The organism is Aeromonas sp. QDB25 (assembly GCF_027707725.1).
GTDB lineage: Bacteria > Pseudomonadota > Gammaproteobacteria > Enterobacterales > Aeromonadaceae > Aeromonas > Aeromonas caviae.
The window spans coordinates 1-56,759 of sequence record NZ_JAPCIZ010000023.1 but is presented as its reverse complement, the minus strand read 5'-3'; the positions used below and the strand labels follow the sequence as shown (position 1 = coordinate 56,759).

The window sequence follows — 56,759 nt, the reverse complement described above, 5'->3', positions numbered from 1 at the left end:
CGTGAGGATATCGTCGTGGGCCTTACCCGGTTCGAGCCGCTTGATGGCCATGGTGACCAGCTGGGAGCCACTCGCCTCGATGGCGGTGGCCATCAGATCCGGGCGGGCAAACTTGCCGGTGCCGGTGAAGAGGCGCGAGGAGAAGGTGTGATCGGCAATCTTGAGCATGTCAGCCTCCTGCCACTGCGATAAGAAGAGATGAGGCCCCGCCGCAAGGCAGAGCGCTCGAAGATGGGACTGTGAGCATCATGGATCAGCCTCCGGCAATGGCGGTAAAGAGGTGAAGTTCGTCCCCGTCATTGAGACGGGTCTCGGCCCAGCGGCCACGGGGCAGCACGGCGCCGTTAAGGGCCACCGCCACCCCCTGGGGATTAACTTCTTGCGCGGCCAGCAGGTCGGCCACGCTCTGCCCCGCCGCCAGCGGCTGGGCTTCATCATTGAGTCGAATGGTCAAGGTCATGGGGTGATCTCCTTGTGCGGCCCGCAAACCGGGCAATCGGGATCGGGGGCCAGAGTGAGGGTCTGCCACTGATGGGCCAGCGCATCGAAACGGCGCAGGGTGCCGGCGACCGGGCTAGGCAGGCCAAGCAGCAGTTTCAGCGCCTCCAGCGCCTGCAGGGAGCCCATCACCCCGACCAGCGGGCCGGTGACGCCGCTGGTCTCGCAGCTCTGACTGACTTTCGTATCCTGCGGATAGAGGCAGGCGTAGCAGGCGTGCTCCGTGCTGGAACGCGCCATCAACTGCCCCTGCCAGCCCACAGCGGCGGCGGAGATCCAGAGTTTGCCCTGGGCCACACAGGCGGCGTTGATGGCCTGGCGGGTGGCCAGGTTGTCGCAGCAGTCGATCACCAGATCCACCTCGGCCACAAACTCCGGCAGGCTGGCGGTATCGAGCCGCTGGTTAATGGCAATCAGCTCCACCAGCGGGTTGTGAGCCGCCAACCGCTCGCGGGCCAGCTCGGCCTTGGAGTGGTTGACCGCCTCGCTATCGAACAGGATCTGGCGCGGCAGGTTGCTGGAATCGACCGTATCGCCATCGGCCAGCCACAAGGTGCCCACCCCGGCCCCGGCCAGATAGAGGGCGAGCGGCGAGCCAAGCCCGCCCAGGCCCACGATCAGCACGGATTTGCCTTTCAGCCGCGCCTGACCCGCCTCCCCCACTTCCGCCAGCATCAGCTGGCGGCCGTAGCGCAAATACTCTTCGTCACTGAGAGACGCGGCATCAGAGCGCATGGTCCACCTCTCTTATGGCCGTGGCCGAACGTGGCTCGTCCCCCGCCCCCACGGCGGCGAGCAGCCGCTCGGTCGCACCCTGCCAGTCTCGGCTTCCGGTAATTGCCGAGACCAGCGCGATGCTGCCGACCCCGCTCGCCTTGACCGCCGCCACCCGCTCCTCGCTGATGCCGCCGATGGCGACCGTCGGCCAGTCGCACATCAGGGCGCGGTAACGGTGCAGCCGCACCAGCCCCTGGGGGCGCGAAGGCATCACCTTGGTGTTGGTCGGGAAGATATGGCCGAGCGCGATATAGGAGGGGGCCAGCTCGCGGGCCCGCATCAGCTCGAAGTAGCCGTGGGTGGAGATGCCAAGGCGCAGCCCGGCCGCCTGAATGGCAGCGAGATCGGCGGTCTCCATGTCCTCCTGCCCCAGGTGCACGCCCCAGGCGCCCGCCTCGATGGCCTGCTGCCAGTAGTCGTTGATAAAGAGCCGCGCCCCATGGCGGCGACCGAGCGCGACCGCATCAAAAATGGCCGGTGCCACCTGGGCGGCGGGTAGACCCTTGATGCGCAGCTGGATCGTCTTGACCCCGGCCCCCAGCAGGCGTTTGAGCCACTTGACCGAATCCACTACCGGATAGAGGCCAAGGCTCTGCTCGGTCGGCGCAAAGGGGCCCTGCGGCAGGCGAGTGCTGCTAGCCTCATACAGGCCGAAATGGCGATCCAGGGTTGAGCCCGCCAGCACGGCACGGGGGAAGTGGGCGAGGCTGGTCGGCCAGCCCAGATGGGCGATGGGGCCGGGGCCCGCCCCCACCCCCTGCGCCGCTGCCAAGCCTTGTTGCAGGTAGGCGCGCGCCAGGGTGATGGCGTCTTCCACCGGGTAGTCCTGCGCCACCACGGCGGCGATGGCGCTGGCGTAGCAGCAGCCGGTGCCGTGACCGTGGCGGGTATCGAGGCGCGGCGCCGCCAACCAGAATTCGCGGCTCTCCTCCTGGTAGTAGTCGAGGCAGAGATCCCCGCCCCATTCAAGGTGGCCCCCCTTCACCAGCACGGCGCGGGCGCCGAGTTCGCGCAGCCTCCGTGCGGCGAGGCGCACCAGCTCGGGGCTGGTGGCGGGCAGGCCGGTCAGGGCTTCCAGCTCGGGGCCGTTGGGGGTAATCAAAGAGAGGCGCGGCAGCAGGTGCTCGCGCACCGCCGCCAGCATGCCGGGCTCGGCCATGGGGGTGCCGGTGCTGGCAATGGCCACCGGGTCGTAGACCACGAAGGGGGCCGGGGTGGCTGCCAGTCGGCGGGCCAGCACCTCCACGTGCAGCCGGGTCGGCAGCAGGCCAATCTTGATGGCGGCAGGTGGCAGATCGACGCTAAGGGCGTCGATCTGGGCGGTGAAGGTCTGCATCAACACGGGGTCGACCATCTTCACCGCCACCGAGTTCTGGGCCGTGATGGCGGAGATGACGGAGCAGCCGTGCACGCCGAGATCGTGCAGGGTGTGCAAGTCGGCCTGAATGCCGGCGCCGCCGCCGGAGTCGGACCCCGCTATGGTCCAGACCACAGGACGGGCCTGCGTCACCGCGGACAGGTCGGCGGGGCTGACAGCCCCGCGCTCGCTGCTCACGCCTCCTCCCCTGCGGCCTGCTTCAGGGTCGCCGCCTGGTGGTAGATCTCGCCGCCGGTCTCCTTGAAGGTCTCGGCCATCCGCGCCATGCCGCTCTCAACGTCGGCCTGCTTGAAGGTCTCCGTCTCCTTACGGGCCATGCCGCTCTCCACCTCGGCCACGACCCGCTCCTGCTGGCCGTCCATGCCCACCAGCTTGATCTCCACCGCTTCCAGCTTGGCGGCGTAGTCGCGCACGTCCTGGGTGATCTTCATGGAACAGAACTTGGGCCCGCACATAGAGCAGAAGTGCGCCACCTTGCCGGACTCCTGGGGCAGGGTCTCGTCGTGATAGGCGCGGGCGGTGTCGGGATCCAGCGCCAGGTTGAACTGATCCTCCCAGCGGAACTCGAAGCGTGCCTTGGACATAGCATTGTCGCGGATCTGGGCGCCCGGGTGGCCCTTGGCCAGATCCGCGGCGTGGGCGGCGATCTTGTAGGTGATTAGGCCCTGCTTCACGTCCTCCTTGTTGGGCAGGCCCAGGTGCTCCTTGGGGGTCACGTAGCAGAGCATGGCGCAGCCGTACCAGCCGATGAGCGCCGCGCCGATGCCGGAGGTGAAGTGATCGTAACCCGGCGCGATGTCGGTGGTGAGCGGGCCCAGGGTATAGAAGGGCGCCTCATGGCAGTGCTCCAGCTGCTCGGTCATGTTGCGCTCGATCATGTGCATGGGCACGTGGCCGGGGCCCTCGATCATCACCTGCACGTCGTATTCCCAGGCAATTTTGGTGAGCTCGCCCAGGGTGCGCAGTTCGGCGAACTGGGCCTCGTCGTTGGCGTCATAGACAGAGCCCGGACGCAGGCCGTCACCCAGCGACAGGCTGACGTCGTAGGCGGCGCAGATCTCGCAGATCTCGCGGAAGTGTTCGTAGAGGAAGTTCTCCTTGTGATGGGAGAGGCACCACTTGGCCATGATGCTGCCGCCGCGCGAGACGATGCCGGTGAGGCGCTTGGCGGTCATGGGCACGAAGCGCAGCAAGACACCGGCGTGGATGGTGAAGTAGTCCACCCCCTGCTCGGCTTGTTCGAGCAGGGTGTCGCGGAACAGCTCCCAGGTGAGGTCTTCGGCGATGCCGTTGGTCTTCTCCAGCGCCTGGTAGATGGGCACGGTACCGATGGGCACCGGGCTGTTGCGCAGGATCCACTCGCGGGTCTCGTGGATGTAGCGGCCGGTGGAGAGATCCATCACGGTGTCGGCGCCCCAGCGGGTGGACCAGACCAGCTTCTCCACTTCCTCTTCGATGCTGGAGGTGACCGCCGAGTTGCCGATGTTGGCGTTGATCTTCACCAGGAAGTTGCGGCCGATGATCATGGGCTCCGCTTCCGGGTGGTTGATGTTGCTGGGGATGATGGCGCGGCCGGCGGCCACTTCATCGCGCACGAACTCCGGCGTGATGTTCTCCGGCAGTCTGGCGCCAAAGCCCTGACCCGGATGCTGGGTGCGCAGCAGCTCGGAGCGAACCCGCTCGCGGCCCATGTTCTCGCGCAGGGCGATAAATTCCATCTCGGGGGTGACGATGCCCGCGCGGGCATAGTGCAGCTGGGTCACCCGGCGGCCCGGCTTGGCGCGGCGGGCGCTCGGCAAGTGTTCGAAGCGCAGGTGATCCAGCCCCTCGTCGGCTAGGCGCTCCTGGGTGAAGGTGGAGCTCAGCCCTTCCAGCGCCTCGGTGTCAGCGCGCTCCAGCACCCACTCCTCGCGCAGGCGCGGCAGACCGCGGCGCACGTCGATGGGGGCGGCGTCTTCCCCATAGGGACCCGAGGTGTCGTACACCGGCACCGGCTCGTTGGGCTCGAACTGGGGGGCTTCCTTGGTGCCGCCAACGAAGGTATCGGCCAGCTGGATCTCCCGCAAAGGCACCCGGATGTCGGGGCGGGAGCCCTGGATAAAGATGCGGCGGGAATTGGGGTGAGCCATCCCCTTGAGGTTGTCGATAAAGGTCTGGGCGCTGGAGCGCTGCTCGCGGCGGCTGGATTTGGTGGTATCAGATACGGAAGTAGACATAGCAAAACTCACATTAACTGGTTGAAGTTATGGGTGTTTGCTTGTCTGGAGTTCGAGGAGAAGATGAACTTGCGGCGGGATGTGCTGGGGGGAGTGAGTCGGGCATGGATCTTCCCTGCTCTGCCGTCCCGGTGTTTCCCTAGTCTGGAAACCCGGCGCCCTAAGGACAACCGGACGGGACAACCTCCCCCTGTGCGCCTGTGGCAGCCAGAGGCGGTCTGCCTCCAGCTGGCGGGAAGGTGTGCCTTCCCCGGCGCGGTAACCCGCAAGTTACCCTTGTTTCCCTTCGCAGGTCTTAACCTGATCAGGTTCCACGGATCCCGAATTAACGGTCTCAGCTTAGCGTCGTTCGACGGTCAGCACTCCGACAAGATGTGCGCCAGTATAAGTGGGGAAATTTAAAGTACAAGCCATTAACAAGGGGAAAGGGAGAGAGGTCTCACTCTTCGGCGTCGAGGGGATCCTCGGGGTCAGGAATGAGGATATCGGTGAGGCGGCCCTCTTCATCCCGGCTCAGCACCAGGCGGCGACCCGGTTGCAGATCGGCGGCGCTGCCGTTGATCCAGCGAGTGTCAGCATCAAACACCAGCACACCGAGATCCTGTAGCAGCAATGCCTGCTGATTATGGGTGAGCAGTCGATCCTCCGCCCGCCGCCAGCTGGCCCCGAGCGCCGGATCCGGCGCCCCGTCGAGCACCCGGATCGTCTCGGCGACGCCGTAGCGGCTCTGGATCGCGAGGTGCATACCGGGCACGAGCCCGTCCGGCTGCGCCACGCCGTGCAGTTCGGCACTGCCGAGCTCCAGCTCAGCCCCCTGGAATTGCAGGCGCACCCCGTCGTTGTGCTCCAGCTCCACCAGCCAGAGCTCGGCGTCGTCGGCAAGGGTGCAGAAGGGCAACAGCAGCAGGCAGAGTGCGGTTCGGGTCATGGCAGGCGGTCCGGGGTCACGGGGTGAGGTTTAACTATGGCCCCGGACGGGCAATTTTTCCCGGTCCGCCCTGACCGGTCAGTCATCCTCCCGGCACTGGCTCAGGCGCATGCCGTCAAACTTGCACTCCAGCTCCAGCCAGCGTCCCTCGAACGGGGAGAGGCTCCCATCCGAGGTGACATAGCCCCAGATCCGTCCCCCTTCCACCGGCCCTTCCAGTTCCATCTCGTCCTCCTCTTCCAGCGCCTCCACCTCGCGAACGAGCCGCCGCGCCCCTGCCGCCGTCTCCTGCACGACCCCTTCCAGATCGACCCAGGTCCCGCCGAGATCGTCCTCATCCAGGCCATCCTTGAAGCGGGTGCGCTCATCGATCACGAAGGGAATGCCATTGACCATCAACTGGCCAAGCTGCCAGGTGGTGCGGCCCGTGAGCTTGAACTCGTCCGCCTGCACCAGACCAAAAGGCAATAGAATCAATAACCAGAAGGCGCAGAGAGACTTCTTCATCGGGGATCCTCGGGGTTACACTGGCACACAGGATGACCCATCCGGTGTGAAATGGCCGTGAAATATCGGCACAGACCAGGAGATCAGAGCATGAAAATACTGGTGGTGGAAGACAGTCCCCAGGTGGCGGAGACCATCATGGACTATCTGGCGCTGGCCGGGCACAGGGTGGATTGCGCCTATCATGGCCAGGCCGCGCTGCAACTGCTGGCCCAGGAGCGCTTCGACGTCATCATCATGGACGTCATGATGCCGCGCCTCGACGGCCTGCGTACCGTGGAGCGGCTGCGTGCGGACGGCATCGCGACCCCGGTGCTCTTTCTCACCGCCCGTGACAGCCTGGAGGACAAGCTGGCAGGCTTTCGGGCGGGGGGCGACGACTATCTGGTCAAGCCGTTCGCCATGGAGGAGCTGGAGGTGCGCCTGGAGGCCCTCAGCCTGCGTGGCCCCAGAGGGGACATGGGCGTGCTCTGCTTTGGCGATCTGACGGTGGATCCCGCCAGCGGCCGCGCCACCCGCGCCGGGGTGGAGCTCAAACTCGGCAAGATCCCGTTCCAGATCCTCACCCTGCTGGTGAAGCGCGCGCCCCAGCTGGTGACGCGCCAGGAGGTGCTCGACACCGTCTGGGGCGACGAGGAGCCCGACTCCGACGCCCTGCGCAGCCACATCTATGCCCTGCGCAATGTACTCGACAAGCCCTTCCCCACCCCCATGCTGGAGACCCTGCACGGCCAGGGCTACCGGCTGGTGACCCCATGACGAACCCGACGCCGCCCCTTGCCTCCGGTCTGCCGAGCCTGCGCCGGCGCCTGGTGCTGGCGCTGGGAGGGGCCGGTCTGCTGCTGCTGGTGATCCTGAGCCTGCTGATGGTGGTGGCCGAGAACAAGATGGAGGAGCTGAGCCTGCGCCACTGGCTGGAGGCGGAGGCAACCCGCTATGACGACGACTGGTTGCGCCTCGGAATGGCGGCCCCCGCCCCCAGCCCGCGCCAGTTCTCCAGCTATTGGACAGAGGCGGGCCGCCTGCCCGCCTGGCTCAAGGCCTACCAGAGCCCAGGCTTCTTCGAGCATCAGCTGGGCCGGGAGGACAAGCACTTCCTGGTACGCGCCCACCCCTCGGGTCAGGGGCTGCTCTATCTGGTGTTCAACGACGATGCGGACGACTACCTGGACCCTTACGAAGCCAAGCTGCATCTGGTGACCCGCCTCATCGGCCTGGCCCTGCTGCTGGGGAGCCTCGCCTTCGGCATCTGGCTGGTGCGTCACATCACCAGGCCGCTGGAGCGGCTGCGCCAGCGGGTCGCCCACCTCACCCCGGATCAGGGGGACTTCGTGCCCGATGCCCCCTGGCAGGAGCTGCGAGAGATAGAGCAGGCGCTGCTGGCGGGCAAGCACGAGGTAGCCGCCGTGTTTGCCCGTGAACAGGAGTTCAGCCGCTTTGCCAGCCACGAGCTGCGCACCCCCAACATGGTGATCCAGGGATCCGCGGCCCTGCTCGGCAAGGTGAATGACCTGCCCGCCCCGGCAGCCCGCGCCGTCAGCCGCATCCGCGCCGCCGCCGACGAGATGGCCCTGCTCACCGAAACCTTCCTGCTGCTGGGACGCAAGGAGGCCGTGGAACGCCCGCCCCAGCAGGTGGCGCCGCTCATTCGCCGGGAGCTGACCCGCCTCGCCCCCCTGCTGCAACGGGAGACGCTGGACATTCGCCTGCAACTGGACGAGGAGAGCGAGGTGCAGGCTCCCCTCTCTCTGCTCGCCATCGCCCTCGGCAACCTCTTGAAAAACGCCCTGAGCTACGCCGAGGGGCACATCGAGATCACCCTGCACGAGCAGGTGCTCACCATCAGCAACCCCACCGCCGCCGCGCCGGATCAGATCCTCGGCTACGGCTGCGGTCTCACCATCATCCAGCGCATCTGCGAGAAGCTGGGCTGGCAAATTGAGACCCATCTGGTGGAGGGGGTCTTCAGCGCCCGGCTGGTGATGATCCCCGGCGCCCCCGGGGCGGCATAGCCCCCTCATTCCCGGCCCTTCTTCCCGGCTGTTCAACACAGTGGGAGAAGGGAGACTCTTCCCGGCAAGCCCGCTGCCTTCCAGCCCACCCCCCCAGATAGCAACAAGGCGCCCGAGGGCGCCCTGTGTTTACCTGTCTGACACTCGTTTGGGACTCATTCCGCCGGCTTGTGCTTGCGGCTCGCCTTGAGCTCGAGGAACTCGATGATCTTGCCCGCCACGTCCTTACCGGAGGCAGCTTCCACCCCCTGCAGGCCGGGGGAGGAGTTCACCTCCAGCACCAGCGGGCCGCGGGCGCTACGCAGAATATCCACCCCGGCCACGTCCAGCCCCATGATCTTGGCGGCCTGCACGGCGGTGGCCCGCTCTTCCGGCGTGATCTTGATGGCTTCGGCGGTGCCCCCCCGGTGCAGGTTGGAGCGAAACTCCCCCGGCTGGGCCTGGCGGCGCATGGCGGCCACCACCTTGCCGTTGACCACCAGGCAGCGGATATCGGCGCCGTTGGCCTCGCGGATGTACTCCTGCACCAGGATGTTGTTGTTGGTCTGGATAAAGGCCTCGATGACGCTCTCGGCGGCCTTCTGGGTCTCGCACAGCACCACGCCAATCCCCTGGGTGCCCTCCAGCAACTTCACCACCAGGGGGGCGCCCCCCACCATGGTGATGAGATCCGGTACGTCGTGGGTGCTGTGGGCATAGCCGGTCACCGGCAGGCCGATGCCGTGACGGGAGAGCAGCTGCATGGCGCGCAGCTTGTCCCGGGAGCGGGAGATGGCCACCGAGCTGTTGAGAGCCATGGTGCTCATCATCTCGAACTGGCGCAGCACGGCGGTGCCATAGAAGGTGATGCTGGCACCGATGCGCGGGATCACTGCGTCATAGCTCTCCAGCTCCCGTCCTTCGTAATGGATGGAGGGGCTGTGGGAGGCGATGTTCATGTAGCAGCGCAGGGTGTCGAGCACCTCGACCTGATGCCCACGGGCCCGGGCCACCTCGACCAGACGGCGGGTGGAGTAGTTGTTGGGCTCACGGGATAAAATGGCAATATTCATGGAAATGGCAGACCTGATAATCGGACTGGAGAGTATAAGGTGCCATGAACGACTGGCAACGCCAATCCTTTCCCCTCACCATGCGCGGTTCTGCAAGAACGGGCAAAAACCGAGAGTGCCGCACTCAAGAACGGACCGTTCTGCAAGACGGCGCCAGCCACCAGCCCTCATGCCGGATGGCGCCAGCGACGTCAATGGGGGCCGCGCAGCCCTTGCTGCAACTCAAGCAGCAGGGCGACCTCCTGCAAACGGCGCGCCGTGGTGCCGGCCCAGCCTCCCAAAGGCACGGGGGCCAGCAGGGTCTGGGCGATGCAGTGGCGATAGAGGGGCCCCTCACGTTGCCAGCCCCGCATCCCGTCGACGTCGTGATGGTGCAGCCACTCCAGGTTGCCGCGGCGAAGCAGCTCGATGCGCCGCCCGTCTTTGAAGTGCAGGCAAAGCCCCTTCTTCTCCACCCTGGGACCGGCATACTTGTCGAGCCAGAGGGTCAGGGGCACCCCTGCCGCCTCGCCGCGCAGGCAGGCCCGCCCCTCGGCGCTCTCCAGATCCCCACACCGGATGGGCTGCCCCAGCCGGTCGCAGACGCCCTCCGCGATCAGGTGCAGGCGGTCGTCCCCACCCAGGGCCACCAGCAGTTCCCGGATCATCGCCAGCAGATGGGTGCCGATGTCGAGGATCACCCCGTCTGGATGGCGCAGGACCCGCCGATCCGGCTCCCCGGTGGCGAAGTTGAGGGCATAGGGATGCCCCGTCTCGTCCAGGCCGCAGGGTTCCAGCAAAAAGCCCTCCACCGCGCTGATATCGGCGAGGGTGGCCAGCCCGACCCCGGCGCCGCCTGGTGCCCGAGGCTGCCAGCCTTCATCCAGTTTGCCGCTCAGCAGCAACTGCTGGACGGCATTGCGGGCCATCCAGTGATCCAGCGCCAGCACCCTGGCTGCGACCTCGGGGTCCGCCAGCAGGGCGTGCAGGCGATCGTGCTGGGCCAGGGTGGCCACCACGGGTTTCTCCACCAGGATGAGGGGAATGGCGCTGGCCAGCGCCTGCTCCAGTACGGGCAGATGCAGCAGGGAAGGCGTGGCGATCACCAGCCGATCCAGGGGTTCGGCCAGCAGGGCTTCCAGGGTCGGCGTAGACATGACGCCGGGCAAGGTGATGGCGGGATCAAAACCCCATATCTCGGTATTTTCCGCCAGTGCGGCGAGTGCAGGCAGATAGGCTGTCTGCACCACAGCCCCCAGACCGACAAATCCAATCTTCATGGCAACCTCGATATGGCGTGCGTACCCGGCGTCTGCCCCGCACCGTGTGAGGCGGGGCAGACGGGGATCAATGCAGGTTGGGCCCCAGCCAGCGTTCGGCCTCTGCCAGGGTCATCCCCTTGCGCATGGCGTAGTCTTCCACCTGATCCTGCTGGATCTGGGCCACGGCGAAGTATTTGCTCTCGGGGTGGGAGAAGTACCAGCCGGATACCGCCGCCCCCGGCCACATGGCGTAGGACTCGGTGAGCTGCATACCGATGGCCTGCTCCACGTCCAGCAGCTCCCAGATGCTCCCCTTCTCGGTGTGCTCCGGGCAGGCCGGGTAGCCCGGCGCCGGACGTATCCCCTGGTAATTTTCGCGAATCAGTTCCTCGTTGCTGAGCGCCTCGTCCGGGGCATAGCCCCAGTGCACTTTGCGCACCTGCTCGTGGAGGTATTCGGCAAAGGCCTCGGCGAGGCGATCGCACACCGCCTGGATGAGAATGGCGTTGTAGTCGTCGTGGTCCGCCTTGTAGGCCTTGGCGATGGCCTCCTCGCCGATGCCGCCGGTCACCGCGAAGGCACCGATCCAGTCGGGCTTGCCGCTCTCTTTCGGCGCCACATAGTCCGCCAGACAGTAGTTGGGGAAGCCCTGCTTCTCGCTTTGCTGGCGCAGGTGGTGCAGCACCTTGCGCACCTGGGTGCGGGACTCGTCGGTGTAGACCTCGATGCTGTCCCCCACGGCGTTGGCGGGGAACAGGCCGACGATGCCGGCGCAGCGCACGCTCTGATCCTTCTCCAGCTGGTCCAGCATGGCGTTGGCGTCGGCGTAGAGGCGCGTCGCCTCCTCCCCCACCACGTCATCCTCCAGGATGCGGGGGAACTTGCCCGCCAGCTCCCAGCTCAGGAAAAACGGCGTCCAGTCGATGTAGGGGCGCAGCACAGAGATGGGCACGTTTTCGAAGGTCTGCACGCCGGGCTCCCGGGGCGCCGGGGGCTCATAGCCCACCCAGTCCAGCTGATGGCGATTGGCGCGGGCGTGGGCCAGGGAGACCGGCTTGGAGCGCGGCTGCTTGCGGGCATGCTGATCCCGGGCAATCTCGTACTCCTTGTCGATGCGGGCCACGAAGGCGGGCTTGAGCTCCGGGCTCAGCAGGCTCTGGGCCACCCCCACGGCGCGGGAGGCGTTGGAGACATAGACCACGGGCTCGGAGTAGTTCTGCTCTATCTTCACCGCGGTGTGGGCCTTGGAAGTGGTGGCTCCGCCGATGAGCAGCGGCAGCTTGAACCCCTGACGCTCCATCTCTTTGGCCACGTGCACCATCTCGTCCAGGGACGGAGTGATGAGGCCCGACAGGCCGATGATATCGGCGTTCACTTCCCGGGCCGTCTTGAGGATGGTCTCGCAGGAGACCATGACCCCGAGATCCACGATCTCGAAGTTGTTGCACTGGAGCACCACCCCGACGATGTTCTTGCCGATGTCGTGCACGTCGCCCTTGACGGTGGCCAGCACGATTTTGCCGTTGCTGGAACCGCCGGACTTCTCCGCCTCGATGTAGGGTTGCAGGTAGGCCACCGCCCGCTTCATCACCCGGGCCGACTTCACCACCTGGGGCAGGAACATCTTGCCGGCGCCGAACAGATCGCCCACCACATTCATGCCATCCATCAGCGGCCCCTCGATGACGTGCAGCGGCTTCTCGGCCTGGGCGCGCGCCTCCTCGGTGTCCTCCTCGATAAAGTCGGTGATCCCCTTGACCAGGGCGTGTTCGAGCCGCTTGCCCACCGGCCAGCTGCGCCACTCCTGATCCCGCGGATCCTCAGCCTGGGCACCCGCGCCGCGATACTTCTCTGCGATGGCCAGCAGCGCCTCGGTGGCGTTGTCGTTGAGGTTCAGCACCACCGCCTCGACCTTCTCTTTGAGCTCGGCCGGGATGTCTTCGTAGATGGCAAGCTGGCCCGCGTTGACGATCCCCATGTCCATGCCGTTCCTGATGGCGTGGTAGAGGAAGACAGCGTGGATGGCTTCGCGCACCGGCTCGTTGCCACGGAAGGAGAAAGAGACGTTGGAGACACCGCCGGAGATCATGGCGTGGGGCAGGTGCGTTTTGATGTCCTTCACCGCCTCGATGAAGTCCACCGCGTAGTTGTTGTGCTCGTCGATGCCGGTCGCCACCGCGAAGATGTTGGGGTCGAAGATGATGTCTTCCGGCGGGAAGCCGACGCGGTCCACCAGAATGCGGTAGGCGCGCTGGCAGATCTCGAACTTGCGGGCCCGGGTATCGGCCTGGCCCACCTCGTCGAACGCCATGACGATGACGGCGGCGCCGTAGCGGCGCAGCAGTTTCGCCTGCTCGATGAATTTGTCCTCCCCCTCCTTCATGGAGATGGAGTTGACCACCGGCTTGCCCTGCACGCACTTGAGGCCCGCCTCCAGCACCTCCCACTTGGAGGAGTCGATCATCACCGGCACCCGGGCGATGTCCGGTTCCCCGGCGATGAGGTTCAGGAAGCGCACCATGGCCGCCTCGGCGTCCAGCATCCCCTCATCCATGTTGATGTCGATGATCTGGGCGCCGTTTTCCACCTGCTGCTTGGCCACGTCCAGGGCCTCGTCGTAGAGCCCTTCTTTTATCAAGCGCTTGAACTTGGCCGAGCCGGTGACGTTGGTCCGCTCACCCACGTTCACGAACATGGAGTCCGCCGTGATGATGAGAGGCTCCAGGCCCGACAACCGACAGGCCACCGGCAGATCCGGCAGGGCGCGGGGCTTGATGCCCGCCACGGCGTCCGCCATGGCGCGGATGTGGGTCGGGGTGGTGCCGCAGCAGCCGCCCACCAGGTTGAGGAAGCCGCTTTGGGCCCACTCGCGGATATGCTCCGCCATCTCTACCGCGTCCAGATCGTACTCGCCAAACGCATTGGGCAGACCGGCGTTGGGGTGGGCGCTGACATGGGTCTCGCTGATGCGGGACAGCTCCTCCACGTACTGGCGCAGCTCGTCCGGCCCCAGCGCACAGTTGAGGCCGAACGAGACCGGTTTGACGTGGCGAAGGGAGTGGTAAAAGGCCTCGGTGGTCTGGCCCGAGAGGGTACGACCGGAGGCGTCCGTGATGGTGCCGGAGATCATCACCGGCAGGCTGTAACCCAGCTCCTCAAACACCAGGTCCACCGCGAAGGCGGCCGCCTTGGCGTTGAGGGTGTCGAAGATGGTCTCGATCAGGATGATGTCGGCACCGCCCTCGATCAGGGCGTGGGTCGATTCGGTGTAGGCGGCCACCAGCTCGTCATAGGTGACGTTGCGCTTGCCCGGGTCGTTCACGTCCGGCGAGATGGAGGCGGTACGGTTGGTGGGGCCCAGTACCCCTGCCACAAAGCGCGGTTTCGCCGGGTCCTTGGCGGTCCACTCGTCCGCCACGGCGCGGGCCAGGCGGGCCGCCTCCCGGTTTATCTCGGCCGAGAGCGCTTCCATCTCGTAGTCCGCCATGGCGATGCGGGTGGCGTTGAAGGTGTTGGTCTCGAGGATGTCGGCCCCGGCGGCACAATACTGGTCGTGGATCTCGCGGATGACGGCGGGACGGCTCAACACCAGCAGGTCGTTGTTGCCCTTGATGTCGGTATGCCAGTTCGCAAACCGCTCGCCTCTATAGTCCGACTCGCCGAGCTTGTAGCCCTGGATCATGGTGCCCATGGCCCCGTCGATGATCAGGATCCGCTCCTTGAGACAGGCTTCCAGCCTGGCTGTGACATCCGCTTTCTTGTTCGACTCTCTGCTCGACACCGCTCGTACCCCTTACATCCATGCAATTGCGTGATGCCCATCCTAGCAGCAATCAAATTAAATGGAAATCTAGCCGTCTATCTGTCCGTGATGACGATTAAATATAACCATAAATAGGTAATGAGCATGATCTAACCCGGGAGTACCCTATGCCCGTCCTCAAGAGGGATACGTGCTTGCTGTTTACCAAAGAGAAAAATAACTATGAGCGTCTACTACACACTCTGCTTCCTGGCAGCGTTGGCGATCTTCATCGCCTTTGCCAACCAGTATGTTGTGAAGATCCAGACCACCATCGCCATCACTGCGGGCTCCATGCTGATCTCCGCGCTGCTAGTGCTGTTTGGCAAACTGGGTTGGTTCAATCTGGAGCCTCTCGCCATCAAGACCATGGAGAGCATCGACTTCCAGAACTTCCTGTTGAAGGGGATCCTGGGCTTCCTGCTGTTCGCCGGCGGGCTTGGCATCAACCTCAAGGCGTTGCGTAGCCAGAAGTGGGAAATCACCATTCTGGCCATAGCCGCCACCCTGCTCTCCACCTTCCTCATCGGCTACGGCTTCTGGTTCATCGCCAAGCTGCTGGGCTGGGATGTGCCGCTGGTCTACTGCATGTTGTTCGGTGCCCTGATCTCCCCCACCGACCCCATCGCCGTACTGGCCATCGTCAAGAAGATGAAGGCGCCACCCCAGATCGCCATCCAGATCGAGGGGGAATCCCTGTTCAACGACGGTGTCGGTCTGGTGATCTTCGCCACCGTGTTTGCCGTGGCGTTCGGCGGCGTCGAGCCCACCTTCGGCAGCGTGGCCGGCCTGTTCCTGCATGAGGCTCTCGGCGGCATCCTGTTCGGCGCCGTGCTGGGTCTCATCGCCCACGTGATGATCAGCGCCACCGATGACGGTTCGCTGGAGCTGCTGCTGACCCTCTGCATCCCCACCGCCGGCTTCGCCTTCGCCAACATGATCGGCGTCTCCGGCGCCCTGGCCATGGTGGTGACCGGCATCATGATCGGCAACTGGACCCGTCATTCCGGCTTCTCCGAGCAGAGCCAGCATCACCTGGATCACTTCTGGGAGTTGATGGATCAGTTCCTCAACGCCCTGCTGTTCCTGCTGATCGGTCTGGCACTGGTGCTGCTGGATCTGGCCTGGCGCGACTGGATCCTGCTGGTCATCGCGGTGCCGCTCTGCCTGGCCGCCCGCTTCATCAGCGTCTCCCTGCCCTATGTGGCGTTCCGCAAGTTCCGCAGCTACAACACCTTCTCGGTGCGCATCCTCACCTGGGGCGGCCTGCGTGGCGGCCTGGCCATGGCCATGGCCCTGGCACTGCCATCCGGTGTCATGATGATCCCGGAACACAACGTCGATCTGCGCCAGGTGATCCTGGTGATGACCTACTCGGTGGTGATGTTCTCCATCGTGGTACAGGGTATGACCATTACTCCCATGATCACCGCCGCCAAGAGGGCCTGTGGCGACGCCTGAGCCCGTCCCTGACCGGCAATGAAAAGGGCTCCCTCGGGAGCCCTTTTGCCGTCCCCGTGGCCGTGAAAAACAGGGAATGACTGGGTGAACGCACAATTAGTGTTTGCTTTTTACACATTTCGAGGAGAGAATGCGCGCCGGCTAGTTAATCAGCCCTGATTATGTTCGCAATGCTTCACCTCACGATGAATCCTGCCAGTACCCGCATAACCTTCTTCTGATTTACTCGCCTTGAGAACCGTTCAGGCTGTCTGCCTGCGTTGCCCGGCTCTCACGGTGCAGACCCGATCTGCCCACTCCCAAGTAGCATCATGCATCCGCGTGGTCCTTGGCGCCTTCCTTGAAAGTGCAGACGCCCCTGAACCGGGCTGGGTATTCCTGCGCGCTCGTCCGCCATCGTGCTGACCGCGCCCATTGACCTGACATTTGCCAATACAAGGAGCAAACACTTAATTTATATAGAGAAATACCATGATGAAACACGTACAAATCCGCAAACCCCTGCGTCGCAGCAAACCCATCAACCTGCCCGTGCAAGAGCACGACGACGATGCGTTCCTGATCCAGTTCAGCACCCGCTTCAGCGGCGGCTTCGCCATCTCCTGTGATGGCATCGCCGGCGAGTTCTCCATCGAAGAGCTCAACTGACCTTGCCTGCCCACCGGCAGCGCCCGATGCAGACAGGCCGCAACTCACGGCGGCCTCCTTGCCTGACGTCATAGTCTGCATGGCCCCGCTCCCAGAGCGGTGGCTAGACCCCGCAAGTCTCCTTGTCCGGCGCCTCCAGCAGCAGGCACTCCTCCTCGCCGGCTCCCAACCTGACCCGTTTGCCCTGACTCAGCCCCAGCTTGGCGAGTAGCCGGACCGAGCGCTCATTGCCCGGGGTGACGATGGCGACCACCCGCTCGATGCCGAGCCGTTCGCGGCCATCTGCCATGGCCGCCCGCGCGGCTTCGATGGCATAACCCTGACCGCGCCAGGCGGGAAGGAAGGCATAGCCGATGTCTTCACAGGGCAGGGTATCGCGCTTGATCAGACCGCAGATGCCGAGCCTGGCCCCGTCTTCCCGCCGCACCACCAGATAGAGTCCGTGACCGTGGCGGGCATAACTGACCGCAGGCCCCTGCTGGATGTAGTTTTCGGCATCCGCCAGGGTACGTACCCCGCGATCGCCGATGTAGCGGTGAAAATCGCCATCGTTGAGCAGTTCGAGAATGAAGGGGGCATCGACAACGGTCAGTTCGCGCAGTTCCAGGCGCTCGGAGAGGATCATGGCATGGGCTCGTTCGGCAGAGAGAGTGTCCAAGACTGCTCTCGCCCCGTCCCCTTGGCAAGACCCGGAGGATATTTTCGCCCCCGGGAGCCGCGTCCCCGCTATACTGCCCACCCCATGGAACAGGCAGGAGAACGGCCATGACCGATACCCCCGAATTTTTTGATGAAGAGACACTGCTGGAGATGGTGGAGAACCAGCTCGCCGACGGCCACCCCCTCCAGGTGAAAGCCACCCTGATGCGCCTGGTGATGAAGGGCACCCCGCGGGAAGAGGCGCTGCAATACATCGCCTGCGCCCTGGGCGCCGAACTCATGGCCATGGAAGCCGAACAGGGCCCCTTCAACCTCGTCCGTTACGGCGAGTTTCTCGACAGCCTGCCCGAGATGCCCTGGGCCGAATGACCCGGGCCGATTAGGCAAGCCCCGGCGCCAGCCATTATCATTACTGCCACCACCAATGACGGGAGTATGGGGATATGCGCTGGCAAGATCGCCGTGAGAGCAACAATGTGGAAGACCGGCGCCAGCAAGGCGGCGGCAACGGGGGCGGCGGCCTGCCCATCGGCGGTAAGGGGCGCCTGATCCTGCTGGTGGTGGTCATGGTGGCGGGGTACTACGGCGTGGACCTCGGCCCCCTGCTGCAGGATCCGGCCCCGCAGAGCCAGCCCCAGCGTCAGAACTCGTCACAGGCTGCCAACGATCCCCTCGCCCGCTTCACCTCGGTGATGCTCGCCTCCACGGAGGACGCCTGGGGCGAGATGTTCCAGCAAAGCGGCAACCGCTATCAGGCCCCCAGACTGGTGCTCTATCGCGGTGCGACCCGCACCGGCTGCGGCCAGGGGCAGTCGGTGATGGGGCCCTTCTACTGTCCGGCTGACAGCACCGTCTACATCGATCTCTCCTTCTATCAGGACATGCGCGACAAGCTGGGGGCCGACGGCGACTTCGCCCAGGGCTATGTGATCGCCCACGAGGTGGGCCACCACGTGCAGAACCTGCTCGGCATCTCCACCAAGGTGCGCCAGCAGCAACAGGGGCTGAGCCAGGTCGCCCAGAACCGGTTGTCGGTCAAGCTTGAACTGCAGGCGGACTGCTTCGCCGGGGTCTGGGGCCACTATATGGAAAAAGAGCAGGTGCTGGAGCGCGGCGATCTGGAAGAGGCGCTCAACGCCGCCCAGGCCATCGGCGACGACAGGTTGCAGCAGCAAGGTCAGGGCCGGGTCGTTCCCGACAGCTTCACCCACGGCACCTCGGCCCAGCGCCTCGCCTGGTTCAAACGCGGTTTTGACAGCGGCAAGCCCGCCACTTGCGACACCTTCGCCGCCCGCTGAAGGGGGCAAACGCAAAGGGGCCGATTCCTCACGGAGCCGACCCCTTTTCTTTCTCACCCGAGGGGGTCTTCCCTCATTCGGGATCCTCCGCCAGCAGATCGGTGAAGACGAAGCCGTCCCGCAGCACCGTCTCCCCCACCCGGATGGGCAGGGGATGCAGGAACATCGGGCCGTCCCAGGCCAGGGTGTGAAACTCCCCGTTCTCGCCGCAGGGATCCACCCCGGCGGGCAGGGCAGCCAGGAAGGCCGGACCGAATTCATGACCACCTAACCCGGCGTCCAGCTTGCCCGGATCCAGGGTACAGACCCTGGCCTTGAGCCCGGCGTCGATCATCGCCTGCGCCAGCTCGGTCGTGTCGCAGCCCCAGAGCGGGAAGAGCGGCGTGATGCCGGTCCCCGCCAGTTGCCGCTCCCGATAGGCGCGCACATCCTCAAGAAAGAGATCCCCGAACGCCATGTGGTGAATGTCCTTGGCCTGCACATCGGCGATGAAGCCCGTCATGATGCGCCCATACTCCTCGTTGCTGCAGGGCCAGGGCAGGTCGATGGTGGTCAGCGGCAAGCCCACGCACTCAGCCTGTGCCAACAACAACTGCTTGCGCACCCCGTGCATGGCCACCCGCTCGAACGCCTGGTTGAGGGTGGTGAACAGCCCCACCACCTCGATGGCCGGATCCTGGCGCAGGCGATGCAAGGCCCAGGCGCTGTCTTTTCCGCTGCTCCAGGAGAGCAGTACCTTTTTCTTCGTCATGATCTCTCCAGCTACTTGCCGCACCGTGCTGCAAGACAGTGTTGCGAATTGTGCGATTTACATTGCGGGACACAAAAGCATACCCTCGTGGGTGAGCGTATCCCCGCAGCACACCGGGGAGAATAACTAAAAAAACGATGGGAAACATAAGGATATGAGTAAAGGCAGCACATCGCACGACCACGGTCGCCCCCTCAATCGACAGGATTACAAGACCCTGAGCCTGGCGGCGCTGGGCGGCGCCCTCGAATTCTACGACTTCATCATCTTCGTCTTCTTCGCCGTGGTCATCGGCGAGCTCTTCTTCCCGGCTGACATTCCCGAGTGGCTGCGCCAGTTCCAGACCTTCGGCATCTTCGCCGCCGGCTATCTGGCCCGCCCCCTGGGGGGCATCATCATGGCCCACTTTGGCGATCTCATCGGCCGCAAGCGGATGTTCACCCTCAGCATCATCCTGATGGCCTTGCCGACCCTGCTGATCGGCCTGTTGCCCACCTACGCCGTGCTCGGCATCGCCGCCCCCCTGCTGTTGCTGCTGCTGCGGATCCTGCAAGGGGCCGCCATCGGCGGGGAAGTCCCCGGTGCCTGGGTCTTCGTGGCCGAACACGTGCCCGCCCGCCGGGTCGGTGTCGCCTGCGGCACCCTCACCGCGGGGCTGACCGCCGGCATCCTGCTCGGCTCCCTGGTGGCCACCGCCATCAACCGTGGCATGAGCCCGGGCGATGTGAGCGACTGGGGCTGGCGTCTGGCCTTCGTGCTCGGCGGCGTGTTCGGCATCGTCGCCATGTACCTGCGCCGCTGGCTGCACGAGACTCCGGTCTTCGCCGAGATGCAGGCCAACAAGTCCCTGGCCGAGGAGCTGCCCCTCAAGACGGTGCTGCGTGAACACAAGGGCAGCGTCGTCGTCTCCATGCTGCTGACCTGGCTGCTCTCCGCCGGCATAGTAGTGGTGATCCTGATGACCCCGACCTATCTGCAGAAGGTGCACGGCATCAGCCCGGCCGATGCCCTGACCGCCAACTCCCTGGCCATCGTCGCCCTCACCCTGGGCTGCATCGTCTATGGCCGGCTGATCGATGCCATCGGCAGCGGTCCTACCTTCATCCTGGGCTCCCTGCTGCTGGCCGGCGCCACTTATACCTTCTACCACAGCCTGGCAGCGGGCACGGATCAGCTGGTGCCCCTCTACATGCTGGCGGGCTTTGCGGTGGGGATCGTCGGCGCCGTGCCCTACGTCATGGTCAATGCCTTCCCGCCGGTGGTGCGCTTCTCCGGGCTGTCGTTCTCCTACAACGTGGCCTACGCCATCTTCGGCGGCCTCACCCCCATGCTGGTCACCCTCTGGATGAAGGAGGACGTGCTGGCCCCCTCCCACTATGTGGTCAGCCTGGCCGCCCTCGGTTTCGTGCTCGGCATCTGGCTCTGGCTGCTCCAGCGCGGCCAACGCCAGGCCACCCCGCAGGCCGCCTGATCCTTCCCAAGCAAGCCCCGCACTGTCGGGGCTTGTTCTTTGCGGATATCATCGACCGGGTGGCGGTCCGCTGCGGACCTGCCAGCTCACCCCAATCCGTCCATCTGCCCGAGGTCCACTATGTTCTTCCAGGTCGTCTTTCTCGCCTTGCTGGCCCTGCTGCCCATGGTCAACCCGCCCACCACGGCCACCCTGCTGCTGGGACTGAGCAAGGGCATGTCCCGCGAGCACATTCGCCGTCAGATCAACATGGCCGCCCTCTATCTGTTCGCCACCCTGTGCGTCAGCTTCTTCATCGGATCCTCCATCCTGGATCTGTTCGGGATCTCCATTCCCGGCCTGCGCCTGGCCGGTGGCCTCATCATCGCCTTCATCGGCTTTCGCATGCTCTTCCCCTCGCCGAACCAGTCTGCCGGGGTCGAGGCCAACCAGAATATCGCCTTCGTGCCCCTCACCATGCCCAGCATGTGCGGACCCGGCACCATGGCGCTGGTGATCAGCGGCGCGGCCCAGATCGCCGAGCTGCCGGCCGAGACCGATCGCGTCGTCATCTATGCCGCCATGGTCACCGCCTTCGCCCTGATGAGCCTGATCAGCTGGGGTGTGCTCAAGCTGGCAGATCCCGTGTGCAAGCTCCTGGGGGCCACCGGCATCGACGCCATGACCCGCATCATGGGCTTCCTGCTGGTGTGCATGGGTATGCAGTTCTGCATCAACGGCGTCAAGGAGGTGGCGCAGGATCCCGTCTTCCATGGTCAGGTGATGGAACAACCCGCTGCCGCCTTGCCGTCCCATGCCGGATCCACCACCCTCGATCATCTCGCCGCGCCGCGCCAGCCCTGATTGAAAACGGTGTCATTTTTCGTGCAAATCCCTCCTGATCTTGCGCCTGATCATATTGCCTTCATCTTGATGGGGTAGTCTGGTTTTTGTACAGGCAGGGTTCAGAAGGTTGCCGCTAGCGTGGCATGTGCTGACCCCATCACTTGAGGAGATATGCAAATGGAAAAGATGCTGACCGAGATTGGAAGCTACAGCCTGTTTCATGAGTATCTGAACGTGGTCGGTGCCGCCAGCCCCGCGCTGACCCGGATCAAGACAGGATGGGAGTTCAAGCGAAAGGATCGCCTGCTCGCCCAGATAAGGGTGGATGACCACGGCCACGCCCGCTTCTTCATCGACGCCCGCGCCATTTCGGTCAACTGACCCGAGCCCTTTCCCAGCCCCGGCGCCTGCCGGGGCTTTTTATTGCTTGCGCGTTCCAATAAAAACCCCGGCGCCGGGCCGGGGTTTACAAAGGTGTGTGACCTTACTGGGTGCCGCCCACGGTGAGCTGATCCAGCTTGAGGGTGGGCTGGCCGACGCCGACCGGCACGCTCTGCCCCTCCTTGCCGCAGACCCCGACCCCGCGATCCAGCGCGAGATCACGGCCCACCATGGAAACCTGGCTCATGGCCTCGGGGCCGTTGCCGATCAGGGTCGCCCCCTTGATGGGCGTGGTGATCTTGCCATCCTCGATGAGGTAGGCCTCGGAGGCGGAGAAGACGAACTTGCCGGAGGTGATGTCCACCTGGCCGCCACCGAAGTTGGGGGCGTAAATGCCCTTCTTCACCGAGGCGATGATCTCCGCCGGATCGTACTGACCCGCCAGCATGTAGGTGTTGGTCATGCGCGGCATCGGCAGGGCGGCGTAGGATTCGCGGCGGCCGTTGCCGGTGAGCGGTACCCCCATCAGGCGGGCATTCTGCTTGTCCTGCAGGTAACCCTTGAGAATGCCGTTCTCGATCAGCACGTTGTAGCCCCCCAGCGTCCCCTCGTCGTCGATGGAGACGGAGCCGCGCCGACCCGGCAGGGTGCCGTCATCGACGATGGTGCAGTGTTTGGAAGCCACCTGCTCGCCGATGCGCCCGGCAAAGGCGGAGGAGCCCTTGCGGTTGAAGTCCCCTTCCAGACCGTGACCCACAGCCTCGTGCAGCAGCACACCGGGCCAGCCGGCACCGAGCACCACCGGCATGGTGCCGGCCGGGGCGTCGATGGCCTCCAGGTTGACCAGGGCCTGGCGTACCGCTTCGCGCACATAGCCAAACGCCCGGCTCTCGAGCCCGTCCAGCTCGAGGAAATGGTCGTAACCGAAGCGGCCACCGCCCCCCGCGCTGCCGCGCTCACGGCGATCCCCCTTCTCGGCGATGACGGTCACCGAGAGGCGCACCAGGGGGCGCACGTCGGCGGCCAGGGTGCCATCGGTGGCGGCCACCAGGATCTCTTCATAGACCCCGCTGATAGAGGCCATCACCTGATTGATGGCGGGATCCAGGCTTCTGGCGAACTTGTCCATCTGCTCCAGCAGGGCAATTTTCTGCTGCTTGTCGAGAGTTTGCAGGGGATCCAGCGCCGGGTAGAGCAGGTTTGCTTCGGTGCGAGCCCACGCCTTTACCTTGCCGTGAGCACCGGCGGCGGCGATGCCGCGAGCGGCAGTCACCGACTGTTGCAGCGCCAGCAGGCTCAGCTCGTCCGAGTAGGCGAAACCGGTCTTCTCGCCGCTGACGGCGCGCACCCCCACCCCCTGATCGATGTTGTAGCTGCCATCCTTGACGATGCCGTCCTCCAGCATCCAGGACTCGTGCCAGCTGCGCTGGAAATAGAGGTCGCCGAACTCCACCTGATGGCTCATCAGGCTGCCGAGCAGCTGTTGCAGCCGCCCTTCGTCGAGATCGTTCGGGGCCAACAGGGAGGCACTAACCTGGCTCAGTAGACTCAAATCTTTCTCTCCACTCTCATGCGAGATGTCGTAACGGTTAAATGCACGGCCGCGGGCTCACAACAGGCGGGCGTGTTGCAGCACCGGCATGGTGCGTTTCAATTCATCGACCAGGGCCCCATCCAGCGGCGCCAGCACAGTGCCCTGCCCCGACGCCCGACAGGCCAGCACCCGGCCCCAGGGGTCGATCACCATGCTGTGGCCCCAGGTCTGACGCCCCGTCTCGTGGGTACCCCCCTGGTTGGCGGCCACCACGTAGCACTGGTTTTCGATGGCACGGGCCCGCAGCAGAGGCTCCCAGTGCGCCTCGCCGGTGACGGCGGTAAAGGCGGCAGGCACCAGCAGCACCCGGGCACCGGCCCGGGCCAACTGGCGGTACAGCTCGGGAAAGCGCAGATCATAACAGATAGAAAGGCCGAGGGGACCAAAGGGGGAGTCCACCAGCACAGGCTGATCACCCGGGCTGAAGGTCTCCGACTCCCGGTAGCGGCCGTGATTGTCCGCCACGTCCACGTCGAACAGGTGGATCTTGTGGTAATGCCCCTTGAGCTCGCCGTCGGGATCGAACACCAGGGTACTGGTGTGAATGTGGTCGGCACCGGCGATGGCGGTGGGCATGGCCCCGGCCACCAGCCAGATGCCGTGGGATTTGGCCCAATCAGAGAGTTGCTGCTGGATTGGGCCATTTCCCAATGGCTCTGCCCCGTCCAGATACCCCTGCCGCTCGCCAAAGAGGGCGAAGTTTTCCGGCAGCAGCACCAGCAAGGGGCGCTCCCCGGGCAGACTCGCCAGCTCGGCGGCGATCCGCTCCCGGTTATCCTGCCAGGTACGACCCGATATCAACTGCATGGCGGCTAGCCACATGACGCGCTCCTTCTGTTGGGCGAGCCGGTGACACAAGGCCTTCTCGGCTCGCGGGCAATATCCGCACTATGAGGGGTTTGGCGGCCGGGGGAAAGTCCCCCAGCCCGGTGCATGCCCTCAGCGCTGACCCGAGCCCTGATGCTTGGGATCGAGCAGGAAGGGGGTGACCTCCTTGGCGGGCAGGCCGGGCGCCACCGCATCCACCGCATCCTTCTGGTGCTGGTTGAGCTTGATGCGGGCGCGATCCCGCCCCGCCTCCACCAGCCTGGGGGCGTCCAGCGGGCCGGAGACCCGAAAATCGATGCGGGTCACCACGTCCACCACGGGCTCCAGCAGCTTGGAGAGGGCCAGCACATAGAGCCCGGTGATGGGGGTCAGCGAGAAGGCCGCCACCACCGGCAGGGTACCCCCCAGGTTCGGGGAGAAGCTCAGATCAAAGTCGAGCCGCCAGCGCACCAGATCCGCGATGCCCTTGCCCCGCAGGTTGCCCGCGGCCCCCTTCATGTAGAAGTCGTTGTTCTCCACCACCCCCTGATTGACCTTGGCGGAGGCGGACATGGACTCGAAATAGAAGCCCTTGTCGAATACATCGCGAAAATCGAGGCGCAGCTTGCGCATCAGGGAGTCGAGGCTCAGCAGGGAGAGCAGCCGGGCCCCCTTGTCGTTGACCTCCCGCAGGGTGCCTCCCTCCAGCTGGTAGTCGGCGCTGCCCGCCAGAGTCGGCAGGCTCAGGCGGTAGGGCACGTCACGCCAGTTCAGATCCAGCGCCAGCTTGCCCGGGGCATCCCCGATGGGCGAGGTGTAGCCGAGCCGCTTGAGCAGCAGCTCGCTGTTGCGGGTCTCGAGGTTCACCCTGGCACGGGTCTGCATCTGGCTGCCACGGGCCAGCCACTCGGCGCTGCCGCGCAGGGTGCTGCCCGCCAGGCGCATCTCCAGTCCTTTGAGATCCAGCCGGTTGGCCCCGGGCAGCAGCTCCCCCTTCACCTCACCCAGGGGCAGCTCGCCGAAGCGGCAATCCACGCAGCTGAAGGTGAGCCAGGGAATGGCATTCATGATGGCCCTGTCCTGGCGCTCATCGGGATCCGGGCTGAGATCGGTCCCCTTGCCGGACCAGTAGATGCGGGCAAACTTGGCATCGATGGGGCGCCCATCGGCCACCGGCACCCGCACCACCCCCATCACGTCGGGGCTGTCGATCATCACCTCGGTGGCCTGGTTCACCGGCCCCAGGGTGAAGTGCACCGCCTTGAGGCTGGCACTGCCGATGTCGGCACGGGCCAGCTGGCCATCCACCCACCACTCCTGGGGCAAGAAAGCGGGGCCCACCACCGCATTGCCCTGCGTCGCCTGCGCCTTGGCCGGCAGCCACTGCTTGAGACGGGCCAACCAGCCGGCCACGTCCGCCTGCTGCTGGTTGATGGCGAGCAGCATGGGCTTGTCCTGCATCACCCGCGCCCCGGGCTGGCCGATGTTGACCCGCACCCGGCTGAGATAGGGCACGCCGTCGCCGTACACCAGGCGGCTCTGCATGTCGATGTCCACCCCCAGCACGGCGCGGATGTCGGCGCTGCCATCCCGCCCACGGGCCGTCACCTTGAGGGGCAGCCGGGTACCCGCCGCCTTGGTCAGGGGCACGGGCAGATCCAGCCCCATGCCCTGCAGGTTGGAGTCCAGCGCCAGCTGGAAGCTGAACGCCTTGTTCTCGGGCAGGGTCAGCCCCAGGGTACCCGACCAGTTGCTGCGCCCCTGGAGCATCTCGAGGGCCGGTATGTCCCGGCGCTGGCGGCGGCTGTCCCACTGCCCCTGGAACTTGAGGTCGGCCTGATAGCCGTGGGGCAGTTGCCGCCCCTGATAATCCAGGGTCAGCGGCTGGTTCCACAGGCTGGCCTTGAGGTTGTGAATGCGCGTCTGCTCGTTGTCATACTCGAGCGTCCCTGCGACCCCGTCGAGGGGCAGGTCCAGGGAGGCGATCCTCACCTTGTTGTCCTTGAAGCTGGCTTCCCCGCTAGCCTTGACCTCCCCCTCGCCATCCAGCGGTATGTCGAGCTTCACCGTGCCCTTCATGGGGCCGCGGATCTCCACCTCCCGCAGCGCCTGACCGACGGATCCCCCCAGCGGCGAGTCCTGCAAATAGTCGCTGATGGCCTTGCCCTCGCCCTCAACCCTGGCATCCACGTAGAGGTGAGCCCCCGGATAGAGGTCCGGGATCCAAGCGTGCACCGAGTCGGAGCTGGCCTTGCCGAGCTGGGTGGCGCGGCTGTTCATGTCGAGGCTGGCGTTCTGGAACAGCAGATCGATCTGCAGGTCGGTCAGCGGCTGCCAGCCCGGGAAAAACTCGTAGGTGGCCTGTTGCAGCGGCACCGCCACCTGGAAGACGCCCTTGCCGTTGTCGTAGGGGAAGTCACGGAATTCGCCGTACCAGAGCAGGTCTGCACCCTTGGCCTTGCCCCCCTTGATGGCGCCGCTCAGGTAGCTCACCAGCCCCTCATCCATCACCGCCAGGGGGTAGTAGCGATCCGCATGGGCCGCGTTCTTGACGTCGATCCGCCCGGTCAGGGCGAGGAAGGGGTGCTCGAACAGCTCGAGGCGAAACCGGCTGGCGAGGCGCAGATCCGGGTTGTCCAGGGCAATGTCCTGGCCATAGAGCACCCAGCCTTGCGGCGCCCGCCACCAGTCGAGGGCCGCACTCAGGCTGTCCACCGGGATGGGTTCCTTGAAGTGGCGGGCCGGATCCACCTTGCCCTTGCCCAGGGTCAGGCGGGCACGCCCCCCGTTCGGGGTCAGCCAGAAGTCACCGTCCAGCTTTTGCAGACCGGGCACATCGTGCCAGGCCCGGGTCCCGAAGCCGCGCAGTTGCCCCTGCAGAGAGAGCCCCTGCCAGTCCCCGTCGGCTTGCAGGACCAGCTCCTGCAACTGGCCCCTTGGCCGGGTGCGCTTGAGGGTCTCGGTCAGCTCGGGATAGAGGCCGGAGACCAGCTGGCTCAGGTTGGCAATCTGGTCGAGATCGATGGCGGGCACATAACCCTGGATGCGTGAGCCGATGCGCTCGAGCTGCAGGCGGCTGTGCAGCCAGGTGGCGCCATCGAGCTTGAAGGTGACGTCGTGGCTGGCGAGCTGCCACGCCTCGCCGTCCCGGCGCAGCTGGATCTTGCCCCCCTGCAGGTCGAGGCGGTGCGGCTCCCCCTTGATCTCGTCTTTCCAGATCAGGTGGTTGTTGCCAAAGGCCAGCAGGGAGTTGCCGAGCCTGCCCTTCTCGAACTCGCTCCAGAGCTGGAAGTCGAGCTGGCCGCTCACCGGCGGCGCGCCGGCGTGGATCCGGGCCAGCATGGGGCTGATGTCCAGCTCGCTGGCCCCCAGATAGAGCTGGCCCTTGAGGCGGTCGAGCCGCACCTCGGGGGCATCCACATCGATGATGAGGTCCAGGGTGCTCTCCCCCACCCCGTTGATGAGATAGGCCTTGCCGACCCCCTGATGTCGCTTGCCACGGTTCTGCCAGCGCAACTGGGCGATGTCGAGGGCGCGCACCTCCCCCAGTGCCGTGGTGAGGCTCAGGCGAGTGTCGTGAATGTCGAAGGTGGAGAGCTGGGTCAGCAGGAAGCGCAGCAGGGCCTCCTGCTGGTTCGCGCTCTTCCCGCTGACGGGGGTGGCGGGCTGGGTCATGTCCAGCGCGATGTTGCCGTCGCTCAGGATCAACTGGCCAAACACCGGTCTGAGTTCGTTGAGGGAGCGCCAGAAGTCGAGGTGGGCCCACACCTTGCCAAGGCGCAGGGAGAAACGCCCCGAATCGGGGGCGATGGCCAGTCCTTCCAGCCCGATGGCCGGGCCGCGGGGAGTCCAGTCCAGCCCGACGTGATCCACGCTCACCTCGAGCTGGCTCTCCCCGAGCAGAGTCCCTATCACGGCCGCCCGGTGCTGGTTGAGCAAGGGGCCGCCCAGTCGTACGACGCTGACCAGAACGGCCAGCAGCACGAAGAAGACTCCGAGGGCCAACCAGCCCCGACTCAGCCAGCGGTAGACCAATTACATCATCACCACATCGAACTGTTCCTGCCCACAGAGCGGCTCGGAGACCACCCTGACCTGCTTGCCGATGAAGACTTCCAGCTCCGCCAGACTGTGGGACTCCTCCCCCCGCAGGTAATCGGCCACCGAAGGAGCCGCATAGACGGTGAACTGATCCGCGTCGTAGGCGCGGTTGACCCGGATGATCTCCCGCAGGATCTCGAAGCAGACCGACTCCACCGTCTTGACCCGGCCGCGCCCCTTGCACTCGGGGCACTCGGCGCAGAGCACGTGCTCCAGGCTCTCCCGGGTGCGCTTGCGGGTCATCTCCACCAGCCCGAGCTGGGAGAAACCGTTGACGTTGGTCTTGGCCCTGTCCTTGGCAAGCGCCAGCTCCAGGCTGTGCAGCACCCGGCGGCGGTGATCCTCGGACTGCATGTCGATGAAGTCGATGATGATGATGCCGCCGAGGTTGCGCAGGCGCAGGTGACGGGCGATGGCGGCGGTGGCCTCGACGTTGGTGTTGAAGATGGTCTCTTCCAGATTGCGATGGCCGACGAAGGCGCCGGTGTTGATGTCCACCGTGGTCATGGCTTCGGTCTGATCGATGATGAGGTAGCCGCCGGATTTCAGCTCCACCTTGCGCTCCAGGGCGCGCTGGATCTCGTTCTCCACGTCGTAGAGATCGAAGATCGGCGACTCGCCGGAGTAGTACTCCAGCTTGTTGGCCAGCTCGGGCACGTACTCCTCGGTGAAGCGCTTGAGCTGATCGAAGCTCTGGCGCGAGTCGACCCGGATCTTGTCGAGCTCGGCACCGACGAAGTCACGCACCACCCTGAACGCCAGGCTGGGATCCTCGTAGAGGATCTTGCAGGGGGGATACTTCTGCTTGCGCTCGAGGATCTTGCGCCACAGGCGCTTCAAGAAGGCGGCGTCCTGCTCCAACTCCTGCTCCCCCACCCCTTCGGCGGCGGTGCGGATGATGTAGCCGCCCAGTTCGTCCACATAGCCGGCCACGGTGCGCTTGAGGCGCTCGCGCTCCGCCTCGGATTCGATGCGCTGGGAGACCCCCACGTGGGCACTGCCCGGCATGAAGACCAGATAACGGGATGGCAGGGTGATGTCGGTGGTGAGGCGAGCCCCCTTGGTACCGAGCGGGTCTTTGACCACCTGTACCATGATGTCCTGCCCCTGGCGCACCAGTTCGGCGATGTTGCCGGCCTGGAACTGCTCCTTCTCCTTGATCGCCACGCACTCGGTATGGGGGACGATGTCGGAGGCGTGCAGGAAGGCGGCCTTGTCCATGCCGATGTCGACGAAGGCGGCCTGCATGCCGGGCAGCACGCGGCTGATCTTTCCCTTGTAGATGTTGCCCACGATGCCGCGCTTGGCCTGACGCTCCACATGCACTTCCTGCAGCAGACCGTTCTCGACCAGGGCGACCCGGGTTTCGGAGGGGGTGACGTTTACCAGCAGTTCTACCGACATAAGTTACCTTGCCTTTCTAGTTTTGAATTCTGGCACGACGAACAACGGGTAACTCAGCAGCGCACTGCTGACGAGAGGATTACCGGGTCTGCTCGAGGTGCTGCTTGATCAACAGGTCCGTCTCCAGCAGGGGCAGGCCGACCACGGCACTGTAGCTCCCCTCGAGGCGACTGACGAATTTGCCGGCAATGCCCTGGATAGCGTAGGCGCCCGCCTTGTCGCACGGCTCGCCGGTGCGCCAGTAGGCTTCGATCTCGGCCTCGTCCAGCTTGCGAAACGCCACGTTGGTGGTGACCAGCCGCACATCGCACCGCTCCGGGGTGGCCAGGGCCACCGCCGTCATCACCTGGTGTACCCGCCCGGAGAGGGCTTCCAGCATGTCCTTGGCGTCCAGCAGGTCGGAGGGTTTCTCCAGCACCCGCTCCCCCAGCACCACTATGGTGTCGGCCCCCAGCACAGGCAGCGCCGTGGGCGCCGCGGCCACACCGGCCATCGCCTTGTCGCGGGCCAGCCGGCAAACGTAATCCTGGGGCTTCTCACCGTCGTTGCGCAGCTCCGGCACATCCAGCTTGAGGACCTCGAAACGGTAGCCCAGGCGGGTCAGAAGCTCGTGCCGGCGGGGGGAGCCCGAGGCGAGATAGAGTTGCAGTTCGTTGTGCTTGTTCATACTTCACTCAATGAGACGATGCGCAGTTACAATGCGTTGTTTTTATTCACATTCACTTGATATTGAAGCGACGCCGCACCTTGCGCAAGACCATAAAAATCCAGGGCCATATTAACATCGTCGTCAACGTCGACCAAAAGTAGGCGAAGTTGAGGCTGGCCCGGCTGAACAGATGCTCCGCCCAGAACACGGTGATCTTCCCCACCAGGGAGAGCAGACCGATGATCAGCGCCTGCTGCCAGAGGGAGAAGTTGCGGATCTTCTGGAACTGGAAGGCCGCCAGGTAGGTGGTGATGGCCATGGCCATGGCCCGCACGCCGAGGGTGCTGCCGAGCAGCACGTCCAGCAGCAGGCCCGCCACCCAGGCGGTGCCGACGTTGGTCCGGTGCGGCAGCGCCAGCGCCCAGTAGATGAGCACCATGGCGAGCCAGTCCGGACGGAAGGGTTCGAATTGAAAGGGAAGCGGCAGGATGGAGAGGCACAGGGCCAGCAGGATCGAACACCAGATCCAGATCCTGCCGCTGGCGGGTTGCAGCATCAGCGCGTCGCCCCCGCCGCCGAGGTTGCCGTGGCCGCCGAGGCGCTCGCCGCAGGCTCAAGGGCATCCTTGTCGTGTACTTCCGGTTTCTTGTCGGTCCACAGCAGCAGCAGGTAGCGCAGACGGTCCAGCGCCACCAGGGGCTTGGCCTCGATCTGGGCGAAGGGCTTGCCCTCCACGTAGTCGGAGCGGGTCACGGTCGCCACCGGATAACCTTCCGGGAAGCGGCCGCCCAGGCCCGAGGTGACCAGCAGATCGCCGACCTGGACGTCGGTGTTGCGGGGCAGGTTGCGCAGCTCCAGCTTGTCCAGCTCGCCGCTGCCGGAGGCGATGGCGCGCAAGTCGTTGCGCAGCACCCGCACCGGGATGCCGTGGCTGGAGTCGGTGATGAGCAGGACGCGACTGGTGGTGGAGCCCACGTGGAGCACCTGACCGACCACCCCCTGATCGTTGATCACCGGCTGGCCGTTGTAGACGCCATCCAGCGCCCCCTTGTTGATCAGCACCTGATGGCTGAAGGGGTCGGAATCCACCGACAGCAGCTCGGCCACCATCTTGCGGGACTCCTTGTGTACCGGCGACCCCAGCAGCTCGCGCAGACGCTGGTTCTCGTGCTCCAGCTGATCCATCTTGAGCAGGCGCGAGCGCAGGGTGAACAGTTGCTGCTCCTGCTGCTTGGTCTGCTCGATGAGATCGGCGCGGGTCTGCACCTGGGTCGACATGGTGTCGAGCAGGGTGCCGGGGGCGTTGGCAATGTATTGCAGCGGGCTCACCAGGGAGCTCAGATAAACGCGGACATGGCTGAACACACCGAAGCGGGAATCCGCGACGATGGCAGCGACAGAGATGATGACGGCGAGAAACAACCGTAACTGAAGCGAAGGGCCTCTACCGAAGATGGGTTTCATGAGTCGTCAAAAAAGAGCCGGCGCTCGGCCGGCTTTGGGTCTTATTCGTAGTGGAACAGATCGCCACCGTGCATATCGATCAGCTCCAGCGCCTTGCCACCGCCACGGGCGACACAGGTGAGGGGATCTTCAGCCACGACGACCGGGATGCCGGTCTCTTCCATCAGCAGACGGTCGATGTCTTTGAGCAGGGCGCCACCACCGGTCAGCACCATGCCGCGCTCGGAGATGTCGGACGCCAGCTCGGGCGGGGATTGCTCCAGGGCCACCATGACGGCGGAGACGATGCCGGAGAGTGGCTCTTGCAGCGCTTCCAGGATCTCGTTGGAGTTCAGGGTGAAGCTGCGGGGCACACCCTCGGCCAGGTTGCGACCGCGCACTTCGATCTCGCGCACCTCTTCGCCCGGATAGGCGGAGCCGATCTCGTGCTTGATGCGCTCGGCGGTGGCTTCCCCGATCAGGCTGCCGTAGTTGCGACGGACGTAGCTGATGATGGCTTCGTCGAACTTGTCGCCACCGATACGGACGGACTGGGAGTAGACCACGCCGTTCAGGGAGATGATGGCCACTTCGGTGGTACCGCCACCGATGTCCACCACCATGGAACCGGTCGCTTCGGAGACCGGCAGGCCGGCACCGATGGCGGCAGCCATGGGTTCATCGATCAGGTAAACCTCGCGGGCGCCGGCGCCCAGAGCGGATTCCTTGATGGCGCGACGTTCCACCTGGGTGGAGCCGCAGGGTACGCACACCAGCACGCGCGGGCTGGGGCGGAAATAGTTGTTGTCGTGAACCTGTTTGATGAAGTGCTGCAGCATCTTCTCGGTCACGTAGAAATCGGCGATCACGCCGTCTTTCATCGGGCGAATGGCAGAGATGTTACCAGGGGTACGACCCAGCATCTGCTTGGCGGCATGACCGACAGCAGCGACCGATTTGGCGTTCCCGCGCTCTTGGCGAATGGCGACAACTGAGGGTTCGTTAAGGACGATCCCTTGATCTTTTACATAGATCAGGGTGTTGGCAGTTCCCAAGTCGATCGACAGATCGTTGGAAAAGACGCCTCTGAGCTTTTTGAACATGGCTACGGGAAATCCTAAGAATTTGGAGGTGCAGAAAACCGGCTAACTTTACCAATGCCCACCCCAATGGGCAAGCGCTCAAACTGTCGCCAATCAATCAGGCGCGACAAAAATGCGAGTCATCACTCACCCGCTCAGGCCGACAAACACTACGAAACAAGGAGATAAGACGCCACTGTACAGCAATGCGTCTATCTCCCCGTGTCAGCCCGGGTGTCAGGGCATCACTTCGCGGCGATAAATAATTCTGTCATTACCCCGATCCCGGCCAAAAATGGCCATGCCCTCCAGACTGTTTGGGTCAGACAACCAGAGCGGACGCCGTCCAGGTTGCTGCTCTGACTCCGGTTGCTTGCTCAGATCGATCTTGAACGGAATGCGCACCGCCCTGTCCGGGGCAGCGAACTGTATGGAGATGACACCATCCTTCGCGCTCGCCACCATGGCGCCAGGGGCAACCGGGCCAAGACCGAGCCGGATCCGGGTGTTGCCATCCAGAACCAGCTCGCCGCTTCCCTCATCGAAACTCTGGCTGCCATCGGTGAACTCGATGCCCCCATCTTGCAAGGAGAGGCGGGTACATTGATCCGCTAGCATGGCATGCCAGGCGCCCGCCTCGTGATATTGCAGTTGCAGCGGCACCGCCAGCCCGGCCGTGGCTACCCCTTGGCGGGTGCCTGCCTGCACCCGGCCGAAGTAGGCTTCCATGGGCACGTCATCGATCAGCCTGGCATTGCAGCCGGCGCCACTGCATGACCCCGGCTGCCCGTCGTTGAAGTCGGGATTGGCGATCAGGGTCTGCTCACCATCGTTGTCCTTCATATAAAGGCCAAACGACAGGGCCCGGTAGGGGCCGTCTGGCTGGCCATCGGAGCGGCGCACAAACTCGGTCGGCCCGTTGAAGTCGGCCTCCCCTTCCACCCAGGGCAACGGCCCCAGGCTGCGCAGCCGGGCGGAGAGCGACACCCCGTCCCTGTTGTTGGCCGCGCTCAGGTAGGCATCCCCCTTGGCAAACGCCTCCCTGTAGTTCAGGGTGGTCTCGCCAAACTGATTGCGGGCCTGGATCTGCAACTCCGCCAGGAAGGGTTGCCCCATATAGGAAAACGCATCACAGGCGGGGACTATGTTGCCGCTCACCAGGTTGAAGTCCACCGGAATAAAGCGCCCCACAGGCACGCTGCTGGCGGCGGGTATGGTGTAGCCAAAGTAACCCAAGGTCGGCGGGGTCGCCGTCATCCGGAAGACCCCGACCTCGTTGACCGACTGGCCGACGGGGTTGAGGTTGTTGCTGCCTTTCGCGTTTGAGTGGTCATAACTGGCCGTACCGACCACCGCCTCTTCCCCTGGTTTGGGTGCCACCAGCTCGCTGCCCAGCGCAATATTGGCCAGCGCGAAGTTGGGGGTCGCCAGATTGCCGCTGCAAAAATCGGTGTCACCATCGACCTGCCAGGCCACGCCCGCGATATTCAGCTGGAATGCTTCACCGGTCTTCTTGAACACCGGACAACTGGCATCCCCTGCCGCGCAGGCCCCCTGAGTTGGCGTGATGCAGAGCCCGGCCGGGCGGCTCACGAACAGATCCGAGCCCGTCATCACCAGACCCGCGGTATCGCCGCTGCCATCGTGGCGGGCATTGAGCCGCATCTGGCCCGCATCCGGGTAGTTCACTCGCTTCAGCGTCGCCTTGCCCTGGCTGTCGAAGTTCACGTTGATGACAGTGCCCGCCGGCGAAGCCACATTGGCGGCATAAGTCGAGACAGGATTGCCATCTATCCGGATCTGACTGCCAAATGCATTGGCATTGGGGGTGACATAAGACCCCCAGAAGCTGACCGGCTTGCTCACGCCGGCGAAGCCGGGGACGCACTGCTTGGTCGCATCGTCTTTCTTGACGGCGTTGATCACCACATCCTGCGGCTTGTTGGCCAGGGTATCCGGCACGTTGAACAGGAAACCGCTGTCGGCAAAGCTCAGGGTACAGGCGGCGGTGCTCAGGGCGCCGCTGCCCGCCTGGCACAGGGTCGGGTGCTGGAATGCTGGCGTCGAGCTGGCCACGCCCATGGTCACCGTGCCCGCCGTGTTGTTGTGCAGCCGGGCCGTGGTCGAGCCCCCGCTGAAGGTCAGCTGATTGCCCCCCACCCAACCATTGCTGGCGGTGTCTGGGGTGAGGCTAAGGGTCACGCTGACCTGCTCGGTGACGAGCCGGGAACAGCTCGCATCGGCACAGGCCTTGATGACCACAGTCTCGGGGTTGCAGGTGAGCGCCTGGCCGGAGTGGGTCAACTCGAAGTGATCGAGTTGACTCCCCCCCGAGCCCCCGCCACAGGTGGTGCCACCGAGATCGACCTTGTCGACGGCATCCTGATCGAATTCGTAGTCGCCGTTCCCGCCGATGTCGATGTTGCCGCCAGCCGCCAGCGCCCCGTCGATGGTTGCGTTGCCGGTCATACTGACATTGCCCGCCACATAGACGACGGCATTGATCTTGTTCTGCCCGGCTATCCGGAGATCCCCCTTCACATAGATAAAGAGATTCTCTGGCGGATTGCTGGGATTGAGCTCGGCGTTATTGAGATCGAGGTTGTTGAAGTAGAGCCGTGCCGTCACCCCGGTGGCGATGATCTCGGCCTGGTTGCTGATGCTGCCGTCGTCGAAGTCGTGATCCCCGGGCCCGAAGCTGTTGCCGCTGTGGCCGGTACAGCTGGTGCCCCCCCCCTGCTTTCTGCACACCAGATCCCCGAGGGGGGGCACCAGCACCCCGGGCGGCGGCGTCATGATGGCCCCCTCCGTCGGGGGATCGGTAAAGATGTCTTTGCAGGTGGGCGTCAGGGCTCCGCCGTCGTAGATGACCTTGCTACTGCCCAACATGTCGATATTACTCGCACTGAGCCGCCCTCTGAGCTCGGCATTCTCCTGCAGGGTTGCTTTGCCCTCGACATAGTAGCTGCCTTGTATCTTGGCCGAGCTTCTCACCGCCAGGTCTTTGGTGACGTAGACATCCAGCGCACTGCTCCCCGTGAACTGGGAGCCGTTTTGAATCGTCAGATTGCCATTGACGTAAAACTTGGTGGTACCACTTCCCACGAGCGTGATACGTCCCATGCTGAGATCGATATCTCCATCGATGATGTAGGTCTTGCCAGCCTTGAGCGTCATGCTTCCATTATTGAAAAATCGAATCCCCTTCAGCACATAGGTGGAATACTGATCGGAGACTGTGAGGTTTCCCCCGTTGACCTCCACCGAACCTATATCCCAACGACCAGCATCGACACGACGCCCATAACCCGCCGTTGTACCTAGCATCACGTTGGGGTTGGTCCAGGATGCCACCGTATAGTTACTCGGATCTGTACTCGTCATCATGGTCGGTCTGGTACCAATCTGACTGGCAACCCCCGTGATCTGGCACTTGCCGCTGCCACACGCCTGGTTGCTCATTTCATATTCATAGCCGCGTACCTGTCTGAAACAGACATCAAGGCTGTTGTAATTCTCCACCCTGGCACCGGTCTGCATATAGAGTGTGCCAGCCTTGGCGAAGCTCTGTATCGGCCCAGGGAAGATGCTGTTGCAGTTCAAGGTAGCCCAAGCCGATTGGGCCCCCAGCAAGAGCAGGAAACAACAGGCACGAAACAACTGCTTCATGGGAGTGCTCCATCGAAAGCTTCCGCCACCAGGGTGCGGCTGACGGCAAAGTCCGGGTTGGGGCCACTGTTGGCCCCGGGATCACCACAGCGCCCTTCGCTGCTGAAGCGATAACCAGTCTGGGTCGCGCCGGCCACGCTCACCGTCAGCTTGGTGCAGCTGACACTGGCCTGGCAGCCCGCCAGCCCAACCTCGGTGAAAGTGAATGTCAGGGGGCCGCAGGCTTGCCCCTGCCACTGGCCGCTCGGGTAGAGCCGGTACAGGGCAATCTCCAACCCGCTCTGGGCCGCCATCAGGGCACGCACCCCGCGCACCTCCACCCCGTGCTTCTCGCCGCTGTCCACCAGGAAGCGGCCCATGGCCGCCGCCAGCAGGGCCATGATGACGACGACAAAGAGCGCGACCATGATGGCGCTGCCGCGCTGGTGCACCAGCCTGCGGGGGGGCCTAGGGAACATTGAGCGTCTCCAGCTTGTGGTTGAAGAGGACGCGCTCGCCGCGCTGCTCGAACTCCATCCGCAGTCCCACCTCGCTCTGGCTGAAGGCGGCGGGCTCCCGGTAGAAGTAATAGGACGCGGGGCGGATATGCTCGGCCATCAGGGCCGAAGTGCCAAGGCTGATGTCAGCACCGATGGCGGCGCTGACCCGGGTCAGGGTGGCATTCGTCACGCAGTAACGCACCTGCTGACGGGCAAAATAGATGCGCTGCCCGGGGGACTCCTTGGCGAAGGTGCCATCCACCGTCAGCGGCAAGGCCCCCGAGACCGGGCTCCCCACCGAGGTGACGGCGGCCACGCAGTTGCCATGGAGACACCCCTGATCCAGGCCGAGTGCCGGATCGGCGAGAGGATAGACGATGGCCTGGTCCTTCTCTCGCGGCAGCGCGTCCGGCACCGCTATGTTGAGCCCGGCGCTGGCCACTGAGCCCAGATAGCGGCTGGCGGTGGCGATGGGCCAGAAGCGCAGGCAGGTCCCCTGATCCGCCCCCTTGCCCGCCTCATCCTCGATGCGCACCGAACCGGGGACCGCATCGCGCAGCTCGCGGTTGAGCCGCTCCAGGGCGAAGCGGGCATCGCTCATCAGCTGCTCGCGGCGGCTGGCATCCCCGTAAATCTGGGTACCGATGCCGATAAACTGGCTGGAGAAGGTCGCCATCACCCCGAGCAGCAGGATCACCATCACCAGTTCCACCAGGGTGAAGCCCCGCCCCCGCCCAGGTTGGGCGCAGGCTCGATGAGCGAAGCCTGATCGGACGCGGTAACGGGGTGTGGTCACAGCTGCGTCATCGAACGCGGCATCATGGGAGTGCGGCTGGTCCATCAGTAGTTCCCCCGATAGAGGGCAAACGCCAGCTCGCTCTCATCCGGCAGACGCACTGTCAGGGCGACGCGCTTGCCGATAGACTCGGCCCCTGGCCCGGTGCTGCCAAACAGGGTATCCGGGGTGACGGCGATCCTGATCTGATAGTGGCGATACTCCTGGTCGCTGACGCCCTCGGCATCCGTCTGGGTAAACAGGTTGGCGTCCACCCAGTGACCCCCGGTGTCGAAATCGTCCACGTCGTTGAAGGCATAGGGGCGGGTCTCGCCCCCCTCCGGGCCGTAGTCGGCGCTGGCGGTGCAGGGGGGATAGGTCACCGCAGGGGTGCCGACGGTCTCGCCGCAGCGAAAACGGCCGCCGTTGTGATCCGAGTGCTCATCGAAGGATTTTTGCAGCACCTCGCTTAAGATCCGCTGGACCAGCTGGGCGGCCCGTACCTGCTGCACCGGATCCACCGCCTGGGGTGCCTGATTGATGAGAAGCCCCAGGACGCCGGTCAGGGCGATGGCCAGCAGCACAATGCCGACCACGAACTCGATCAGGGTGAAGCCGCGCCGGGCCTTAAGGGAGGGCATGGATATAACCTTCCGGCTCGATGCGCAGCCGGGCGCTCTCCTGCCCGCTGCTCACCACCAGGTTGCAGCCATTGATGCAGGTTGAGGGTGAGAGCGGACGACCGCTGCGCTTGTCGAAAGAAAAGCTGCCTTGAGGCAGGGAGAGGCCGCCGGAGGCGGTGATGACTCGCCCCCGGCTCTGCTCGTCCGCACTCCAGCCGGAGATGGGCTTGGGGGTACAGCTGCCAAGCAGGGTCAGATGACCGAAGCCGCTCGGCTCCAGTACCAGCTGGGTGCAACGCGCCTCCCCTTCCTGCATGTTCATGGTCTGCACCAGCCGCAACCGGGCCACCAGCTCATCGCGCAGGGTATGGGTTTCAAAGCCGCCTTTGCCCAGCCACTTGGGCACGGCAAAGGCGGCCAGAATCCCGAGTAACAGGATCACTACCACCAGTTCAATCAGGGTGAAACCCTTGGTTGTCGTCATTCACGCTCTCATCGGGAATATCAGGGATAAAGAAAAAGCGAGGCCGAAGCCTCGCCTTACTCTGCTATTTAGTCACAGTTGTCGCCAGTTACTGCAACCTTGAATGCTTCACCTTCAGCCTGGGCCTCTTGGTAAGTAACCGTACAGCTGTTGGCTTGGTCGGACGTGAATTCAGCTGCAGCAGTACCATTCCCCTCTTTGCTCAGGGTCCAGCCTCCATCCAGAGAAACCATCATGCCAATGCCAGCGGATGTAGCTTGAGGATAACCAAAAGCTATGGTGGCATGACCGGTGCCTACGGCAACAGAAGCACCTTCGGTACGATCCATCTTTTCTGTTCCATCGATCGCCGAGCGACTAAAGGCCAGCTGGGCTCCACTCTTCACAGCTGCCGCTACACCTTGGGCTGCTGCCTTATTGGCATCATCCTGCAGATTCAGGAACTTGGGCGCGGCGGTGACCGCCAGAATGCCCAGGATGATGATGACAATCACCAGTTCGATCAGGGTAAAACCCGCTTGCTTCTTCATTACGTTTTCCTCTGTTTATCAATTGATATTGGTAGTCACCTGGCCGGAGGCCGGGCGGTAACTGAAACTCATGAACTCATCCGTGCTCCCTTGCGGGTCCTGATAGCGCCCATCACTTCCCTTGCTCAGGCTGTTGACCAGATAGTAACGGCAGACCGAATCCAGTCCATTGTTGCTCACCGTGGCATAGAACTTCAGGTCATTGCCGCTACCGCGCACCTCGTCAAAGTTGGCGGTCGCCTTGGGAGGATTCTGCAACAGGCCCTCCCAAATATTGAGACAGCGGGCCGCCGTCAGATTGGCCGGGTCCACATCGGGAGCGCCGCTCGCCGCCGTGTCCATGGGATAACCGGGGGAGAGCTGGCCATTGCTGACCTGGCTGTCGGTCGGCGTGGTCAGATAGAAGCGAGAACCGTCGTAGAGCACTGTGTTGAGACTGTCCTGCCTGGCGCGCCCCTCGGCTTCCCACTGGGCCCGCACCAGGGAGACCCCGGTGGCGAAGCCGCCCGATACCCCTTCCACGCTGGCCTTCTTCGCCTCGTCGGTCACGTCGAGAAAACGGGGCAAGGCGGTGACGGCCAGGATCCCCAGGATCACGATGACGATCACCAGCTCAATCAGGGAAAAACCGGCCATCTGACCGGGCCCCTGGCCGGGTATCACTCTCTTTGTTGCCATGCAGCCTCCGTAATGTTCCGCATTATTTCATGTGAACAGAAAAAAATCATGCCGCCGAGACGCTAGAACGATACTGTTCAAGATTTGTTCAGCAAACTGCCATCGGCGAAACGATAGATCAACCAGTTAGCCTCCCAACCAAATTCGCATCCCTCCCCATCCGGGCTGGCCAGCACCTGCAGGGTGGGCATCGACAGCGCCTCCTGGCCGAGCATGGCCGACCAGAGCCCGCGGCAGTTCTCGGACGGTGACTGTAGCGGCAACACCGCCAGCGGCCAGCCTCGCCCATCGAACTGCCAGGCCCGCCCCTCTGCATGGAGCACGGCGGGGCGCCGCTCATCGAGCCAGCGCCCGTGCAGCCGCTGGACCCGCTCGGCAAACTGCTCCCCCAGCAGGGTCAGGCTGACCGCCAGCGCCTCTTCCCTGTGGCTGCGATAGCTCAGGGCCAGGGTGGCAAGGATGACCAGCAGCAGGATGCAGGCGATCAACCGCCTGTAGCCTCCCAGCCAGCGCTCATCCTGCTCGGACTGTCTGCTCATCGCATCACTTGCCCCGCACGGCCCGCATCATCTCCCCGCCATTGGGAGAGTGAAGATGCTGGTTGCACAGATAACTCACGACTGACCCCTCACTGCCCGCATCATGTCCCACATGGGCGTAAAGATACCGAGCGCCAGCACCAGCACCATGACCGCCACTATGCCGATCAGGATGGGTTCGATGCGGGCGGTGAGGCTCTTGAGGTCATAGTCCACCTCCCGCTCGTAGTATTCGGCCGCCTCGTGCAGCAGCTCGTCCACCTGGCCGGTCTCTTCCCCCACCGCGATCATCTGCATCACCAATGGAGTGAACAGGCCGCTGGCGCCGGCGGTGCGCAGCAGGCTCTCGCCGCGCTCGATGCCGCCCCGCATGTCGCGGATCTGTCCCGCCATCCAGGCATTGTCCACCGCATCGGCCACCAGGGTCAGCGCCGTGTTCAGCGGCACCCCGGCCTTGAGCATCATGGAGAAGCTGCGGGCAAAACGGGCAAGCAGGGAGCGCTCTATGATGGTGCCGACGATGGGCAGCCTGAGTTGCCATCTGTGCCAGGTCAGCCTGCCTTTGGTGGTGGCGACCCAGCGTCGCCAGCCGACCACGGACCCCACCAGGAGGGCCAGCAGCAGCCACCAGTAGTTGACGAAGAAGTGGGAGGTGGCCAGCAGGATCCGGGTCGCCAGCGGCAGCTCCACCCCGAACTTGGCGAACATGCCGGCGAACACCGGGATCACCATGATGTTGAGGATCACCATGGCAATGCCGATGGCCATCATCACGAAGCTGGGATAGCGCATGGCGGTCTTGATCCGCTTGCGGGTCTCCAGCTCCAGATCGAAGTAGTTGGCGAGCTGCAGGAAGGCTTCCTCCAGCTGGCCGGTGTTCTCGCCGACGTGGATGATGGCGACGAACAGGCTGCTGAACACCTTGGGGTGGGCCTGCATCGAACTCGACAGCGGCCGGCCATTGCCGAGATCCTCCCCCAGGGCGTGCAGCGCCCGCTTCAGCGGCTTGCTGTGGGCGCTCTCCTCCAGCCCCGCGATGGCGCGCAGTATGGGAATGCCGGCCCGGGTCAGGGCATACATCTGGCGGCTGAACACCACCAGCTCCTCCAGCTTGACGCCCCCCTCCAGCAGCAGCGACCAGTCGATGCTGGCGGATTTCGCCTTGCCCGCTTTCAGCTCGGTGGGCATCACCCCGCGGCGCATCAGCTGCTCGGCGGCGGCCAGCTCGCTGGCGGCCTCCACCACGCCGCTCACGGCCTGACCCTGACTGTCGCGTCCCTTGTACGCAAAGGATCCCATGGCTTAGCCCAGATCCTCGGCCAGCCTGAGCACCTCGTCCACCGAGGTGATCCCCTCCCGGGCATAGTCGAGCGCCGTCAAGGCCAGGGGCCGGTAGTGTTCGTGTTCGCGCGCCGCCCGGGCGAAGCCCTCGGCGTCGTTGCGGCGCAGGGCATCCATCATGGCCTGATCCAGCTCCAGCAGCTCGTACACCCCGATCCGGCCCGAGTAGCCGGTGAAGTTGCAGCTCTGGCAGCCGCGCCCCTTGCGGTAACTGTGCTGGCCCGGCGCCTCCCCCGACAACACAGAGAGCCAGGTGGCCTGCCCCTCGTCCGGCGCCGTCTCGCAGGCGCAGTGCTCGCACACCCGCCGCACCAGCCGCTGGGCCACCACGGCCCGCAGGGCGCTCGCCACCAGATAGCCGGGGGCCCCCATGTCGATGAGACGCAGGGCGCTGGTGACGGCGTCGTTGGTGTGCAAGGTGGTCAGCACCAGGTGACCGGTGATGGCGCCGCGCAGGCCTATCTCCACCGTCTCGTTGTCTCGCATCTCCCCCACCAGCAGGATGTCGGGATCCTGGCGCAGGGTGGAGCGCAGCACCTGGGAGAAGGTGAGGCCTATCTTGGGGTTGACCTGCACCTGGTTGACCCGGGGCAGCCGGTACTCCACCGGGTCTTCCACCGTGATGATCTTGTGGCTCGCCTGGTTTAGCTCACAGAGCGCGCCGTAGAGCGTGGTGGTCTTGCCGCTGCCGGTCGGGCCCGTCACCAGGATCATGCCGTGAGGGCGTTTGAGCTGACGGCGGAAGCGGGTCAGGATGGCGGGTGGCATCCCGGTCTCGGCGAGCGACAAGATGCCGGAGGATTGATCCAGCAGCCGCATCACCACGGATTCCCCGTACTGCACCGGCATGGTGGACATCCGCACATCCACGTCGCGGCCGCGCACCTTCATGTTGAAACGGCCATCCTGGGGCAGACGCTTCTCGGAGATGTCGAGCCCGGCCACCAGCTTGAGGCGCAGCACCAGCGCCTGGGCGATGCGCACCTCGTTGAGGATGTTCTCATGCAGCACGCCGTCGATACGCTGGCGAATGCGCAGCACCTTCTCGTCCGGTTCGATATGGATGTCGGAGGCACCCACCTGTACCGCGTCCTCGAACAGGGAGCGCAGCAGCTTGGCCACCGTCGCCTCCCCCTCGTCGGTTGCGGCATTGAGGCTGCCGGCCCCCAGCTCGAAGCCGGTCTCCTGGTGCTCTTCGTGCAGTTGCACCGCGAAGTTCTCTATCTCCCGGGTGCGGCGATAGAGGCGGTCGAAATACTCCAGCAGCTGGCCTTCACGGGCCACGGCCAGCACCAGCTCCCGCGGGCTGAGCAGGGCAGCGATGGCGTCGAGGGCGCTCAGATCCGCCGGATCCGACATCACCACGGTGACCTTGTCGTCGCTCAGGTTGACGGCCAGCGCCCGGTAGCGACGCGCCTGCACCTCGGGCAACAGCGCCACGGCCGAGACGTCGATGGTGAGGTTGTTGAGATCGAAGAAGGGCACATCCAGCTGACGGGCGAGGAAGGTCAGCAGTTGCACCTCGCTGATGAAGCCGAGATCGATGAGGGTGGTCCCCAGCTTGCGGCCGGTCTGGCGCTGCTGCTGCAGGGCGAGCTGCAGCTGATCATCCGAGATGATCTGTTCCTGTACCAGCAGGTCGCCTAGGCGCATTTTCAGTCTGGGTTGTGCCATTGTTGCTCCGATCTCTGTTGCTTCACGCCCGCTGCCTGGTCCGATGGCATGGGCTCATCGAACTGCCGCTTTAATCAATGGGTCAGTTGGCCAATTCGTTGTTCGAGCCATTGGGTGGAGGCCTCCCCCAGATTGCCGTGCAACTGGGCATTGCGATAGGCATCCAGTGCCCGCTGACGGTGTCCCTGACCATCCTCCGCCACCCCCAGTCCCAGCCACCAGCGCCCCTGATCCGGCTGCTGGCGCAGCAGCCTGACGTACATCTCGGACGCCTGGACAGGCTGCCCCAGCTCCTGGGCAAGACCGGCCCAGGTGGCGTAATAATCCAGATTGCTGGCGATATCGGGCTGATAGCCAGTGAGCCAGTCCAGCGCCTTCTGCCGATCCCCGCCGCTGATGGCCACACGGGCCAGCAGCAGACGCAGGTCCGCCTGCGCGGGATCCAGCCTCAGCCCCTCTTCCAGCACCTGGGCGGCCTCGGTCAGCCGTCCGGCGCCATAGAGCAGGCCCGCCAGCTGTTCCCGTGCCCCCTGGTTGTGGGGATCGTGGGCCAGCACCTCGTAGTAGCCATCCTGCGCCTCCTGCATCCGTCCCTTGGCCATGGCCGTGGTCGCCTTGCGCTCGGCCAGGGTGGCCAGCTCGGCGTCGGAGAGTTCCACCGTCTCGATCTTCAGGATCCCGGGTTTGCGCGGCGCGGCGGGTGCAGGCGCCTCTTCGGCACTCTGCTCAGCAGCCAGCTCGGCATAGAGGTCCGGCTGCAGCTCCTCGTCGCTCGGGATCGTCTCGTCCCCCAGCGCTTCCTGCGGATTACCCTCATCGGCGAGCACGGCCTCATCGGCCGGAACCTGCTCGGCTGCGGAGGGGGCCACTCTCGTGGCGGTCGACTCGGCACTGGCGGCGGGCACCTTTGCCACTGGCGCGGCAGAGGAGACCGCCTGCGTGGTGGCCACCACGGCCAGGGGCGCGGATGGCGCCGCCGCAGGGGCAGTGCGGAGGGCCTCGACCTGCGCCGCTGGCAGGGAGGCTCGCTGGCTCTGCTGCCAGAAGATCCAGGTGCGCCAGCCGAGGATCCCCAGGGCCAGGGTACACAGCAGGGTCAGCACCAGCATCCACCAGCCTTGCTGGCGCACCGGCGCCACATAGACGGCGGCTCCCTCGGCCTCTTGCTGACGCCTATCCAGATCTTTCAGCATCTGATTGATCACGCTCATGACCAGACTCCATACGCCAGGGCGGTGCCCAGCAACAACAACAGGGGCCACCAGAGGGTGAGACGGCCACGGCGGGCATCATCGGTATCCCGGATGGCGAGCCGGACCAGGGCGCTGTCGATCCGCCGTACACCGCGACCATAGGCCAGCATCAGGCACTTCTGCGCCAGTATGTTGATGAGGCGGGGAATGCCGCGGGATGCGCGCCACAGCCTGCGCAGGGCGCGGCCATCGAACAGGGCGGCCCCGCGATAGCCGGACACCTGCAGCCGGTACTCCAGATAGGCGCGGGTCTCGTCGAGCCGCAGCGGCCGCAGGCGGTAGGAAAAACCGATGCGCTGGCGCAACTGGCGAAGACGGGGCTGCCCGAGCCTGGCATCCAGCTCGGGCTGACCGAACAGCACGATTTGCAGCAGCTTGCTGGATTCGGTTTCCAGGTTGCCAAACAGCCGGATCGCCTCCAGGGTCTCGTCCGGCAGGGCTTGCGCCTCGTCGATCAGCACCACCACCCGGCTCCCCTGCCGATGCAGGGAGATCAGATGGCGGTGAATACGATCCGTGAGATCCAGCTCGCTCTCCCCCGCCAGCGTCAACCCCAGCTCCAGGGCCAGGGCCGTGCGCAGCTCCCCCGGAGTGAGATGGGGGTTGGGCAGCCAGGCCAGGCGCACCGGGCAGGCCTCGGAGCCGAGCTCGCTCAGCAGCTTGCGACAGAGCAGGGTCTTGCCGGTGCCGACTTCGCCGGTCACCTTGATGAACCCCTCCCCCTGGGAGAGCGCCCAGTTGAGCACCTGCATGGCCTCCTCGTGGGGGGGCAGGCCGTAATAGAAACCGGTGTTCGGGGTCAGGCCGAAGGGGGCCTCCCGCAGTCCGAAGTGACTCAGATACATGCCCCCTCCCGGCCAGAGTCCCGGGCGCGCAGCCGCAGACAGCCCCGGATCAGCGACATGGTGCCACCGCCGTCGGGCAGGGCAGACTGGCGGCAGCCGGGAGGGGCCGCCACATGGGAGAAGGAGTGCTCAACAGGCGCGTCATCCCGGATCAGCCCTTGGGGGGATACCATTTGTCGAGCAGCTCGGAGGAGCGTTGCAGCTCTTTCTGCCAGGTATCCTTTTCCACCACGGTGGGCTTGAGCAGGATCACCAGCTCCACCTTGCGGTTGCTCTCCCGGCGGTTGGTGAAGGCCTCGCCGACCCAGGGGATGTCACCCAGCAGGGGCACCTTGCTGACAATCTCCTGCCTGTCGGTCTTCATCAGACCACCGATGACGATGATGTCCCCATTGTTGGCCTGCACCACGGTATCGGACTCGCGGATGGAGCTCTTGGCCAGCGGCAACACCAGGGGATCGGCGGTGCCGACGTTGATGGTCTTGCTCTGCTCCTCGGTGTCGATGACGGAGGGGTGGATATGCAGCAATACCTTGCCCTGCTCGTCGATCTGGGGCGTCACGTCCAGGGCTATCCCCGAGAAGAAGGGGGTCAGCTCCACGTTCGGGGTGACGATGGGGGCCGAAGTCCCCGAGGTGGTGGTGGTGGTCGAGGCGTTGGTGACGAAGTATTCGTCCGTCCCCACCTTGATCACCGCTTTCTGGTTGTTGGTGGCCGTCACGCGCGGGCTGGAGAGGGTGTTCACGTCTCCCTGGGTCTTGAGCAGGCTGACCGCGACGTTGAAGTTGCCATCGGAGATGGTGAAACCGGCGCCGCCCCCCAGAGCCCGGAAGATCTGGTTGGGGGTCGAAGCGATGGGGCTGTCCATGAGGGAGCCGCCCCCCGTGATGCCCTTGCCGCCGTCCCAGCTTGCGGAGAGGCCGCTCCAGTCCACCCCCTGCTCGTAACCCTCGTTGAGGGACACTTCCAGGATCCGCGCCTCCAGCACCACCTGGCGCTTGAGGTGTTCGCCGGACTGGTCCAGGAACTCGCGCACCGCCTTGAGCTCCTTGGGATAGGCACGCACCGTGACCAGGCCCGCCTGGGGACTGGTGATGACGGCCCGCCCTTCCCCTGTGCCGATCAGGGTCTGCAGGGCATCCCGCAGATCGGTCCAGTAATCGTTGTTGCTGTCCGTCTCGATGCGGGTGCCGTTGCTGTTGGTGTTGTTGTCACCGCTGGCGGTGTTGCCCTGGCTGTTGTTGTTGCCACTGTTGTTCAGGCCGTTGTCGAAGTTGTTGTTATTGCCATTGTTGTTGTCGTTGGCCGTCACCCCGCCTGTGCTCACCGAGGTACGGGAGAGACCGCGCCGGGCCATCATCAGGTAGTTGACCGGAATGGTCTCGGTGCGCAGACCGGCGGGATAGACGTGGAACACGTTGCCCTTGCGCTGTACGTCGAAGCCGTACATGTCGCCGACGGTCGCCAGCGCCTCCTGCAGGGTCACGTCCTTGAGCTCTACCGAAATGACGCCCGCCACACCGGGATGGACCGCCACGCTGTAGCGGGAGCCCTTGAACAGGGAGCCGAAGAACTCCACCGCGTCCACGTCATGGGCCGCGATGCGCATCCGCTTCTCGGGAATGGTCATCGGCTGCTGGGGACGATTGAGCTGCAACAGCTCGCTCTGCACCGAGGGCGGCAGGGAAGTCAGGGGGGCGGTCGGGCTCTGCTCGCTCATCGCCTGCTTGAGTGCATCTTTGGCCTGTACCGGCTCGGGGTGACGATAGGTAGTGCAACCCGCCACCGCCAGCGCGAGGGGAAGCAGACAAAAAGGGTGTTTTTTCATGTTATTCGTGCACCTGACTCGCTATGAAACTCGACAAACCTGGCCCGCACCATCCCGTGCGACACCCACTTCACATCCGGATCTTGCTGCCAAACAGGGTCAGTGTCTGGCGTTTGCCCGCTTTTTCCAGCACCACGCTGTCGGCGCTGATCCCCACCAGCCGGAATCCGTTGACCTGCTGGCCGACCCGGTAGCTTTGACCGTCGAGCACCGCCAGGGCGGGCCCGCTCCCCAGGATGACGCTCTGCAACCTGGGCAGACCGGCCTCCTTGGCGACACTCGCCGCCGAACCGGATCCCGCCAGGGGCAAGGTGGGATCCTGCAGCACCTCGGCCTGGGCCTGCAGCGCGAGCAGGCTCCCCCACAGGGCCAGCCAGCGCCAGGATGGGAAGGCAAAAATGCGGGATCCCGTCCCGCCGACATGCCGCTTAACCACGGATGAACTCCTTGCTGGTGCTGAGGGTGTAGATCTCCATCGCTACCGCCGCCTTGGGATGCTCGACCACCCGGTAGTCAAAGCCCTTCCAGTAGAAGTGGCGAGGCAGGGCTTCGAGCGCTTTCAGGTACTGGTAGACATCGAAATAGCCGCCCTCCAGCTGAAGCCGGATGCCGTGCCTGAACAGGTTCACCTTCTGCTCCCCGGCCATCAGCGGCTCGGGCTTGAGGGAGGTGAGCGCCAGCATATGCAGGTTGGCGGAGCGGGACAACAGGGCTTCCAGCACCGCGGGCATTTCGTGGGCGGGGATCAGATCCACCGTCTGAGCCAGCAGCTCGGCATCCATCTGGCGCAGGGAAGTCTCGACGCCGGCGAGCTGATCGCGCACCTGGGCATCGGGATCCCGCCCCAGCCTGGCCTGCTTGCCCTGGTTTTCCAGGGTCAGGATCTCCAGATCCCGCTGCGCCGCAGCCAGGGCCTGCCGATCCTGGCCCAGCCGGGTGTCGGCGTCATCCAGCCAGCCATAGATGCCCATGGCCCCGAGCAGCACGACCCCGGTCAACAGAATGAGGATCCGCTCACGCAGGCTGAGGGCTGCGATCTGCTGCGCCCATCCCTGCCATTGTGCCTTCATGTCCATCAGGGAGTCTCCCGCGCTATGCCACTGAGCTGGAAGGCAAGCTGGCCCTCCTTGTCCCGACTCAGGGTGAGCTCGCCAAACTGCTTGCCCGCCAGGGAGGGGGTCTGTTTAAAGCGGTTCACCCAGGCGGGCACGTCCTGACTGCGTTCGGCCACACCCGCGAGGTTGATGCGCCCGTCGCTTATCTCGATCCGTTGCAGGGAGAGGCGGGGATCCCGCAGGCGGGCAAGGTCCGCCATCACCCCCGCATAGCCCTGGGATTTTTGCAGGGAGAGGTGGCCAAGCTGCTGCATCAGCGCCTGTTTGGCCCCCAGCTCTTCCCGCTTGTCGGCCAGTTGCCGCTGCAAGTCTGCATTCGCCAGATGGCGCGCCAGCTCCGCATCGAGACGCCTGGCCTCGCCGCGCTGCACGTCGAGCTGTGCCCGCACGCCAGCCAATTCACGATCGAGGCCCTGCTGTTGCCAGCCATAGAAGAGGGTGGCCCCCAGCAGCAGCACCAGGACGCCACCCCAGACCAACGCCATCTGGGGCAGGCTGGCCCACAGGCGTCTTGGCCGGAATTCGGCGCCATAGAGGTTGATATGGTGTTTCATCAGTCGCTCCTGCCCAGGGCCGCGCCATAGGCACTGAGGTATTCGACTCCTGCCAGTACCGCCTTGTTTGCCATGGCCGACACCGGGAAACCGAATGTCTGTTCCAGGTGACGCACCAGTACCCCCATGGCGGAGGAGGCGATGGCCAATTGCAACTGGCCGGGCTCGGGCAGCTTGAGATGGCCGGCCAGATAATCGATGGATCGCTGGATCTCCAGCGCCAGCGCGTCGAGCTGGTCGGCATCTGGCTCATGGCTGCCGGTGAGGCTCGCAAATCCGCGCAACTGGCGGGAGAAACAGAGTCCACCCCGATGGAAGACCAGCAGTTGCAGCTCCTGCCCCCGGGGTTGCCAGAGCAGCATGCGCACCATCTGGTCCGCCTCGTAGAGGGCCGTCATGGCCAGCTCGTCACTGACGATGGCCTCCAGGGTCGCCGCGCCGTTGACCGCATCCGCCACCTGCTGCACCCGGCTCTTGGGCATGCAGACAACGTTGATGCGCGGACGCCCGGCAGGGGGCGTCGGCAGGTCCACATAATCCATGGCGAGCTGCAACACCGGCTCGTTGACGAAATCCTTGATGGCCCAGGGCAGGGCCCCCGCCATCTCGGCATCGGGGACGGCGGGCTTGTCGATCTGGATCTGCTGATAAAGGCTGGCCGCGAGGGCCACCCGCACCTTAGACTTGGCCAGACCGTACCGGGAAAACAGCTCGGCCAGGGCCTTGGACCAGTCGTGGGGGCCGTTGACAGGCTGGCTGGCAAACACGGGAACCGGGTCCACGCAGGCCAGCAGAATGCGATCGCTGGCCAGCAGGATCCCGACCTGATGGCTGGAGGGAGAACGCCTGAACAGTGACTTCATCTGGATCTTCACCTGGCCGCGTAAAACGGACTAAACCTTAACATAAACAGGCTATTAGCCTCCAACTTTATGACAAACGACGCATCGACGGCCACGCTGGCACCCACGGGAGACGATCCCATGGCGCCCCTTCAGCTCCCCTCCCCCCTGCACCGGATCCGGCATCCTCTGCTGGCAGCCCATGACGTCACGCTCTGGTGCAAGCGGGACGATCTGATCCACCCGACCCTCTCCGGCAACAAGTGGCGAAAGCTCAAATACCATCTGCAACAGGCACAGATGCTGGGCAAGGGCCACATCCTCTCCTTTGGCGGCGCCTACTCCAATCACATTCACGCCCTGGCCGCAGCAGGACTCAGACTGGGACTGCGCACCACGGGCATCATACGCGGTGAAGGGGATACCGTCAGCAATCCCACCCTGAAAGCGGCGAAAGGCTGGGGCATGGATCTCGTTTTTGTCGACCGGCAGGACTATCGTCGGCGCCAGGATCCCGAATGGCTTGCCAGGTTCGAGGATGACGACACCCTGCTGGTACCGGAAGGAGGCAGCAGCCCGCTGGCCATCCCCGGGGTGGCCGAGCTGGTCGACGAGGTGCCCTTCTCGCCGGATCTCTGGGTGCTGCCCTGCGCCAGCGGCGGCACCCTGGCGGGGCTCATCGCGGGCAAGCGGGCGCAGGAGCAGATCCTGGCCATCGCGGTGCTCAAGGGGGCCGATTTCATCACCGGCGAGGTATGCCGGTTGCATCCGGCGGCGGCCACTACTCCGGGCTGGCGCATTGCGCTGGATCACCACGACGGCGGCTATGCCAGATTCAGTCCGGCACTCTGGCAATGGGTGCAGGCATTCAGTGCCGAAACCGGCTTGCCGCTGGAACCCATCTACAGTGGCAAGGCGATGTGGGGGCTGTTTCGCGAACTGGCGGCAGGCCGGATTGCGCGCGGCAGCAAGATCGTCTTCATCCACACAGGTGGCTTGCAGGGGCTGGCGGGCTTGGAGGAGCAGGGCCGCCTGTCACCCCGGCCGGGACGCTAGTCAGGCAGGTTGAGGGGCTCGGGGTCGGCAAACCAGGGACCTTGACCGGCATGCACGCCCAGGTGTCGCAACATCTTCCACTCGTCGCCACTCTCCACCCCCACCGCGATGACCCGGGTCTGGGTATTGGCACAGCCCCCCACCAGACTGCGTACCGCCATCTGGTTGACCTGGCGCAGGTGGATCTCCCGCACCAGGCTGGGGTGCAGCTTGAGGAAGTGGATCTCGAACTCCTTGATGTACTGGGTGCTCACCACGTCCTGGCCCGCATGATCGATGGCCAGCCTGCACCCCAGCATGCGCATCGCCCGAAGCGGCCGCTTGAGGGCTTCGTAGTGGCGGGTCACCTGGGACTCCGACAACTGCAGGATCAACCCCTCGTTGGTACTACGCGGCAACTGGAACAGCTCGAAGAAGAGCTCGCGCTGGAACTCGCGGGTGAGCAGGTTCTGGGCGCACAGAGAGAGGCTGATAGGGCAGCTCGATGCCGGTCGCTGGCGCAGCAGTCGCAAGGCTCGGGCCACCACCAGCCTGTCCAGCGGCAGCAGCAGACCGGCCTTCTCCGCCATGGGCATGAAGACCCCCGCCTGCAGCTCCCGGCCCTGCTCGTCGTGAAGGCGGATGAGCAGCTCCTGCTGCAACACCACCTGATCCCGCTCCTGCTGCACAGGCTGGACGTAGAAGTCGATGCCCTGCTCCTCGATGCGACGGCTGATCAGGGTGCGCCAGCGCACCGTTCCCTTGCTGCTCGCCTCCTCGTTGAGGGATTTCTCGAACAGGAACCAGCCGCTGTGTCCTTGCAGGCGTGCGCTCTTGAGCGCCAGCTCCGCCTCTTCCTGCACCTTGAGCAGGGAATCCTGTGCCTGATAGCAGACCGCACCGAGATAGACGGCGGTGTCGGCATTGACCGCTTCGGGCCAGTGCAGCCGCTGCAGACTCTTGAGCAACTGGCTGGCGCCGTCCACCATCTCGCTCTCTGACATGTTCGGCAGCAGCACGGCAAAGACCTGACCGGCATAGCGCGCCTGCAGGGCTCCGCTGTGCTTTCGCACGAAGGCGGCGATGGTGGCGCTCGCCTCCATCAGGAGTTCCTGGCTCGGGCGCCCGCTCAGCTCGGGATCCAGCTCTTCCAGACCGGCCAGCTCGATCAGCAGCACACCGCCGCTGATCACGCTTGCCTCCATGATGGCGCTCTCCAGCCGGTTGTCGAAGAAGAGGCGGTTGCCGATGCCCGTTGTCTTGTCGACGAAGGCGTTGCTGCGGATGAAGTTGTCGAAGCGGCTGCGCTCCTTGCGGGCGTCGGCCAGCTCGGTCAGCAGATGGGTGAGGGCCTGACTGGCCGAAACAGGCCACTCCTCGGCAGGGTCATGGGCCAGCTTGGTCAGCTTGCCATCCAGGATCAGCTGGGCACGCTCCGCCAGCAGCTCGGCACCGCGCAACTGCAGACGCAGCCAGCGGATGGAGTACCAGAGCCCGAACACCACGATGAAGATACCCAGAGAGATGCCGAACATCGCCTTCATGGAGTACTCGAACTCCTTGAACGGCCTGTCCAGCTTGAAGTCGGCCCGCATCCCGGCCTGATTGGGGATCGCCTCGCTGTAGGCGATCAGCAGGCTCTCGTCCGTCTGCTGCTGCACATCGCGAAACCAGTAGACCCGCTGCTTGTCCTGACGGATCTCCAGCTCCACCACATGGGAGGCCCGCAACAGGGAGGGCAGCCAGCGGGCAAGGGCTTGCTGGTCATCGGTCACCCCGAGCTGCTTGTCGATGATCTCCACTAGGGAGTCGACCCGGTTCTGCTGCAGCTCCATTCCCATCTGGCGGAAACTGAAGACCCCGCCGAGCATCACCATGGCCATGGCCGAGATCACGCACAGCGTAATAAAAGAGACGAGTTGAGTGGTCAGTTTCATGTGCCTTTCCGTAGCCGACAGCATCCATAGGGCATCATGGTATCAGCCCAGACCAAACGCCGCCTATGGATGAAGATCCCGCTTCTGCAAATTAAGCGGGCGGATGCGTCATGCGGCGCCGTAGTGCAGGTCGCAAAAGAGAGAGGCATCAAGGGAGAGAACGAGGGGACACAGGCTGAGGAGCGGACAGAAAAATGGTCCCACAGCGGGGACCAAAAGAAACACTCATATCAAAACTAACACTCTGTGCTACTGACAAAATAGATACAGGAGTATTGAACACACGGTGAGTCAAACCGCACCGCTACTTTAGCCACTTCAGATAAGCTGGACAATTGTCATTTATGACAGGTCAGCGATTGAATCTTGTTCAGGTGTGTAGCCATATCCTTTATTTATCAATTAATTATCGTTTTTGTTCCAAGTGTGACCAACTTGGCTCAAATCGATGCAGCTAATGCTATGATGCTTGAGTCTCAATCGGGTTGTTTCATTTCAGGGAAGAAGGGTGCCCACCATGTCTGCACGATCTCCGTTATGGATTCCTCTGGGCCTCTTCTGTTTGCCCCCGCTGCTGATGCTGTTGCTCACCCCCCTGTTGAGCGACAAGCTGGCTCACCACCTGTTGCAGACAAAGGAAAGGGCTCTGCTCGACTACCAGCAGGAGCGCAACCAGCTCCTGGATCACGATGTCCCCGCTCAACTCGCCCACTTTGCCTTCGATTGCGGCCCCAAAGACATGGCGCTGCTGCGCTCACCCCAGTATTACAACCGCCATATTCGCCTGGCCGGCCTGCAGCTTGCCAACGGGAGCGGCTGCTCCACCCTGGGCCCCGCCCTGCCCCAGCTTGCCGACGCCGGCATACCGGTCTCCCCCGACTTTCATATATCCAGCACGGCCCCCATGTTCGATACCGAACGCGAAACCCTGGTCTATGCGAGACGCAACAGCAATCTGGCCTATTGGGTGCTCGACAGCAGCTGGAGCCATGAGCTGCTGCGCACCCCCTGCAACGACTGTTTCTATCTGGAGTTCAACCACAAGCACCCGGCCCAGTTCGGGCTCTTTTTCCCCCGTGGCAACAAGCACATTCGAGAAGAGGCAAACCCGATGCGGCTGCTCAGTTTCGATCCCCAGCATCAGGTGGAGCAGACCCTCTGGGCTGGCGAGGCACTGAAACGCTACGCCCGCTCACAGATACACCGCGATGGCCTCTGGTCGGCCGGGGCGCTGGGGGCGCTGCTGGCGGCCCTCTACTGAGGCCTTAGAAACTACCGGCGCTCCCTCAAAGGATTGCTGCAAAGAGGGCTGGCTCGGCGGGAGTTCATCCCCTTCTATCAGCCCATAGTGGACAGCAGAAACCGAAGGGTGGTGGGATTCGAGGCCTTGCTGCGCTGGCAGCGAGGACGGGATCTGGTGTCGCCAGGCACCTTCATCGCCTATGCGGAGGAGCAGGGGCTGATCCTGCCGATGACGGATCAACTGCTGGAGCGCATCCTGGCGGATCTCCCCGTCCTGGCCCCGCACCAGTGGGTCAGCGTCAATCTGGTGGCGGGCCATATCGAGCAGCCTCGCCTGCGCACCCAGTTGCAGCACCATGGCTGGCCCTCGCCGGCCCGCCTCACCTTCGAACTCACCGAGCGGGATCCCATCAAGCACATCCAGGGGGCCATGGCGGAGATCGCAGCCCTGCAGGAGAGGGGCTATCACTTCAAGCTGGATGACTTCGGCACTGGCTATGGCGGCTTTGCCTACCTGCAACGGCTCGGCATTCGCCAGATCAAGATCGACAAGATGTTCGTGGATACCATAGGCACGGACGACCTCAAGCGCAGCGTGCTGGATGCCACCATCGCCTTCGGCCTCAAATCGGGCATGGAGATGATCGCCGAAGGGGTCGAAACCCAGGAGCAGGTGGAATACCTGCATCGCCACGGAGTCCACCTGATCCAGGGCTACGTCTATGCCAAGCCCATGCCCCTGAGCAAACTGAAGATCTGGCTGATGGCGTGGCAAGAGGGCGAGACAACCAGCCCCTCCGACCCGCACTGAGGCGGCACCTGCCCCGCCTCTCACCCTTTGCAACAAAATGATGCTCCGCATGAGGAGCATCTCCCCTTATCATGGGTCTGTGCACCCTGGGTGCACCAAGTCGCTCCATACCCCGTCGGCCGAGGCCGCCCCGAGATGAGAACCACTGCCTATGAAGTCTTTTATCCGACAAGAGATTGCTCTGCCTGCCGGTCTGCTGACCCTGCTCTTCTTCAAAACCCTGGGGAGCGACCTGCTGGCAGAGACAACCCCCCTTGCGGTCTACCTGCCGGTGTCGCTGGCCCTGCTTGCCATCGTGACCTGGGCCATCTTCTCCGTCGTGCGTCACTCTGACGCCCTCGCCATCAAGCTCGGGGAACCCTTCGGTACCCTGATCCTGACCCTCTCGGTCATCTCCCTGGAAGTGGTGATGATCTCCTCCGTCATGCTGACCGGCGATCCCAATCCCACCATGGCCCGGGACACCATGTTCGCGGTGGTGATGCTGGTCACCAACGGTCTGGTGGGCTTCACCCTGCTGTTTGGCGGCTGGCGCTATCACACCCAGAACTTCAATCTGGACGGGGTCAAATCCTATCTGGTGGCCATCATTCCCCTGGCACTGCTCTGTCTGGTCCTGCCGAACTTCACCCAGGGCGGCACCCTGGGCAGCCTCTCCAAGGCCATGTCATGGATGCTGATCATCATCTCCATCCTGCTCTATGGTGTCTTCCTGCTGATCCAGACCCGCAGCCACAGCCACTTCTTCGTCGACAGCGATCACGAGGATCTCGAGGATCACCACGGCCCGCTGCAGAGCAACGTCTATCACACCCTCTTGCTGCTCGCCTACCTGGTGGTGGTGATCCTGCTGGCCAAGACCCTGGCCATCCCCATCAACTACGGGGTGCACGTGATGGAAGCCCCGATGGCACTGGGTGGTTTCATCGTCGCCTGTATCGTGCTGGCTCCCGAAGCAGTCGGCGCCATCAAGGCGGCCTTCAACAACCAGTTGCAGCGGGCCATGAATCTCTACTTCGGCTCCGTGCTGGCCACCATCGCCCTCACGGTACCCTCCGTGCTCTTCATCGGCTCCCTGATGGGGCAGGAAGTGCGCCTGGGCCTCTCCCCTGCCGACATGGTGCTGCTCATCACCACCCTCATGGTCTGTAAAGTGACCTTCAGCAGCGGCCGCACCCACGCCCTGCACGGCGCCACCCATCTTGTGCTGTTTGTCGTTTACCTGTTCCTGATGTTTGAACACGGATAAGGCTGCCAGCACTCACTCCAGTGCTGTTCGTGGTTTATCTGTTCCGGATGTTTGAACACGGATAAGGCCGCCACCACCTGCCTGCTGCCACTCTGCGCAGCGGGCTTCCGATGGCCCCGACGCGGAGCGCAAGAGACGGAAATGAAAAGACCGCCCCATGTGAAGTGAACCCCGAAAGTTGGACACCCAACGAGTAGGGGTTCTTCGTTTCTATGGGAAAGCAAAAATACTCGACCGACTTCAAACGTCAGGTCGTTCTTCACTATCTCA

General features: G+C 64.3%; 50 protein-coding genes, 1 pseudogene and 1 riboswitch (1 of these 52 running past the window's edge). Of the genes and pseudogenes, 12 read left to right on the top strand and 39 right to left on the bottom strand.

From position 1 onward, the window contains the following. From PG883_RS10440 to PG883_RS10410, 7 genes are all read right to left on the bottom strand, one after another. Positions 1 to 168: the beginning of a thiazole synthase gene (locus tag PG883_RS10440; RefSeq protein WP_025202315.1), read on the bottom strand. It extends 600 nt beyond the left edge of the window; only the first 168 of its 768 coding nucleotides appear in the window; the start codon lies at positions 166 to 168; its stop codon lies beyond the left edge, outside the window. Between the two features lie 85 nt (positions 169 to 253). Next, complete coding sequence (gene thiS / locus PG883_RS10435; protein WP_005354315.1) at positions 254 to 460, bottom strand: sulfur carrier protein ThiS; 207 nt, start codon at positions 458 to 460, stop codon at positions 254 to 256. Beyond that, positions 457 to 1,233, bottom strand: coding sequence for a HesA/MoeB/ThiF family protein (locus PG883_RS10430; protein ID WP_025202316.1), 777 nt, complete (start codon positions 1,231 to 1,233; stop codon positions 457 to 459). The genes thiS and PG883_RS10430 overlap by 4 nt, the downstream gene beginning before the upstream one ends. Then, positions 1,223 to 2,830: a thiamine phosphate synthase gene (gene thiE / locus PG883_RS10425; RefSeq protein ID WP_025202317.1), complete on the bottom strand. Its 1,608-nt coding sequence runs from the start codon at positions 2,828 to 2,830 to the stop codon at positions 1,223 to 1,225. The genes PG883_RS10430 and thiE overlap by 11 nt, the downstream gene beginning before the upstream one ends. Beyond that, positions 2,827 to 4,869, bottom strand: coding sequence for a phosphomethylpyrimidine synthase ThiC (thiC, locus tag PG883_RS10420; protein WP_025202318.1), 2,043 nt, complete (start codon positions 4,867 to 4,869; stop codon positions 2,827 to 2,829). The genes thiE and thiC overlap by 4 nt, the downstream gene beginning before the upstream one ends. 263 nt (positions 4,870 to 5,132) lie before the next feature. Further along, positions 5,133 to 5,246, bottom strand: a riboswitch (TPP riboswitch). A gap of 62 nt (positions 5,247 to 5,308) precedes the next feature. Next, positions 5,309 to 5,797 (bottom strand): hypothetical protein, encoded by a 489-nt coding sequence (locus PG883_RS10415; RefSeq protein WP_039040448.1) that lies wholly within the window; start codon positions 5,795 to 5,797, stop codon positions 5,309 to 5,311. Positions 5,798 to 5,875: 78 nt separating this feature from the next. Then, a complete protein-coding gene (locus PG883_RS10410; RefSeq protein WP_270807190.1) occupies positions 5,876 to 6,304 on the bottom strand; it encodes a hypothetical protein in 429 nt (142 codons plus the stop codon). A 90-nt stretch (positions 6,305 to 6,394) separates the two neighbouring features. Between PG883_RS10410 and PG883_RS10405 the strand changes: the two genes are divergently transcribed. Continuing rightward, complete coding sequence (locus PG883_RS10405; protein WP_039040446.1) at positions 6,395 to 7,063, top strand: response regulator transcription factor; 669 nt, start codon at positions 6,395 to 6,397, stop codon at positions 7,061 to 7,063. Next, positions 7,060 to 8,316, top strand: coding sequence for a sensor histidine kinase (locus PG883_RS10400; protein WP_048208915.1), 1,257 nt, complete (start codon positions 7,060 to 7,062; stop codon positions 8,314 to 8,316). Before PG883_RS10405 ends, PG883_RS10400 begins: the two co-directional genes overlap by 4 nt. Before the next feature lie 155 nt (positions 8,317 to 8,471). Here PG883_RS10400 and rimK read toward each other — a convergent pair whose 3' ends face one another. The 3 genes from rimK to metH form a co-directional block, all read right to left on the bottom strand. Then, positions 8,472 to 9,368, bottom strand: a complete 897-nt coding sequence (gene rimK, locus PG883_RS10395) for a 30S ribosomal protein S6--L-glutamate ligase (RefSeq protein ID WP_010672657.1) — start codon at positions 9,366 to 9,368, stop codon at positions 8,472 to 8,474. A 191-nt stretch (positions 9,369 to 9,559) separates the two neighbouring features. Continuing rightward, positions 9,560 to 10,627: a Gfo/Idh/MocA family oxidoreductase gene (locus PG883_RS10390; protein WP_125117045.1), complete on the bottom strand. Its 1,068-nt coding sequence runs from the start codon at positions 10,625 to 10,627 to the stop codon at positions 9,560 to 9,562. 67 nt (positions 10,628 to 10,694) lie between these two features. Continuing rightward, positions 10,695 to 14,390: a methionine synthase gene (gene metH / locus PG883_RS10385; RefSeq protein ID WP_125117044.1), complete on the bottom strand. Its 3,696-nt coding sequence runs from the start codon at positions 14,388 to 14,390 to the stop codon at positions 10,695 to 10,697. Positions 14,391 to 14,594: 204 nt separating this feature from the next. On the opposite strand from metH, the gene PG883_RS10380 reads away from it, so the two are divergent. Both PG883_RS10380 and PG883_RS10375 read left to right on the top strand, forming a co-directional pair. After that, the gene (locus PG883_RS10380; RefSeq protein ID WP_125117043.1) at positions 14,595 to 15,872 is read left to right on the top strand and encodes a cation:proton antiporter; all 1,278 of its coding nucleotides are present in this window, start codon (positions 14,595 to 14,597) and stop codon (positions 15,870 to 15,872) included. A 471-nt stretch (positions 15,873 to 16,343) separates the two neighbouring features. Continuing rightward, positions 16,344 to 16,520 (top strand): hypothetical protein, encoded by a 177-nt coding sequence (locus tag PG883_RS10375; protein ID WP_010672653.1) that lies wholly within the window; start codon positions 16,344 to 16,346, stop codon positions 16,518 to 16,520. A gap of 103 nt (positions 16,521 to 16,623) precedes the next feature. Here the strand turns inward: PG883_RS10375 and PG883_RS10370 are convergent, their stop codons facing one another. After that, complete coding sequence (locus tag PG883_RS10370) at positions 16,624 to 17,145, bottom strand: GNAT family N-acetyltransferase (protein ID WP_049637292.1); 522 nt, start codon at positions 17,143 to 17,145, stop codon at positions 16,624 to 16,626. A 140-nt stretch (positions 17,146 to 17,285) separates the two neighbouring features. Between PG883_RS10370 and PG883_RS10365 the strand changes: the two genes are divergently transcribed. Both PG883_RS10365 and ypfJ read left to right on the top strand, forming a co-directional pair. Next, positions 17,286 to 17,549: a hypothetical protein gene (locus PG883_RS10365; protein ID WP_039040440.1), complete on the top strand. Its 264-nt coding sequence runs from the start codon at positions 17,286 to 17,288 to the stop codon at positions 17,547 to 17,549. Positions 17,550 to 17,623: 74 nt separating this feature from the next. Continuing rightward, entirely contained in the window at positions 17,624 to 18,478 is an 855-nt protein-coding gene (ypfJ, locus tag PG883_RS10360) for a KPN_02809 family neutral zinc metallopeptidase (RefSeq protein ID WP_104455134.1), read from the top strand. 73 nt (positions 18,479 to 18,551) lie between these two features. Here ypfJ and PG883_RS10355 read toward each other — a convergent pair whose 3' ends face one another. Next, complete coding sequence (locus PG883_RS10355) at positions 18,552 to 19,229, bottom strand: ATP-binding protein (protein WP_103261575.1); 678 nt, start codon at positions 19,227 to 19,229, stop codon at positions 18,552 to 18,554. A gap of 154 nt (positions 19,230 to 19,383) precedes the next feature. Here PG883_RS10355 and PG883_RS10350 point away from each other — a divergent pair, with 154 nt between their 5' ends. The 3 genes from PG883_RS10350 (at position 19,384) to PG883_RS10340 (ending at position 21,906) form a co-directional block, all read left to right on the top strand. Further along, positions 19,384 to 20,700, top strand: a complete 1,317-nt coding sequence (locus PG883_RS10350) for an MFS transporter (RefSeq protein WP_270807189.1) — start codon at positions 19,384 to 19,386, stop codon at positions 20,698 to 20,700. A 120-nt stretch (positions 20,701 to 20,820) separates the two neighbouring features. Then, positions 20,821 to 21,543 (top strand): MarC family NAAT transporter, encoded by a 723-nt coding sequence (locus PG883_RS10345; RefSeq protein ID WP_125117034.1) that lies wholly within the window; start codon positions 20,821 to 20,823, stop codon positions 21,541 to 21,543. 159 nt (positions 21,544 to 21,702) lie between these two features. After that, positions 21,703 to 21,906: a hypothetical protein gene (locus tag PG883_RS10340; RefSeq protein ID WP_041212219.1), complete on the top strand. Its 204-nt coding sequence runs from the start codon at positions 21,703 to 21,705 to the stop codon at positions 21,904 to 21,906. Between the two features lie 103 nt (positions 21,907 to 22,009). Here PG883_RS10340 and tldD read toward each other — a convergent pair whose 3' ends face one another. The 26 genes from tldD to PG883_RS10210 form a co-directional block, all read right to left on the bottom strand. After that, positions 22,010 to 23,458 carry a metalloprotease TldD gene (tldD, locus tag PG883_RS10335; RefSeq protein ID WP_167292706.1) on the bottom strand — a complete coding sequence of 483 codons (1,449 nt, stop codon included), beginning with the start codon at positions 23,456 to 23,458 and terminating at the stop codon, positions 22,010 to 22,012. 57 nt (positions 23,459 to 23,515) lie between these two features. Continuing rightward, a complete protein-coding gene (locus PG883_RS10330) occupies positions 23,516 to 24,322 on the bottom strand; it encodes a carbon-nitrogen hydrolase family protein (RefSeq protein ID WP_043154366.1) in 807 nt (268 codons plus the stop codon). Between the two features lie 117 nt (positions 24,323 to 24,439). Then, positions 24,440 to 28,342 (bottom strand): YhdP family protein, encoded by a 3,903-nt coding sequence (locus PG883_RS10325; protein WP_167292705.1) that lies wholly within the window; start codon positions 28,340 to 28,342, stop codon positions 24,440 to 24,442. Next, on the bottom strand, positions 28,343 to 29,812 hold the full coding sequence (gene rng, locus PG883_RS10320; protein ID WP_039040432.1) for a ribonuclease G: 1,470 nt from the start codon (positions 29,810 to 29,812) through the stop codon (positions 28,343 to 28,345). A 79-nt stretch (positions 29,813 to 29,891) separates the two neighbouring features. After that, entirely contained in the window at positions 29,892 to 30,479 is a 588-nt protein-coding gene (locus tag PG883_RS10315) for a Maf family protein (protein WP_010672636.1), read from the bottom strand. Positions 30,480 to 30,531: 52 nt separating this feature from the next. Then, positions 30,532 to 31,017 (bottom strand): rod shape-determining protein MreD, encoded by a 486-nt coding sequence (mreD, locus tag PG883_RS10310; protein WP_010672635.1) that lies wholly within the window; start codon positions 31,015 to 31,017, stop codon positions 30,532 to 30,534. Beyond that, positions 31,017 to 31,925, bottom strand: a complete 909-nt coding sequence (mreC, locus tag PG883_RS10305) for a rod shape-determining protein MreC (protein ID WP_029313545.1) — start codon at positions 31,923 to 31,925, stop codon at positions 31,017 to 31,019. Before mreC ends, mreD begins: the two co-directional genes overlap by 1 nt. Positions 31,926 to 31,966: 41 nt before the next feature. Continuing rightward, positions 31,967 to 33,007, bottom strand: a complete 1,041-nt coding sequence (locus tag PG883_RS10300) for a rod shape-determining protein (protein WP_005308111.1) — start codon at positions 33,005 to 33,007, stop codon at positions 31,967 to 31,969. 216 nt (positions 33,008 to 33,223) lie between these two features. Beyond that, positions 33,224 to 36,655 carry a DUF6701 domain-containing protein gene (locus tag PG883_RS10295; protein ID WP_270807188.1) on the bottom strand — a complete coding sequence of 1,144 codons (3,432 nt, stop codon included), beginning with the start codon at positions 36,653 to 36,655 and terminating at the stop codon, positions 33,224 to 33,226. After that, positions 36,652 to 37,113, bottom strand: coding sequence for an MSHA biogenesis protein MshP (locus PG883_RS10290; protein ID WP_270807187.1), 462 nt, complete (start codon positions 37,111 to 37,113; stop codon positions 36,652 to 36,654). Before PG883_RS10290 ends, PG883_RS10295 begins: the two co-directional genes overlap by 4 nt. Beyond that, positions 37,103 to 37,975: a PilW family protein gene (locus tag PG883_RS10285; protein ID WP_270807186.1), complete on the bottom strand. Its 873-nt coding sequence runs from the start codon at positions 37,973 to 37,975 to the stop codon at positions 37,103 to 37,105. The genes PG883_RS10290 and PG883_RS10285 overlap by 11 nt, the downstream gene beginning before the upstream one ends. After that, entirely contained in the window at positions 37,975 to 38,550 is a 576-nt protein-coding gene (locus PG883_RS10280) for a type II secretion system protein (RefSeq protein WP_270807185.1), read from the bottom strand. Before PG883_RS10280 ends, PG883_RS10285 begins: the two co-directional genes overlap by 1 nt. Then, complete coding sequence (locus PG883_RS10275; protein WP_134997122.1) at positions 38,537 to 39,016, bottom strand: prepilin-type N-terminal cleavage/methylation domain-containing protein; 480 nt, start codon at positions 39,014 to 39,016, stop codon at positions 38,537 to 38,539. Before PG883_RS10275 ends, PG883_RS10280 begins: the two co-directional genes overlap by 14 nt. Positions 39,017 to 39,084: 68 nt before the next feature. Beyond that, positions 39,085 to 39,546: a prepilin-type N-terminal cleavage/methylation domain-containing protein gene (locus tag PG883_RS10270; protein ID WP_134997123.1), complete on the bottom strand. Its 462-nt coding sequence runs from the start codon at positions 39,544 to 39,546 to the stop codon at positions 39,085 to 39,087. 18 nt (positions 39,547 to 39,564) lie between these two features. Next, positions 39,565 to 40,224 (bottom strand): prepilin-type N-terminal cleavage/methylation domain-containing protein, encoded by a 660-nt coding sequence (locus PG883_RS10265; protein ID WP_103255113.1) that lies wholly within the window; start codon positions 40,222 to 40,224, stop codon positions 39,565 to 39,567. 77 nt (positions 40,225 to 40,301) lie between these two features. After that, on the bottom strand, positions 40,302 to 40,763 hold the full coding sequence (locus tag PG883_RS10260; RefSeq protein WP_182935688.1) for a hypothetical protein: 462 nt from the start codon (positions 40,761 to 40,763) through the stop codon (positions 40,302 to 40,304). 75 nt (positions 40,764 to 40,838) lie between these two features. Next, positions 40,839 to 42,062 carry a type II secretion system F family protein gene (locus PG883_RS10255; RefSeq protein ID WP_270807184.1) on the bottom strand — a complete coding sequence of 408 codons (1,224 nt, stop codon included), beginning with the start codon at positions 42,060 to 42,062 and terminating at the stop codon, positions 40,839 to 40,841. A 3-nt stretch (positions 42,063 to 42,065) separates the two neighbouring features. Next, on the bottom strand, positions 42,066 to 43,778 hold the full coding sequence (gene mshE, locus PG883_RS10250) for an MSHA fimbrial ATPase MshE (protein WP_270807183.1): 1,713 nt from the start codon (positions 43,776 to 43,778) through the stop codon (positions 42,066 to 42,068). A gap of 74 nt (positions 43,779 to 43,852) precedes the next feature. Then, positions 43,853 to 44,989 (bottom strand): tetratricopeptide repeat protein, encoded by a 1,137-nt coding sequence (locus tag PG883_RS10245; protein ID WP_125117025.1) that lies wholly within the window; start codon positions 44,987 to 44,989, stop codon positions 43,853 to 43,855. After that, positions 44,986 to 45,876 carry an ExeA family protein gene (locus PG883_RS10240; protein ID WP_010672622.1) on the bottom strand — a complete coding sequence of 297 codons (891 nt, stop codon included), beginning with the start codon at positions 45,874 to 45,876 and terminating at the stop codon, positions 44,986 to 44,988. Before PG883_RS10240 ends, PG883_RS10245 begins: the two co-directional genes overlap by 4 nt. Then, positions 45,867 to 46,049: a hypothetical protein gene (locus tag PG883_RS10235; RefSeq protein ID WP_125117024.1), complete on the bottom strand. Its 183-nt coding sequence runs from the start codon at positions 46,047 to 46,049 to the stop codon at positions 45,867 to 45,869. The genes PG883_RS10240 and PG883_RS10235 overlap by 10 nt, the downstream gene beginning before the upstream one ends. Continuing rightward, positions 46,028 to 47,704, bottom strand: coding sequence for a pilus (MSHA type) biogenesis protein MshL (gene mshL / locus PG883_RS10230; RefSeq protein WP_010672620.1), 1,677 nt, complete (start codon positions 47,702 to 47,704; stop codon positions 46,028 to 46,030). The genes PG883_RS10235 and mshL overlap by 22 nt, the downstream gene beginning before the upstream one ends. A 70-nt stretch (positions 47,705 to 47,774) precedes the next feature. Further along, on the bottom strand, positions 47,775 to 48,104 hold the full coding sequence (locus tag PG883_RS10225; protein ID WP_042015443.1) for a SctD/MshK family protein: 330 nt from the start codon (positions 48,102 to 48,104) through the stop codon (positions 47,775 to 47,777). 28 nt (positions 48,105 to 48,132) lie between these two features. Then, positions 48,133 to 48,780, bottom strand: a complete 648-nt coding sequence (locus PG883_RS10220) for an MSHA biogenesis protein MshJ (protein ID WP_041212204.1) — start codon at positions 48,778 to 48,780, stop codon at positions 48,133 to 48,135. Beyond that, entirely contained in the window at positions 48,780 to 49,373 is a 594-nt protein-coding gene (locus PG883_RS10215) for a PilN domain-containing protein (RefSeq protein WP_010672617.1), read from the bottom strand. Before PG883_RS10215 ends, PG883_RS10220 begins: the two co-directional genes overlap by 1 nt. Next, positions 49,373 to 50,236 (bottom strand): MSHA biogenesis protein MshI, encoded by an 864-nt coding sequence (locus tag PG883_RS10210; protein ID WP_069785482.1) that lies wholly within the window; start codon positions 50,234 to 50,236, stop codon positions 49,373 to 49,375. Before PG883_RS10210 ends, PG883_RS10215 begins: the two co-directional genes overlap by 1 nt. A gap of 120 nt (positions 50,237 to 50,356) precedes the next feature. Between PG883_RS10210 and PG883_RS10205 the strand changes: the two genes are divergently transcribed. Beyond that, entirely contained in the window at positions 50,357 to 51,271 is a 915-nt protein-coding gene (locus PG883_RS10205) for a 1-aminocyclopropane-1-carboxylate deaminase/D-cysteine desulfhydrase (RefSeq protein WP_167292704.1), read from the top strand. Here the strand turns inward: PG883_RS10205 and PG883_RS10200 are convergent. Then, positions 51,268 to 53,187, bottom strand: coding sequence for an EAL domain-containing protein (locus PG883_RS10200; protein ID WP_041212201.1), 1,920 nt, complete (start codon positions 53,185 to 53,187; stop codon positions 51,268 to 51,270). The genes PG883_RS10205 and PG883_RS10200 overlap by 4 nt on opposite strands. Positions 53,188 to 53,704: 517 nt before the next feature. Here PG883_RS10200 and PG883_RS10195 point away from each other — a divergent pair. Both PG883_RS10195 and PG883_RS10190 read left to right on the top strand, forming a co-directional pair. Beyond that, positions 53,705 to 55,240 (top strand): annotated as a pseudogene (locus PG883_RS10195) (EAL domain-containing protein). Between the two features lie 151 nt (positions 55,241 to 55,391). Beyond that, on the top strand, positions 55,392 to 56,489 hold the full coding sequence (locus tag PG883_RS10190) for a calcium:proton antiporter (RefSeq protein ID WP_010672612.1): 1,098 nt from the start codon (positions 55,392 to 55,394) through the stop codon (positions 56,487 to 56,489). Positions 56,490 to 56,759 lie beyond the last annotated feature (270 nt).

What these genes read in the sequence shown, in the direction of transcription:
- thiS (WP_005354315.1), bottom strand. Translation starts at nt 460, where the DNA reads ATGACCTTGACCATTCGACTCAATGATGAAGCCCAGCCGCTGGCGGCG.
- PG883_RS10430 (WP_025202316.1), bottom strand. Translation starts at nt 1,233, where the DNA reads ATGCGCTCTGATGCCGCGTCTCTCAGTGACGAAGAGTATTTGCGCTAC.
- thiC (WP_025202318.1), bottom strand. Translation starts at nt 4,869, where the DNA reads ATGTCTACTTCCGTATCTGATACCACCAAATCCAGCCGCCGCGAGCAG.
- PG883_RS10415 (WP_039040448.1), bottom strand. Translation starts at nt 5,797, where the DNA reads ATGACCCGAACCGCACTCTGCCTGCTGCTGTTGCCCTTCTGCACCCTT.
- PG883_RS10410 (WP_270807190.1), bottom strand. Translation starts at nt 6,304, where the DNA reads ATGAAGAAGTCTCTCTGCGCCTTCTGGTTATTGATTCTATTGCCTTTT.
- PG883_RS10405 (WP_039040446.1), top strand. Translation starts at nt 6,395, where the DNA reads ATGAAAATACTGGTGGTGGAAGACAGTCCCCAGGTGGCGGAGACCATC.
- PG883_RS10400 (WP_048208915.1), top strand. Translation starts at nt 7,060, where the DNA reads ATGACGAACCCGACGCCGCCCCTTGCCTCCGGTCTGCCGAGCCTGCGC.
- rimK (WP_010672657.1), bottom strand. Translation starts at nt 9,368, where the DNA reads ATGAATATTGCCATTTTATCCCGTGAGCCCAACAACTACTCCACCCGC.
- PG883_RS10390 (WP_125117045.1), bottom strand. Translation starts at nt 10,627, where the DNA reads ATGAAGATTGGATTTGTCGGTCTGGGGGCTGTGGTGCAGACAGCCTAT.
- PG883_RS10380 (WP_125117043.1), top strand. Translation starts at nt 14,595, where the DNA reads ATGAGCGTCTACTACACACTCTGCTTCCTGGCAGCGTTGGCGATCTTC.
- PG883_RS10375 (WP_010672653.1), top strand. Translation starts at nt 16,344, where the DNA reads ATGATGAAACACGTACAAATCCGCAAACCCCTGCGTCGCAGCAAACCC.
- PG883_RS10370 (WP_049637292.1), bottom strand. Translation starts at nt 17,145, where the DNA reads ATGATCCTCTCCGAGCGCCTGGAACTGCGCGAACTGACCGTTGTCGAT.
- PG883_RS10365 (WP_039040440.1), top strand. Translation starts at nt 17,286, where the DNA reads ATGACCGATACCCCCGAATTTTTTGATGAAGAGACACTGCTGGAGATG.
- ypfJ (WP_104455134.1), top strand. Translation starts at nt 17,624, where the DNA reads ATGCGCTGGCAAGATCGCCGTGAGAGCAACAATGTGGAAGACCGGCGC.
- PG883_RS10355 (WP_103261575.1), bottom strand. Translation starts at nt 19,229, where the DNA reads ATGACGAAGAAAAAGGTACTGCTCTCCTGGAGCAGCGGAAAAGACAGC.
- PG883_RS10350 (WP_270807189.1), top strand. Translation starts at nt 19,384, where the DNA reads ATGAGTAAAGGCAGCACATCGCACGACCACGGTCGCCCCCTCAATCGA.
- PG883_RS10345 (WP_125117034.1), top strand. Translation starts at nt 20,821, where the DNA reads ATGTTCTTCCAGGTCGTCTTTCTCGCCTTGCTGGCCCTGCTGCCCATG.
- PG883_RS10340 (WP_041212219.1), top strand. Translation starts at nt 21,703, where the DNA reads ATGGAAAAGATGCTGACCGAGATTGGAAGCTACAGCCTGTTTCATGAG.
- PG883_RS10330 (WP_043154366.1), bottom strand. Translation starts at nt 24,322, where the DNA reads ATGTGGCTAGCCGCCATGCAGTTGATATCGGGTCGTACCTGGCAGGAT.
- rng (WP_039040432.1), bottom strand. Translation starts at nt 29,812, where the DNA reads ATGTCGGTAGAACTGCTGGTAAACGTCACCCCCTCCGAAACCCGGGTC.
- PG883_RS10315 (WP_010672636.1), bottom strand. Translation starts at nt 30,479, where the DNA reads ATGAACAAGCACAACGAACTGCAACTCTATCTCGCCTCGGGCTCCCCC.
- mreD (WP_010672635.1), bottom strand. Translation starts at nt 31,017, where the DNA reads ATGCTGCAACCCGCCAGCGGCAGGATCTGGATCTGGTGTTCGATCCTG.
- mreC (WP_029313545.1), bottom strand. Translation starts at nt 31,925, where the DNA reads ATGAAACCCATCTTCGGTAGAGGCCCTTCGCTTCAGTTACGGTTGTTT.
- PG883_RS10300 (WP_005308111.1), bottom strand. Translation starts at nt 33,007, where the DNA reads ATGTTCAAAAAGCTCAGAGGCGTCTTTTCCAACGATCTGTCGATCGAC.
- PG883_RS10295 (WP_270807188.1), bottom strand. Translation starts at nt 36,655, where the DNA reads ATGAAGCAGTTGTTTCGTGCCTGTTGTTTCCTGCTCTTGCTGGGGGCC.
- PG883_RS10290 (WP_270807187.1), bottom strand. Translation starts at nt 37,113, where the DNA reads ATGTTCCCTAGGCCCCCCCGCAGGCTGGTGCACCAGCGCGGCAGCGCC.
- PG883_RS10285 (WP_270807186.1), bottom strand. Translation starts at nt 37,975, where the DNA reads ATGGACCAGCCGCACTCCCATGATGCCGCGTTCGATGACGCAGCTGTG.
- PG883_RS10280 (WP_270807185.1), bottom strand. Translation starts at nt 38,550, where the DNA reads ATGCCCTCCCTTAAGGCCCGGCGCGGCTTCACCCTGATCGAGTTCGTG.
- PG883_RS10275 (WP_134997122.1), bottom strand. Translation starts at nt 39,016, where the DNA reads ATGACGACAACCAAGGGTTTCACCCTGATTGAACTGGTGGTAGTGATC.
- PG883_RS10270 (WP_134997123.1), bottom strand. Translation starts at nt 39,546, where the DNA reads ATGAAGAAGCAAGCGGGTTTTACCCTGATCGAACTGGTGATTGTCATC.
- PG883_RS10265 (WP_103255113.1), bottom strand. Translation starts at nt 40,224, where the DNA reads ATGGCAACAAAGAGAGTGATACCCGGCCAGGGGCCCGGTCAGATGGCC.
- PG883_RS10260 (WP_182935688.1), bottom strand. Translation starts at nt 40,763, where the DNA reads ATGAGCAGACAGTCCGAGCAGGATGAGCGCTGGCTGGGAGGCTACAGG.
- PG883_RS10255 (WP_270807184.1), bottom strand. Translation starts at nt 42,062, where the DNA reads ATGGGATCCTTTGCGTACAAGGGACGCGACAGTCAGGGTCAGGCCGTG.
- mshE (WP_270807183.1), bottom strand. Translation starts at nt 43,778, where the DNA reads ATGGCACAACCCAGACTGAAAATGCGCCTAGGCGACCTGCTGGTACAG.
- PG883_RS10245 (WP_125117025.1), bottom strand. Translation starts at nt 44,989, where the DNA reads ATGAGCGTGATCAATCAGATGCTGAAAGATCTGGATAGGCGTCAGCAA.
- PG883_RS10240 (WP_010672622.1), bottom strand. Translation starts at nt 45,876, where the DNA reads ATGTATCTGAGTCACTTCGGACTGCGGGAGGCCCCCTTCGGCCTGACC.
- PG883_RS10235 (WP_125117024.1), bottom strand. Translation starts at nt 46,049, where the DNA reads ATGGTATCCCCCCAAGGGCTGATCCGGGATGACGCGCCTGTTGAGCAC.
- mshL (WP_010672620.1), bottom strand. Translation starts at nt 47,704, where the DNA reads ATGAAAAAACACCCTTTTTGTCTGCTTCCCCTCGCGCTGGCGGTGGCG.
- PG883_RS10220 (WP_041212204.1), bottom strand. Translation starts at nt 48,780, where the DNA reads ATGGACATGAAGGCACAATGGCAGGGATGGGCGCAGCAGATCGCAGCC.
- PG883_RS10215 (WP_010672617.1), bottom strand. Translation starts at nt 49,373, where the DNA reads ATGAAACACCATATCAACCTCTATGGCGCCGAATTCCGGCCAAGACGC.
- PG883_RS10210 (WP_069785482.1), bottom strand. Translation starts at nt 50,236, where the DNA reads ATGAAGTCACTGTTCAGGCGTTCTCCCTCCAGCCATCAGGTCGGGATC.
- PG883_RS10205 (WP_167292704.1), top strand. Translation starts at nt 50,357, where the DNA reads ATGGCGCCCCTTCAGCTCCCCTCCCCCCTGCACCGGATCCGGCATCCT.
- PG883_RS10200 (WP_041212201.1), bottom strand. Translation starts at nt 53,187, where the DNA reads ATGAAACTGACCACTCAACTCGTCTCTTTTATTACGCTGTGCGTGATC.
- PG883_RS10190 (WP_010672612.1), top strand. Translation starts at nt 55,392, where the DNA reads ATGAAGTCTTTTATCCGACAAGAGATTGCTCTGCCTGCCGGTCTGCTG.